46 protein-coding genes, 1 tRNA gene and 1 pseudogene (1 of these 48 running past the window's edge) are annotated in these 57,671 nt (G+C 73.1%); 28 read left to right on the forward strand and 20 right to left on the reverse strand.

Annotated elements, in window-relative coordinates; translation table 11 throughout:
* Positions 1 to 753: sulfate adenylyltransferase subunit CysD (gene cysD, locus BLW04_RS07275; RefSeq protein ID WP_139306762.1), on the forward strand; the 753-nt coding region annotated here is incomplete at its 5' end.
* On the forward strand, positions 753 to 1,994 hold the full coding sequence (locus BLW04_RS07280) for a sulfate adenylyltransferase subunit 1 (protein ID WP_091538115.1): 1,242 nt from the start codon (positions 753 to 755) through the stop codon (positions 1,992 to 1,994). The genes cysD and BLW04_RS07280, both read left to right, overlap by 1 nt.
* A 682-nt stretch (positions 1,995 to 2,676) precedes the next feature.
* On the opposite strand, the gene BLW04_RS07285 is transcribed toward BLW04_RS07280, so the two are convergent.
* Positions 2,677 to 3,654 (reverse strand): sulfite exporter TauE/SafE family protein, encoded by a 978-nt coding sequence (locus tag BLW04_RS07285; protein WP_091538116.1) that lies wholly within the window; start codon positions 3,652 to 3,654, stop codon positions 2,677 to 2,679.
* A gap of 207 nt (positions 3,655 to 3,861) precedes the next feature.
* Entirely contained in the window at positions 3,862 to 4,512 is a 651-nt protein-coding gene (cysC, locus tag BLW04_RS27390; RefSeq protein ID WP_217630888.1) for an adenylyl-sulfate kinase, read from the reverse strand.
* 513 nt (positions 4,513 to 5,025) lie between these two features.
* On the opposite strand from cysC, the gene BLW04_RS07295 reads away from it, so the two are divergent.
* The 3 genes from BLW04_RS07295 (at position 5,026) to BLW04_RS07305 (ending at position 8,041) form a co-directional block, all read left to right on the forward strand.
* Positions 5,026 to 5,724 carry a 50S ribosomal protein L25/general stress protein Ctc gene (locus BLW04_RS07295; RefSeq protein ID WP_091538118.1) on the forward strand — a complete coding sequence of 233 codons (699 nt, stop codon included), beginning with the start codon at positions 5,026 to 5,028 and terminating at the stop codon, positions 5,722 to 5,724.
* 104 nt (positions 5,725 to 5,828) lie between these two features.
* Positions 5,829 to 6,386, forward strand: a complete 558-nt coding sequence (gene pth, locus BLW04_RS07300) for an aminoacyl-tRNA hydrolase (protein WP_254781169.1) — start codon at positions 5,829 to 5,831, stop codon at positions 6,384 to 6,386.
* Positions 6,387 to 6,508: 122 nt separating this feature from the next.
* Positions 6,509 to 8,041 carry a sugar transferase gene (locus BLW04_RS07305; RefSeq protein WP_091538120.1) on the forward strand — a complete coding sequence of 511 codons (1,533 nt, stop codon included), beginning with the start codon at positions 6,509 to 6,511 and terminating at the stop codon, positions 8,039 to 8,041.
* Positions 8,042 to 8,356: 315 nt separating this feature from the next.
* On the opposite strand, the gene BLW04_RS07310 is transcribed toward BLW04_RS07305, so the two are convergent.
* Positions 8,357 to 9,271: a glycosyltransferase family 2 protein gene (locus BLW04_RS07310; RefSeq protein ID WP_091538121.1), complete on the reverse strand. Its 915-nt coding sequence runs from the start codon at positions 9,269 to 9,271 to the stop codon at positions 8,357 to 8,359.
* Positions 9,268 to 10,260: a sulfotransferase family protein gene (locus BLW04_RS07315; RefSeq protein ID WP_217630889.1), complete on the reverse strand. Its 993-nt coding sequence runs from the start codon at positions 10,258 to 10,260 to the stop codon at positions 9,268 to 9,270. The genes BLW04_RS07310 and BLW04_RS07315 overlap by 4 nt, the downstream gene beginning before the upstream one ends.
* 109 nt (positions 10,261 to 10,369) lie before the next feature.
* Here BLW04_RS07315 and BLW04_RS07320 point away from each other — a divergent pair, with 109 nt between their 5' ends.
* Positions 10,370 to 11,167: a WecB/TagA/CpsF family glycosyltransferase gene (locus tag BLW04_RS07320; protein WP_091538122.1), complete on the forward strand. Its 798-nt coding sequence runs from the start codon at positions 10,370 to 10,372 to the stop codon at positions 11,165 to 11,167.
* A 26-nt stretch (positions 11,168 to 11,193) separates the two neighbouring features.
* Here BLW04_RS07320 and BLW04_RS07325 read toward each other — a convergent pair whose 3' ends face one another.
* From BLW04_RS07325 to BLW04_RS07345, 5 genes are read right to left on the reverse strand one after another with little or no spacing between them, the layout of a single operon-like run.
* Positions 11,194 to 12,177 carry a sulfotransferase gene (locus BLW04_RS07325; RefSeq protein ID WP_091538123.1) on the reverse strand — a complete coding sequence of 328 codons (984 nt, stop codon included), beginning with the start codon at positions 12,175 to 12,177 and terminating at the stop codon, positions 11,194 to 11,196.
* Positions 12,174 to 13,724, reverse strand: a complete 1,551-nt coding sequence (locus tag BLW04_RS07330; protein WP_175483936.1) for an MATE family efflux transporter — start codon at positions 13,722 to 13,724, stop codon at positions 12,174 to 12,176. The genes BLW04_RS07325 and BLW04_RS07330 overlap by 4 nt, the downstream gene beginning before the upstream one ends.
* Positions 13,721 to 14,590, reverse strand: coding sequence for a sulfotransferase family protein (locus BLW04_RS07335; protein WP_091538125.1), 870 nt, complete (start codon positions 14,588 to 14,590; stop codon positions 13,721 to 13,723). The genes BLW04_RS07330 and BLW04_RS07335 overlap by 4 nt, the downstream gene beginning before the upstream one ends.
* Before the next feature lie 50 nt (positions 14,591 to 14,640).
* Positions 14,641 to 15,894 (reverse strand): hypothetical protein, encoded by a 1,254-nt coding sequence (locus BLW04_RS26555; RefSeq protein ID WP_091538126.1) that lies wholly within the window; start codon positions 15,892 to 15,894, stop codon positions 14,641 to 14,643.
* On the reverse strand, positions 15,891 to 18,971 hold the full coding sequence (locus BLW04_RS07345) for a Wzz/FepE/Etk N-terminal domain-containing protein (protein ID WP_091538127.1): 3,081 nt from the start codon (positions 18,969 to 18,971) through the stop codon (positions 15,891 to 15,893). The genes BLW04_RS26555 and BLW04_RS07345 overlap by 4 nt, the downstream gene beginning before the upstream one ends.
* Positions 18,972 to 19,279: 308 nt before the next feature.
* Between BLW04_RS07345 and BLW04_RS07350 the strand changes: the two genes are divergently transcribed.
* The 5 genes from BLW04_RS07350 to BLW04_RS07370 all read left to right on the forward strand — a co-directional run bounded on the left by BLW04_RS07350 (position 19,280) and on the right by BLW04_RS07370 (position 30,486).
* Positions 19,280 to 23,680: a PKD domain-containing protein gene (locus BLW04_RS07350; protein WP_139306763.1), complete on the forward strand. Its 4,401-nt coding sequence runs from the start codon at positions 19,280 to 19,282 to the stop codon at positions 23,678 to 23,680.
* A gap of 74 nt (positions 23,681 to 23,754) precedes the next feature.
* Positions 23,755 to 24,750 carry a glycoside hydrolase family 26 protein gene (locus BLW04_RS07355; RefSeq protein ID WP_139306764.1) on the forward strand — a complete coding sequence of 332 codons (996 nt, stop codon included), beginning with the start codon at positions 23,755 to 23,757 and terminating at the stop codon, positions 24,748 to 24,750.
* Between the two features lie 168 nt (positions 24,751 to 24,918).
* The gene (gene mfd, locus BLW04_RS07360; protein ID WP_217630890.1) at positions 24,919 to 28,464 is read left to right on the forward strand and encodes a transcription-repair coupling factor; all 3,546 of its coding nucleotides are present in this window, start codon (positions 24,919 to 24,921) and stop codon (positions 28,462 to 28,464) included.
* Between the two features lie 97 nt (positions 28,465 to 28,561).
* On the forward strand, positions 28,562 to 29,563 hold the full coding sequence (locus BLW04_RS07365) for a SurA N-terminal domain-containing protein (protein ID WP_139306765.1): 1,002 nt from the start codon (positions 28,562 to 28,564) through the stop codon (positions 29,561 to 29,563).
* Positions 29,564 to 29,568: 5 nt separating this feature from the next.
* Complete coding sequence (locus tag BLW04_RS07370; RefSeq protein ID WP_091538131.1) at positions 29,569 to 30,486, forward strand: nucleoside triphosphate pyrophosphohydrolase; 918 nt, start codon at positions 29,569 to 29,571, stop codon at positions 30,484 to 30,486.
* A gap of 71 nt (positions 30,487 to 30,557) precedes the next feature.
* On the opposite strand, the gene BLW04_RS07375 is transcribed toward BLW04_RS07370, so the two are convergent.
* Positions 30,558 to 31,517, reverse strand: a complete 960-nt coding sequence (locus BLW04_RS07375) for a DUF3592 domain-containing protein (protein ID WP_091538132.1) — start codon at positions 31,515 to 31,517, stop codon at positions 30,558 to 30,560.
* 93 nt (positions 31,518 to 31,610) lie between these two features.
* Between BLW04_RS07375 and eno the strand changes: the two genes are divergently transcribed.
* The 5 genes from eno (at position 31,611) to BLW04_RS27395 (ending at position 35,357) form a co-directional block, all read left to right on the forward strand.
* A complete protein-coding gene (gene eno, locus BLW04_RS07380) occupies positions 31,611 to 32,888 on the forward strand; it encodes a phosphopyruvate hydratase (RefSeq protein ID WP_091538133.1) in 1,278 nt (425 codons plus the stop codon).
* Between the two features lie 73 nt (positions 32,889 to 32,961).
* Positions 32,962 to 33,555 carry an FtsB family cell division protein gene (locus BLW04_RS07385; protein WP_254781153.1) on the forward strand — a complete coding sequence of 198 codons (594 nt, stop codon included), beginning with the start codon at positions 32,962 to 32,964 and terminating at the stop codon, positions 33,553 to 33,555.
* Entirely contained in the window at positions 33,552 to 34,106 is a 555-nt protein-coding gene (locus BLW04_RS07390) for a DUF501 domain-containing protein (protein ID WP_091538135.1), read from the forward strand. The genes BLW04_RS07385 and BLW04_RS07390 overlap by 4 nt, the downstream gene beginning before the upstream one ends.
* Positions 34,103 to 35,059, forward strand: coding sequence for a Ppx/GppA phosphatase family protein (locus BLW04_RS07395; RefSeq protein WP_091538137.1), 957 nt, complete (start codon positions 34,103 to 34,105; stop codon positions 35,057 to 35,059). Before BLW04_RS07390 ends, BLW04_RS07395 begins: the two co-directional genes overlap by 4 nt.
* Before the next feature lie 157 nt (positions 35,060 to 35,216).
* On the forward strand, positions 35,217 to 35,357 hold the full coding sequence (locus BLW04_RS27395; RefSeq protein ID WP_217630891.1) for a hypothetical protein: 141 nt from the start codon (positions 35,217 to 35,219) through the stop codon (positions 35,355 to 35,357).
* Between the two features lie 480 nt (positions 35,358 to 35,837).
* On the opposite strand, the gene BLW04_RS07405 is transcribed toward BLW04_RS27395, so the two are convergent.
* The gene (locus BLW04_RS07405) at positions 35,838 to 36,155 is read right to left on the reverse strand and encodes a DUF4235 domain-containing protein (RefSeq protein ID WP_091538139.1); all 318 of its coding nucleotides are present in this window, start codon (positions 36,153 to 36,155) and stop codon (positions 35,838 to 35,840) included.
* Positions 36,152 to 36,355 (reverse strand): annotated as a pseudogene (locus BLW04_RS28210) (hypothetical protein); the annotation flags it as partial. The gene BLW04_RS07405 and the pseudogene BLW04_RS28210, both read right to left, overlap by 4 nt.
* Positions 36,356 to 36,457: 102 nt before the next feature.
* Between BLW04_RS28210 and BLW04_RS26565 the strand changes: the two are divergent.
* The 4 genes from BLW04_RS26565 to BLW04_RS07425 all read left to right on the forward strand — a co-directional run bounded on the left by BLW04_RS26565 (position 36,458) and on the right by BLW04_RS07425 (position 39,792).
* Positions 36,458 to 37,225 (forward strand): uracil-DNA glycosylase, encoded by a 768-nt coding sequence (locus BLW04_RS26565; RefSeq protein WP_175483945.1) that lies wholly within the window; start codon positions 36,458 to 36,460, stop codon positions 37,223 to 37,225.
* 49 nt (positions 37,226 to 37,274) lie between these two features.
* The gene (locus BLW04_RS07415) at positions 37,275 to 38,663 is read left to right on the forward strand and encodes an NAD(P)/FAD-dependent oxidoreductase (RefSeq protein ID WP_091538144.1); all 1,389 of its coding nucleotides are present in this window, start codon (positions 37,275 to 37,277) and stop codon (positions 38,661 to 38,663) included.
* Positions 38,664 to 38,703: 40 nt separating this feature from the next.
* Positions 38,704 to 38,777, forward strand: a tRNA-Leu gene (locus BLW04_RS07420).
* A gap of 196 nt (positions 38,778 to 38,973) precedes the next feature.
* The gene (locus BLW04_RS07425) at positions 38,974 to 39,792 is read left to right on the forward strand and encodes a Bax inhibitor-1/YccA family protein (protein WP_175483937.1); all 819 of its coding nucleotides are present in this window, start codon (positions 38,974 to 38,976) and stop codon (positions 39,790 to 39,792) included.
* 225 nt (positions 39,793 to 40,017) lie between these two features.
* Here BLW04_RS07425 and BLW04_RS07430 read toward each other — a convergent pair whose 3' ends face one another.
* Together BLW04_RS07430 and BLW04_RS07435 are read right to left on the reverse strand one after the other, a co-directional pair.
* Entirely contained in the window at positions 40,018 to 41,238 is a 1,221-nt protein-coding gene (locus tag BLW04_RS07430) for an acetyl-CoA C-acetyltransferase (protein WP_091538147.1), read from the reverse strand.
* Positions 41,239 to 41,317: 79 nt separating this feature from the next.
* Positions 41,318 to 42,337 carry an SGNH/GDSL hydrolase family protein gene (locus BLW04_RS07435; protein ID WP_091538150.1) on the reverse strand — a complete coding sequence of 340 codons (1,020 nt, stop codon included), beginning with the start codon at positions 42,335 to 42,337 and terminating at the stop codon, positions 41,318 to 41,320.
* A gap of 84 nt (positions 42,338 to 42,421) precedes the next feature.
* On the opposite strand from BLW04_RS07435, the gene BLW04_RS07440 reads away from it, so the two are divergent.
* Positions 42,422 to 43,777, forward strand: coding sequence for a DUF2252 domain-containing protein (locus BLW04_RS07440; protein ID WP_217630892.1), 1,356 nt, complete (start codon positions 42,422 to 42,424; stop codon positions 43,775 to 43,777).
* A 4-nt stretch (positions 43,778 to 43,781) separates the two neighbouring features.
* Here the strand turns inward: BLW04_RS07440 and BLW04_RS07445 are convergent, their stop codons facing one another.
* The 3 genes from BLW04_RS07445 to BLW04_RS07455 are packed head-to-tail and all read right to left on the reverse strand — an operon-like array spanning position 43,782 to position 47,672.
* Positions 43,782 to 44,210 carry a GNAT family N-acetyltransferase gene (locus BLW04_RS07445; RefSeq protein WP_091538348.1) on the reverse strand — a complete coding sequence of 143 codons (429 nt, stop codon included), beginning with the start codon at positions 44,208 to 44,210 and terminating at the stop codon, positions 43,782 to 43,784.
* Positions 44,207 to 46,204 carry a VWA domain-containing protein gene (locus BLW04_RS07450; RefSeq protein ID WP_091538152.1) on the reverse strand — a complete coding sequence of 666 codons (1,998 nt, stop codon included), beginning with the start codon at positions 46,202 to 46,204 and terminating at the stop codon, positions 44,207 to 44,209. Before BLW04_RS07450 ends, BLW04_RS07445 begins: the two co-directional genes overlap by 4 nt.
* 1 nt (position 46,205) lies before the next feature.
* Positions 46,206 to 47,672, reverse strand: coding sequence for a sigma 54-interacting transcriptional regulator (locus BLW04_RS07455; RefSeq protein ID WP_254781156.1), 1,467 nt, complete (start codon positions 47,670 to 47,672; stop codon positions 46,206 to 46,208).
* A 99-nt stretch (positions 47,673 to 47,771) separates the two neighbouring features.
* On the opposite strand from BLW04_RS07455, the gene ilvA reads away from it, so the two are divergent.
* The 4 genes from ilvA to BLW04_RS07475 all read left to right on the forward strand — a co-directional run bounded on the left by ilvA (position 47,772) and on the right by BLW04_RS07475 (position 53,381).
* Entirely contained in the window at positions 47,772 to 48,983 is a 1,212-nt protein-coding gene (gene ilvA, locus BLW04_RS07460; protein ID WP_254781157.1) for a threonine ammonia-lyase, read from the forward strand.
* 420 nt (positions 48,984 to 49,403) lie between these two features.
* On the forward strand, positions 49,404 to 50,420 hold the full coding sequence (locus tag BLW04_RS07465; protein ID WP_091538158.1) for an ATP-binding cassette domain-containing protein: 1,017 nt from the start codon (positions 49,404 to 49,406) through the stop codon (positions 50,418 to 50,420).
* Positions 50,417 to 51,232 (forward strand): ABC transporter permease, encoded by an 816-nt coding sequence (locus tag BLW04_RS07470; protein WP_091538160.1) that lies wholly within the window; start codon positions 50,417 to 50,419, stop codon positions 51,230 to 51,232. The genes BLW04_RS07465 and BLW04_RS07470 overlap by 4 nt, the downstream gene beginning before the upstream one ends.
* 61 nt (positions 51,233 to 51,293) lie before the next feature.
* A complete protein-coding gene (locus BLW04_RS07475) occupies positions 51,294 to 53,381 on the forward strand; it encodes a M3 family metallopeptidase (protein ID WP_091538162.1) in 2,088 nt (695 codons plus the stop codon).
* Between the two features lie 114 nt (positions 53,382 to 53,495).
* Here the strand turns inward: BLW04_RS07475 and BLW04_RS07480 are convergent, their stop codons facing one another.
* Together BLW04_RS07480 and greA are read right to left on the reverse strand one after the other, a co-directional pair.
* The gene (locus BLW04_RS07480; protein ID WP_091538165.1) at positions 53,496 to 53,819 is read right to left on the reverse strand and encodes an RNHCP domain-containing protein; all 324 of its coding nucleotides are present in this window, start codon (positions 53,817 to 53,819) and stop codon (positions 53,496 to 53,498) included.
* Positions 53,820 to 53,836: 17 nt separating this feature from the next.
* Complete coding sequence (gene greA, locus BLW04_RS07485; RefSeq protein WP_091538350.1) at positions 53,837 to 54,343, reverse strand: transcription elongation factor GreA; 507 nt, start codon at positions 54,341 to 54,343, stop codon at positions 53,837 to 53,839.
* Positions 54,344 to 54,525: 182 nt separating this feature from the next.
* Here greA and mca point away from each other — a divergent pair, with 182 nt between their 5' ends.
* Both mca and BLW04_RS07495 read left to right on the forward strand, forming a co-directional pair.
* Positions 54,526 to 55,413: a mycothiol conjugate amidase Mca gene (gene mca / locus BLW04_RS07490; protein ID WP_217630893.1), complete on the forward strand. Its 888-nt coding sequence runs from the start codon at positions 54,526 to 54,528 to the stop codon at positions 55,411 to 55,413.
* Positions 55,410 to 55,751, forward strand: a complete 342-nt coding sequence (locus tag BLW04_RS07495; RefSeq protein ID WP_254781158.1) for a hypothetical protein — start codon at positions 55,410 to 55,412, stop codon at positions 55,749 to 55,751. The genes mca and BLW04_RS07495 overlap by 4 nt, the downstream gene beginning before the upstream one ends.
* A 37-nt stretch (positions 55,752 to 55,788) precedes the next feature.
* Here the strand turns inward: BLW04_RS07495 and BLW04_RS07500 are convergent, their stop codons facing one another.
* Positions 55,789 to 56,358 (reverse strand): AMIN-like domain-containing (lipo)protein, encoded by a 570-nt coding sequence (locus tag BLW04_RS07500; RefSeq protein WP_091538170.1) that lies wholly within the window; start codon positions 56,356 to 56,358, stop codon positions 55,789 to 55,791.
* Between the two features lie 185 nt (positions 56,359 to 56,543).
* Between BLW04_RS07500 and BLW04_RS07505 the strand changes: the two genes are divergently transcribed.
* On the forward strand, positions 56,544 to 57,671 hold the 5' portion of the coding sequence (locus BLW04_RS07505) for a thioredoxin domain-containing protein (protein ID WP_091538172.1). Its footprint extends 879 nt past the window's final position; 1,128 of the gene's 2,007 nt are visible here — the first part of the coding sequence; it begins with the start codon at positions 56,544 to 56,546; its stop codon lies beyond the right edge, outside the window.

Consider the following 57,671-nt stretch of genomic DNA (forward strand, 5'->3'; position numbering starts at 1 on the left):
CCGGCCCGCATCCCGTTCCCGGTGATGCATGTGGACACCGGGCACAACTTCCCCGAGGTTCTCGGGTACCGGGACCGGCGGGTCGCTGAGACCGGGGTCCAGCTGATCGTGGCCTCGGTGCAGGAGGCGATCGACAACGGCCGGGTGACCGAGCAGACCGGGCCGCGGGCCAGCCGCAACCCGTTGCAGACCGTCGCCCTGCTCGACGGCATCGAGAAGCACCAGTTCGACGCCGCTTTCGGTGGCGCGCGCCGCGACGAGGAGAAGGCCCGGGCCAAGGAGCGCGTCTACTCCTTCCGCGACGAGTTCGGCCAGTGGGATCCCAAGAACCAGCGTCCGGAGCTCTGGTCGCTCTACAACGGCCGGCACCACCGCGGTGAGCACATCCGGGTCTTTCCGATCTCCAACTGGACCGAGCTGGACATCTGGCAGTACATCGGCCGGGAGGGGATCGGCCTGCCGTCGATCTACTTCTCCCACCGCCGGGAGGTGTTCCTCCGGGACGGGATGCTGCTGTGGCCCAACGAGCACCTGCGGCCGATGGAGGGTGAGGAGACGTTCGAGGAGACGGTGCGCTACCGCACCGTCGGTGACGTCACCTGCACCGGCGCGGTGGAGTCCACGGCGAGCACCGTCGAGGCGATCGTCGAGGAGGTGGCCGGCACGCACGTCACCGAGCGGGGTGCGACCCGCGCCGATGACCGGGCCACCGAGGCGGCCATGGAAGACCGCAAGCGTGAGGGGTACTTCTGATGGAGATGCTGCGGGTCGCCACCGCCGGATCGGTGGACGACGGCAAGTCGACGCTCATCGGCCGGTTGCTGTACGACACCAAGTCGATCTTCACCGACCAGCTGGAGGCCGTCGAACGCACCAGCGCCGCACGCGGTGATGAGTACACCAACCTGGCGCTGCTCACCGACGGTCTGCGGGCCGAGCGGGAACAGGGCATCACCATCGACGTCGCCTACCGCTACTTCGCGACGCCGAAGCGGAAGTTCATCATCGCCGACACCCCGGGGCACATCCAGTACACCCGGAACATGGTCACCGGCGCCTCGACGGCCAACGCCGCGCTGATCCTCATCGACGCCCGCAAGGGCATCCTGGAGCAGAGCCGGCGGCACGCGTTCCTGGCCTCCCTGCTGCGCGTTCCGCACCTGGTGCTGTGCGTGAACAAGATGGACCTCGTCGACTACGACCAGGGTGTCTTCGACGCGATCGCCGAGGAGTTCCGGCATTTCGCCGCCAAGCTGGAGATCGGGGACCTCACGGTCATCCCGGTGTCCGCGCTGGCCGGGGACAACGTGGTGACCCGCTCGGTGAACATGCCGTGGTATGAGGGGACCTCGCTGCTGCACCACCTGGAGGAGCTGCACATCGCCTCCGACCGGAACCTGATCGACGCCCGGTTCCCGGTGCAGTACGTCGTCCGCCCGTTCTCCGGCTCGCATCTGGACTACCGGGGCTATGCCGGCCAGGTGGCCGGCGGGGTCTTCAAGCCCGGGGACGACGTGGTGGTGCTGCCCTCGGGGTTGCCGTCGAAGATCGCCGCCATCGAGACCATGGACGGACCGGTCGAGGAGGCGTTCGCGCCGATGTCGGTCACCATCCGGCTCACCGACGAGATCGACATCTCCCGCGGCGACATGATCTGCCGGCCGAACAACCAGCCGGGCGTCTCCCAGGACGTCGACGCCATGGTCTGCTGGATGGGCGACGAGCCGATGCGCCCGGGCGGCAGGTACGCCATCAAGCACACCACCCGGGCCGCGCGGACCATGGTGAAGGGCCTGCGCTACCGACTCGACGTGAACTCCCTGCACCGCGACGAGCAGGCCGCCACCCTGGGCCTCAACGAGATCGGCCGGCTGCAACTACGCGTGACCGCGCCGCTGTTCACCGACCCGTACCGCACCAACCGGGCGACCGGCAGCTTCATCCTCATCGACGAGGGCACCAACGCCACCGTCGCCGCCGGGATGGTGCTCTGACCCGGTAGACGTCCGTCCTCAAGAACTCCGTACCCGGCCAACGCCGGGTGCGGAGTTCTTGCGTGCGGGTGGTCGACCTGCGGCGACTGCTCGGCGTGGCGGATCGACCGTGTGGGTCGTCAAGTGCAGCGACCCCACGCTACGACGGAGAAGGTGTCGTCGGTCACTGAGGTGGCGGGACGATGCGGATCAGCGACACAACCGGCAGGCTGCTCAACGAGGACCTCAGCGTGCCGCCGGTCGGCGCCTCGCTACGCCTGGGCAACGGGGAGCAGGGATGGCGGACCGGCGGTACTGGTGGAAGCCGCGATACGAACTCTGGCTGGTAGGCGATGACACCAACCGATGCATCTGTGTCTGGACCCGCCACCGCTTCCGTACGCTCGCCGCGCACAGTCGCCGCCTCGAGGAGGAGCACCTGCGAGTGTCTCCTGCCCGGCTGGTCATCATGGACCGTCATAGTGGTCGAGAGGTCGGCGGCCGCGGTTGACCCCGACGTCTCGGTCGAGGCGGGGCCGGCAGCGGACTATCCAGTCATCCCTCAGCGCGCTCGAAGGCAGCCTGGGATACCGACCGACGTGAAAGGCCAGCGGCCCCCACCACGCGTCGACCACCTGAAGACTGATGGTCTCCGAGCGGAACGCTTCGATCAGTTGCCCGCCGGCAGTTCAGGGAGCACAGATCAGTGCGGGATGAACGGCGACAGGGCGTCCGCACCGCTCGGACGACGGCGCGGCGGGCGGCGGCGCTGCTGCCAGACGAACGGCGCCTCGCCGTGCCGCACGCGCATCCATGCCCAGGCGGCTGCGCCGACGGTTATCGCGGTGCCGGTGACGATCAGGACCATGCCGGTGGAGGCGCCGAGGAGCTTGGTACCCGAGGCCAGCATGATCACCGCCAGCGCCCGGCGGACCAGGCTACCGGGCGAGCGGGAGGACACCCGTGCACCGATCCAGACGCCTGGGATCGCGCCGACCACAATGCTCCCGGTCAACCCCAGAGTGAAGTCGCCGAAGAGGATGTGTCCCAACGACGCGGAGGCGACCAGCGGTACGGCCTGGACGAGGTCGGTGCCGACGAGCTGGCCGACCTTGATGGTCGGATAGAGCAGCAGCAGGCAGACGATCATGATCGAGCCGGCTCCGACTGAGGTCATGCCGACGATCAGGCCACCGGCCGCGCCGACCAGCACGGTGGCAAGCCGTCGCACCGGCACGGAGGAGAGGTCCGGCTCGGGCGCCTCGGGGCGGCCCCGACGCCGCTCACGCTCACGCAGCTTCAGGTAGGACTTCGCAGCCATGGCGCCCGAGGCGACCACCAGGATCGCGCCGAGCGCGACCAGCAGGAAATCCTGCACGCCGGCGCCGTCGCCGAAGAGCCGAAGCAGCAGTACTCCCGTGAACGCGCCGGGAACGGAACCCAGACACAGCCACGTGACCATGGCGAGATGGACGGTTCCGCGGCGCAGGTGCACGATCCCGCCGATCGGCTTCATGAAGAAGCTGGCGACGACGTCACTGGAGACGGCGGCCAGCGGGGAGACGCCGAAGAAGAAAACCAGGATGGGGGTCATCAGAGCCCCGCCGCCCATCCCGGTCAGGCCGACGACCAGCCCGACCAACAGGCCGGCGACAGCGAGGTTCGGATCCCACCATCCCATTGCCGTCACCCCGTCCGTTCGAAGTCGCGCGCTGCCGTGCCCGGTCCGCTCGGCGCACTCGGCACGTCGGGAGGCTGGGATACGGTCGATCCGCTGAGCACGCTAGGGCACCCGCGGGACCGGCAGGAGCCCGCTCACTCGTTGGAGGTGCCCGCCGGCGTCGGGGCCGCGCCGGCTCCCTCGCGACGCCGCATGCCCAGTCGAGGGCTACTCGGCGCCGCTGACGGCCAGCACGCGAGCCAGTACCAGTCGGGCGCTGCAGTCCACGCTGGACGAGCGGGTGTCGATGGTGAGCTCGGCATCGTTCGGCGCCTCGTACGAGTCGCCGATCCCGGTGAACTCGGGGATGTCCCCACGGCGGGCCTCTGCATAGAGACCCGTGCGTTCGCGTGCCTCGCACTCGTCCATCGGCGTGGCGACATGGACCAGGACGAACGAGCCGGGGCCGGCCTGGCCCTCCACCAGCAGGCGGGCGTCGGCCCGGGTGGCGGTGTAGGGAGCGATCGGGGCGCAGACGGCAATCCCACCGTGCTTGGCGATCCGGCCGGCGACCCAGCCGATCCGACGCACGTTGGTGTCGCGATCCGCCTTCGAGAAGCCGAGCCCGGCCGAGAGGTGGGTGCGCACCTCATCGCCGTCCAGCAGCGTCACGGTTCGGCCTGACTCGACCAGCAACTCGACCAGCCGGCCGGCGATCGTCGACTTCCCGGCGCCGGAGAGACCGGTGAACATCACGGCCAGGCCGCCGGTGCTCGGCGCCGCCACCAGGACCCGGCTCCCCAGCGGCTCGGCCCCGTAGGTGGCGACCAGACACGACCAGCTCGCCTCGGGATCGGCGGCGGTGACGGGCACCGGCACGACGATGACCTCTCGTCCCCCCCGCGTCGGGCGAGTTCCTCGCGCACCGCGGCGGGGGAGCGCCAGCGGGGGATCTCCCGGACGGTGAGTCGTCCGTCGTCCCGGGTGGCCACGAGCACTCCCTCGGCGTCCTCGAGCTCGGTCGCCTCCGGGAGGTCGGGAACCGCGCTGACCAGACCGAAGCCATACCGCGCCAGCGCCGCAAGTTGTGCATCGGAGAGCCGGGCCCGGGAGTTCGCCATGGGAGCTGAGTCTCCCCATACCGAGGACCGGGTGGAGTGGCCGGACGCCCCGCCCCACTCCCACGGGTCGACTCGTGAGCGCCCCTCGGTCCCGGGTCAGCGACCCTCGGTGCGAGCGCATCGCAGCTTTACGGGTAACATGCTCGCATTGCCCGGCGAGGGAGACGGTCCGACCGTGCTCCGTGATCGACGTGCGTCCGCCCTCCAGGGGTGTGCCGCGCTCGTGCGCTGAGCACACTGACCCGATTCACCCTGTTGAGGAGCACATCCCGTGGCTGACTTCCGCCTCGAAGCCGAGTTCCGCACCGAGTTCGGCAAGGGCGGCGCACGCCGCACCCGCCGGGCCGGCCGCGTCCCCGCCGTCCTCTACGGCCACGGCCAGGAGGTCGTCCACCTCTCCCTGCCGGCCCGCGAGTTCGCCGCGGCGCTGCGCAACGGCGGCACCAACGTGCTGCTGACCGTCGTCCTGGACGGCAAGGACAACCTGGCGCTGACCAAGGCCGTGCAGCGCGACCCGATCAGCCGGGTGCACGAGCACGTCGACCTGCTGCTGGTCCGCCGCGGCGAGAAGACCACGGTGGACGTGCCGGTGGTCATCGTCGGGGAGCCTGCGCCGGACACCATCAGCAACCACCAGCTGAACTCCGTGTTGCTCGAGGCCGACGCCACGAACCTGCCCGGCCCGATCGAGGTCGACATCACCGGCCGCACTGCGGGCAACGGCGTCACCGCCGGCGACCTGCCGCTGCCGGCCGGCGCGACGCTCATCACCGACCCGGAGGCGCTGGTCATCGGCTTCCTGGGTGCGCCGACCGCCGCCCAGCTCGAGGCCGAGCTGGAAGAGGCCGAGGCCGAGGCCGGCATCGAGCGCGACGAGTCCGACGCCGATGGCGACGTCGTCCCGGAGCCGCAGGACCAGGGCAGCGGCGAGTCCATGGACTCCGCCGAGAAGTCCGCCGACAACTCCTGAGCGATCCGCTGAGCGAGAGCACGACCCGCGGGGGCGCCGGCACTGCCGGCGCCCCCGCGGCGTCTCCGACGCCGCCGTCCGAAGGCCCGTTCCTCGTCGTCGGCCTGGGCAACCCCGGGCCTGGCTACGCCGGCAACCGGCACAACGTCGGCGCCATGGTGCTGGCCGAGCTGGCCGGCCGGGCGGGCATCCGGCTGTCCCCGGGCAAGGGCGCGCGGGCACGCGCGGTGTCCGGCGAGGGTCGCCTGGCCGGACGGCGCGTGGTGCTGGCGCAGCCGACCACCTACATGAACGAGTCCGGCGGCCCGGTGCGCGGGCTGCTGGACTACCACCACCTGCCGGCCACCGACCTGGTCGTGCTGCACGACGAGCTGGACCTCCCGTTCGAGGCCGTCCGGCTCAAGCGCGGTGGCGGCGAGGGCGGCCACAACGGTCTGCGCTCGATCTCCCGGTCGACCGGGACCCGCGACTATCTGCGGGTGCGCATCGGCATCGGCCGGCCCCCAGGGCGGCAGGATCCGGCCGACTTCGTGCTCAAGGACTTCTCCGCCACCGAGCGCAAGACGCTCGACCTGCTCGTCGTCGAGGTCGCGGACGCCACCGAGCTGCTGCTCGAACGCGGTGTGGAAGCGGCCCAGAACGTCATCCACCCGCGGGGCTGAGTCCCCCACACGACCGAGTGAACCCGTGGCGTTCTGCTGGTGACGATGAGTGACCGTCGGACATGATTCTCCCAGGTCGCTCGCACCAGTACGGCGAGCGCGGACACGGGGGGTAACCGGCGATGGCGTTGGCGGAAGAGCGGTGGTTCACCGGTCACCCGGGATCCTCCGGCACCGTCCTCGGGTCACCCACCGGGCTGTGGGCCCCGTCGGGCGACGCGCTGGTCCCGGAGCTCCGCGCCGGGCACCGCGGGCGACGCCGCTGGCTGGTCCGCTACCGCCGTTCGGTGCTGGCGCTGGACCTGGCAATCGCCTGTGTCGTGGGCCTGGTGACCGTGCTGGTGCCGCTGACCAACGGCCCATTCGGGGAGCAGCGCCAGGAGTGGCTCGGCGTGCTCGTCCCGCTGCTGTGGCTGGCGCTGGCCGGCCTGCGCAACGCCTACGACCCGCGCGTCTTCGGTAGCGGCAGCGAGGAGTACCGGCGCGTGGCCGCGGTCGGCGTTCTCATGCTTGCCACGGTCGCCTTCGTCAGCTACGCGCTGGACCTCGACCTCCCGCGCACCCTGGTGGTGTTCTGTCTGCCTGCGCTCACCGCCGCCGTGCTGGTGGGCCGCTACGTGGCTCGCAAGACGCTGCACCGGGCGCGGTCGGCCGGTCGGTGTCTCAAGCGCGTCGTCGCCGTGGGCCGCGAGGGCGCCGTCCTGGAACTGGTCGAGCACCTCAACCGCGAGCGCTACGCCGGCATGCTGGTGGTCGGGGCGTGTGTGCCCGATCCCGAGACGGCCGACCGGCTGGTCCGGGCCGGTGTGCCGGTGGCCGGCTCCCTCGACGACGTCGCCGAGGTGGTCCGGCAGATGGACGCCGACACCGTCGCGGTCACCTCGGCCAGCGAGACCGCCGCTCTCTACCTGCGCCGGCTGACGTGGCAGCTGGAGGGCAGCGGCGTCGAGGTGCTCGTGTCGCCCGGGCTCATCGAGGTGGCTGGTCCGCGACTGCACATCCGGCCCTTCGTCGGCCTGCCCCTGCTGTCGGTGGAGGAGCCGGAGTTCAGCGGCTGGCGGCGGCTGGTCAAGGGCAGCATCGACCGGGTCGCGGCGGCGGTGCTGCTGGTCGTCGCCTTCCCGGTGCTGGCCGGCATCGCGCTGGCCGTGCGGCTGTCGGGCCCGGGCCCGGTGCTGTACCGGCAGGAGCGGGTGGGGCTGGGGGGTCGGCTGTACACGATGTACAAGTTCCGCAGCATGGTCGTCGACGCCGAGGCGCGACTGGCGGCGCTGCAGACCGCCAACGAGGGCGAGGGGCTGCTGTTCAAGTTGCGCCACGACCCGCGGGTCACCCCCGTCGGCCGCTGGCTGCGCCGGTTCTCCCTCGACGAGCTCCCCCAACTGCTCAACGTCCTCGGCGGCGCGATGTCGCTGGTCGGCCCCCGGCCGCCGCTGCCCACCGAGGTCGAGCGCTACGACAGCTCCGTCCGCCGCAGGCTGCTCGTACGCCCGGGCCTGACCGGCCTGTGGCAGATCTCCGGCCGCAGCGACCTCTCCTGGGAAGACTCGGTGCGCCTGGACCTCCGCTACGTGGAGAACTGGTCGCTCGCCCTCGACGTCCTGATCCTGTGGAAGACCGCCGCCACGGTGCTCGGGAGCCGCGGAGCCTACTGAGAGCAGAGCAGCAGATCGGGCGTCGCCCTCTGTTGTGCCGTGCTCGTTGCGCGGCCGCGGCGGACCCGCCTGGTCGTGGCAACACTGGTCGGTTGGTCCGCGAGGCGCAGCCGGGCAAGTTCCTCGGCTGCGGTTGTGAACCGAAGGGTCTTGCGGGGGAAGTCGCTGGGCTGGACGGCCACGCGTCCGGGAGCCGTCGGCGCGCCGCCCCACCACCCCTCCCGCGGGGGTGCCGCGACGACTCCTTGAACCCAAGCGCCGCCGGGGCGACGACCGGCGCGCGGCGGCGACGCCCCGTCTCGGGGGCGAGAGCGCTCAGAGACCGCGGCCGCGCCGGTGAAGGGTGGTCATGACCGTCTCGGCCGGCACCGCACCGCTGGCCACCGCCAGGGCGACCACGCTGCGCGGCTCGCGCCAGTTCACCCGGGTCGCCCGCGCGGCCCAGCGGGCTGCGTCGCGACGGTGACCGAGTGCGGCGTGGCCGAACGCCAGCTGCCCGTACACCCGGGCGGTCCCCGCGCCCGCGGTGCGGAGCGCGGAGTGGCGGTCCAGCATCCACTCCAGCGAGTCGACCCGGGTCTGCCACTGCCGGGAGAAGTGCGACGAGGCCCCCCACCGCACCCGTACCAGCGGCTGGTCGACGTGGACGACCGGGTGCCGGGCTGCGGCACGCAACAGCAGGTCCCAGTCCTCGTTCTGGCTGCCCGGGATGGCCTCATCGACCAGCCCCAGGCCGCCCAGCAGGGCCGAACGGCGCAGCAGGAACGTGGAGCTGTGCAGCATCGCCATCCGCGAGCGCAGCAGGTCCCCGTAGGTGACCGAGCCGGTGCCGGCCAGCCGCGCGGTCTCGGTGCCGTCGAAGACCACCGTGATCGCCGTCGTCACCAGGTCGGCGTCGGGCTCGGTGGCCGCGCGGGCCAGCTGGGCGGTGAGCTTGCCCGGCAGCCAGGTGTCGTCGTCGTCGGAGAAGGCCACCAGCTCGGTGTCCAGCGCCAGGACGCCGGTGTTGCGGGCGCCGGCCAGCCCCGGTGTCCGGCTGTTGGCCATCACCCGCACGCGGCGGCCGGGCGAGCTCAGCTGCGCCAGTCGCGGCTCGGGCTCGGCGCGGTCGAAGACGACCACGACGTCGAGGCCGGCGTCGGTGTCCTGGGCGAGCACCGAGTCCAGCGTCTCGCGCAACAGCTGCGGGCGGTCGTGGGTGGGGACGACGACGCCGACGGGCCCGGTCACCGGGCGCTCCGGTGCAGGTAGCCGTAGGCGGCCAGCAGCGGCAGCGTGAGAAGAGTGGTCAGCCGCCGCTGGCCGCGGGGCAGCGCGGTGCGCCAGGCGTCGTCCCGGCGGAGCGTGACCTCCCCGACGGTGAAGCGCATCGGGTTTCCGGCCACCGTGTGCGAGGCGCCCAGCGTGACGGCGTGGGCGTCGAGGAAGTCCAGCGGCTGCGGGCCGGGCCGGCCGGCGAAGACGGCGAGCTCGCGGACCGAGCGGGCCGGGTCGGCCACGAAGTCCTCGTAGCGCAGCAGCCGGGTCGGCGTCCCGAGCCGGCCCAGCAGGGCCAGGGAGGCGTTGTGCCCCAGCCACAGCAGCGCTGAGCGCACCGGTGAATAGCGGGTCATCAGGTCCGTGCCCGCTGCGGACTCCGGACGGCGGACCTCCTTGGTCCAGGAGTAGGCCACGCCGCGGCTGTCCCGGACGGCGTGCACCACCCGCAGGTCGATGCCCGGGTCGGTGCGCAGGCAGAAGGCCAGGGATGAGTGCTTGCTGGAGTCGATGACGACGGCTGCACCGGACTCCTCGGCGATGGCCCGGTAGAGCCGCCGGTAGACGCCGACGTACTCGTCGAGGTCCTTTCCGGCGCGCCCACGCCCGCCGCGCAGGGCCAGTCGGGGGATGAACCTCGTGCGGTCGACCCGCGCCCGCAGCGTCTCCATGCGCTCGGCCAGGGCGCGGTCCCAACCTCCGAAGGCGCGGGTGCCGACCGCCTGCCAGAACGGGCAGCGGCTGAATGGCCGGCCGCAACCGCACCGCTCGTCGGACAGCACGGCGCGGTGCCACAGGTGCACTAGTTCGCCTGCCGAGCAGACGCCGGGCACCTCCCCGAGCACGCGTTCGACGACCGTCGTCCCGCTGCGGCCCAGGCCGCCGATGAACAGCACGCGGGGCCGGTCCGGGCCCGAGCCGACGGCGGTCGGGGCGGCCGGTGCAGCAGGGGTGATCGACACGGGACGATCATGGCATCGAACACCCAGATGGTGACCATGAGTGAACCCGAACGGGTGAGGAGAGCCGTCGACCGCGTGCCAGTTGGGATTTCTCCGGCATGCTTCTTACATGGTGGCAACACAGAGTGAGCACGGTCTCGGCGCGCGACGGCGCGATGGCCTGTTCCTGCCCCTCGATCCGATCACCGAGCCGGAGGTGGTCGACCGCGTGATGGCCGCGCTGGCCGACGGCCGCGGCGGCTGGATCGCCACCCCCAACGTCGACCACATGCGCCGCGCCGCCCGCGACCCGGGCCTGGCCGCCACGCTGTGCACTGCAGACATCAGCGTCGCCGACGGCGCTCCCGTCGTCTGGGCCAGCCGCCTGGCCGGCCAGCCCGTCCCGACCCGGGTGACCGGTGCGGACCTGCTGTGGTCGCTATCTGCTGCCGCGGCCGCCGCGGGCCGGTCGGTCTACCTCCTCGGTGGCGAGCCGGGGGTGCCCGACCGCGCCGCGGAGAACCTGCAGACCGCCTTCCCAGAACTCAAGGTGGTCGGGACGTGCTCACCACCGCGTGGCTTCGAGCACGATGCGGCCCAGATGGCGGCCCTACGGGAAGAGCTGCTCGCCACGGCACCGGACCTGGTGTTCGTCGGCCTCGGCTTCCCCAAGCAGGAGTTGGTCATCTGCGGCTTCCTCAAGCAGCTGCCCGCGGCGTGGTGGCTCGGCTGCGGAGCTGCCCTGCCTTTCGCCGCCGGCGATTTGGACCGCGCGCCCGCCTGGATGCGGCCGCTGGGCCTGGAGTGGCTGTTCCGCCTGGTGCACGAGCCTCGCCGACTGTTCCGCCGCTACGTGCTCGAGGACGCCCCCTTCGCGGTGCGTCTGCTCGGCCGCGCGCTGCTCGTCCGGCTGTCGACCGGCATCTGACGCGCCGCCGGTGCCGGCACCGGGAGTCAGACCCGGGCGGCACCCGTCACCCGTCCGGTGGGCAGGACGCGGGCCGCAACCGCGGCGGTGAGCTCCCGCACCCGCTCGATCTCCTCGGCCGACAGCCGGCTGCGGAACGTCGACAGCGCCGTCTCCGAGCTCATCGGCCGGTAGGCGGTGCGCGACAGCCCGCCGCGCAGCGACCAGCGGTGAGAACCCGCCGCGCTGCCCTCCCCGCCGCTGGTCGCGGCCACGACCCGATCGTGGGCCTGCGGTGACCAGGTCAGCCCGAACTGCTCGTAGAGCCGCCGGAAGCCGGCGACGGGCTCGGCCACCAGGTCCTCGTAGCCGACCAGGTGGACGCCGGGGAGCGACCGGAAGCTGCGGTCGGCGACGTCGTAGGTCATCTCCCACAACAGACACGTGCGCGCCAGCCAGTCCGGGGAGCCCACCAGGCTGCGCATCCGGTCCACGTAGGGCGCCAGGTGGTCACGGACCAGCAGCGGCTGCTCCAGCAGTTCGTGGAAGTGCATCGACCAGCCAAGCTTCCGCCACGACCCGACGAAGGACACCGGGTCGCGGACCAGCACCACTGCCTGCGCGCCCATCCGTTGCACCAGCCATCCGGTGGACAGCACCGCGAACGGATCGTCGAGCATCGCTCGGCGCCCCCGCAGCCGCCCGGCGGTGAAGCTGGTGGCGTACTTGACCATCCGCGCCAGGTCGTAGGCCGAGTGGTTCTGTCGCAGCTCCGGGCCCAGCCGGTACCGCAGCGCCAGCGTGTCAGTGAACGCGCGGGCCCACTGCTCGTCGTCCTCGGGGCTGATGTACTGGAACTGCCGGGTGACCCGGGCGTCCAGCACGCCGGGCGAGAGGCCCGGCGGGTGCGACGGGTTCATCGGCTCGTTGACGTAGACGACCTCGTCGGAGGCCTCCAGCATCTTGCCGACCCAGCTGGTCCCGCTACGCGGCAGGCCGGTGACGAGCAGGGGCGACTCGGGGGCGGTCATGACTCCTCCTGGACGGGGCGAGGACGGCGGACGGCGCTGAGCAGACCCAGCTGGAGGACGTCCCGCGACCACCACAGTGCACCGGCGTACAGCGCCGTGCCGGCCGCCACGCTGACGGCCAGGGCCGCCCACGAGGTCAGCCCGAGCATCAGCACCCCGGCGGGGACGGCGCCGAAGCAGGTGACGGTGACCAGCGCGGCCCGTGCGGTCGCGGCGGAGAACGGGTGCAGCCCCAGGACCAGCCCCACCTGCGCCAGGGGCACGAGGTTGTTCACCAGAATGGCAGCGGCCCAGGCGAGGGCCGCTCCGAGGATCCCGAGCTGGGGGATCAGCCACAGGTTCAGCCCGATGTTCACGGTGAGCGCCAGCAGGGTGTTCCCGAGGTTCCAGCTGGTGCGGCCACCCATGGTGAGCAGCATGTCGACCATGCCGCAGCCGGTGGCGACCACCATGGCCAGGGCCAGCACGACGACGACCTCGGCGCCCGTGGAGTACCCGTCGCCGAAGACGCGCAGGAGGGAAGAGGCGAAGAACGCGGCCATCAGGTACAGCGGCCAGGTGATCAGCACCAGCCAGGCCGTCGCCGTGCGGTAGACCTGGTTGGCCGCCGCCCGGTCGTCGCGGGCGAGGGCCTCACCCAGCTGCGGCTGCGCGGCGGAGGAGATCGCCTGGGCGCCGAGCTGGCCGACCACCAGGAAGCGGGTCGCCGCCGTGTACACCGCGGCCTCGGCCGGCCCGCGGAGGGCGGCGACCATGATGACGTCCAGCCGCTGCAGGGCGAATTGCGCGACGCTGGAGATGGTCCGCGGCCAGGTGAACGACCAGAACGGCCCGGCCACGGCAGCGGCCGGCGGAGCGGGTGTGCCGGCGTCGCTGCGGCGACGGGCGCTCGCCGAGGCCCGGCGGACGGCCAGGGCCGCCAGGCTGAACGCGACGACGTAGGGCGCTGCCCACGCGACGCTGAGCGCGGGCCCGGACGCCCACGCCGCGGCCAGGGCGACCAGCACCAGTTGCAGGCCCGAGCGGGCGACCTTCTCGATCCGCACGGTCGGCCCCATCGCGCCGAACCCGCGCGTGGCCGCGAGCCAGCTGTCGGTGAGTGCCGCGAACGGCAGGAAGGGGGCCAGCCAGCGCAGCATCGAGGTGAACTCGTCCTGGTGGCTGCTCACCGCGACCGACGCCAGCGCGGGTGCGGACAAGGCCAGCGCGACGGCCCCCAGCACGGAGACCACGACCACGGGGGTCAGCGCGACCCGCAGCACCGCGCCGGCCTGGTGCTGCTGGCCGAGGGCGCGGGAGCGGGAGAGGAAGTAGACCAGGCCGGTGCTCGTGCCCAGCTTCGCGAGCATCGCCGCGATGAGGAAGACCGAGGTGGCGGTGAAGAACGTGCCCGCCGCGGCCGGCGTGGAGCTGCGCGTCACCGCCACGATGAGCAGCACGTTGGCCGCCGCGGCGACGACGGCGCCCGCCAGGTTCCCGGCGCCGCCCCGGGCCAGGGACCGGGCCCGCGCCTGGCCCGGCTCGGCGGCAGCCAGCTGCGGCGTCACCGGCGCCAGCTCGGCGGCTGGCCGAGCCACTCGCCGAGCCGCTCGTCGTACGGGGCGAAGTGTGCGGTCAGCCGCTCCCGCAGCGCCTCGGGCATCGACGACCGGGGCCGGGCGTTGTGCTTCTCGAACAGCGGGTACGCCCCGCGCGGCAGCTCCAGGAAGTCCAGGACGGCGTCGTAGGTCGGCTCCGGCCGCGCGAAGAAGTCATGGCTGTCCACCACGTGCAGCCGTACGCGACCGAACCGGACGGCCAGCGGCTCGAGGTGGTCGATGTACTGGCCGCGGGAGACGTAGGCGTTGTGCTGGTGGTGGTGACTGGCGCAGTTCGGGTCGGCGCGCAGCCGTTCCGCCTCACCGGCCAGCCGGCTCTCCTCCAGCTCCAGCGCACGCTCGAACGGCTCGGTCTCGAAGCCCCGGGCCAGTTCGTGGGCGTGCGCCGAGTACGCGCGCTCGACCGGGTCCCGCACCAGCACCAGCAGCTTCACCGCGGGAAGTTCCCGCTCGATGCGTTCGGCCGCGAGCGGGTGCGTCAGGTAGTACGGGCTGGACTCGAAGGTCTGTGCCGGGACGCCGGTGCGCCGGCGCACCCGCTCGGCCGACAGGCGCAGCGGGAAGTGGCCGCGGTACCAGTCCAGGCCGCGGGCGTGGTCCATGTCGAAGTAGTGCACACCCTTGTGCAGGACGGCCTTGAGCACCGCCGGGTGCTGGCTGAGCGCCCGGTACATCGACGTGGTGCCGCTGCGCTGCGCCCCGACGATAAGGAAGGAGGGCAGCATCCGCTGGCCGGCCGTGAGCTGCCCGACGCGGCGGGAGACCCGGTGGACACGCTGCTTCACGTCGGGGGAGACATGCCGGATTCGGTTCATCACGGGGTTGTTCTCTTTCGTCGACGTTCGGGGGTGGACAGCGGGGGCGGTCATGGCGTGGTCACCCGTTCCACCAGTTCGGGCAGCAGCCACTGGCCGAGCACGCCCAGGCGGGCACCGGCCTCGGCCTGGCCGTCGGTCAGATAGCGGACGGCGAGGTCGACCAGGTAGGTGAGCGCGACGACGTCGGCGTACCGCGGCTCGACGCCGAACGGGGCCAGCAGATCGGCGGACTGGGCCAGGCACCGGGCGACGGCCAGTCGCGGGTCGGCGCCCTTGCGGACGACGGCGCGCTGCAGGTCGTAGTGGAGGGCGTCGAAGCCCAGGGGGACTCCCCGCTCGAACCGCTCCCAGTCCCACACCAGCACGCGGTGGGGCAGCGAGGCCATGTTCCACGGCGTCCAGTCGCCGTGCCACGCGCCCATCGGCACCTCGGCGTCCTGCGCCCGCTGGTCCAGGGCCGCGAACGCCGTGCGCAACTGCTCCACCGGGTCGGTCGGGGTGAGCTCGTCAAGGGCCGTCCGCAGCCGGTCCCAGTACGGCGTGTCCACCAGCCGCTCGGTCGTGACGCCGTCGACGGCGGCGACCTCCAGCATCGACTGCGCCAGCCGTTCCGGCGGCAGCGGCGCCCGCTTCTCCCAGATGGGCAGTGGCGACTGGACCAGCACCTGCAGCCCGCGCCAGACACCCGAGTGCAGCAGGCGGGGGACGGCGGTGATGCCGAACGAGGAGCCCGCCAGGTGCGCCAGCGACCCGGCCTCGGCGACCACGAGGCGACGGGTCAGGTCGTTCACGCCGATCTTGACGAAGCCGATCACATCGCCGTCCTCGCTCAGCAGTTGGAGCACGGGCTTCCGGTTGGCCCGGGCCGGGCCGATGTGCAGGCTGAGCTGCACCCGGCGCCCGAGCACCTCGGTGAGGTGGGCCTCGATGCCGGCGGGGCTTCCGTCCGCCGCCTCGACCCGTACCCGGTCGCGCATGACGAGTTCCCCCAGCCCGGTGCGCATGGCCCGCGCCAGGACCTCGAGCCGGTACTTCGCCAGTCGTGTCCGCGGCTCGCTGTAACGGCGGAGCGCTGTGGCCGCGGCGCGGCGGGCGTGGAGGGGGACCAGCAGGTGCGGACGCGCCAAGCTGGGGACGACGACGAACTCGCTGACCACGGGCGCGGAGCCCGGTCCGGGCCGCCCGACGGCGACCGTCGCCGGGGCCGGCCAGAGCAGATCGACGACCTGGTCGAGGTAATCCCGGCGCAGCGTCGACTGGGTGTGCGTCAGTTGGTGCGGTGCACGACGGACGGGGCTCATGCCAGCCTTTCCAGGGACGAGGGGAGCGGGGCCTCACCGGTCGCCCGGCTGGCGCACTGTCCGCGCCACAACGCGGCGATGGACAGGAACGCCACCACCAGGGGCATGGTGAGGGAGTTGTAGACGAACATGAAGAACAACGGCAGCGCGCAGGCGAGCAGCCCGGCGTCCCCGATCGGGGTGCGGTTGCGCCGGTAGGCCCACAGGGAGCGCAGGAAGAAGCCGACGAACAACGCCGCACCCACGTAGCCCTGGGCGACGAGCACCAGCCAAATCTGGCCGTTGCTGCCCAGCGTCGGGTTGCCGCACCGCGGGCACTTGTCGCTGGCCCCGATCGCGATGGAGTTGCTGCTGCCCAGTGCTGCGCGCGTCGAGCCGAAGCCCAGCACGGGGGAGTGATCCACCACCTCCAGCGTGCGCACGGTGGTGAAAGCCCGGATGTCGTTGCTCTTGGGGTTGTCGAACCGCCCCTGGACGATCCCCGACAGGGGCGAGGCCAGCACGACCACCGCGGCCAGCACCACGGCGGCGACCAGCCCGATGAGCACCGCCGCCCGACCACGCACGGCGTAGCGCACCGCCGTCACGACGACGATGAGCCCCAGACCCGCCCACAGCCCGCGGTTCAGCGAGTAGATGATCGGCACTGCGGCGAGCCCGAGCACGACGACACCCACCGCCCGGCGGCCTGTGTCGCGCTCGCTGAACCAGCTCACCACGAACCAGCCCAGCAGCAGCGCCAAGCAGTTGCCCCAGGTGTTGGTGTAGCCGAAGGGCGCCGACGGCCGGGGTGACTCGTACCCGAGCACCTCCTGTACCTGGGCCGAGGACGGGTGGACCAGGCTCTGCACGAAACCGTTGGACGCCACCGAGTGCGGGAGCAGCAGCTCCACGGGCGAGGTGAAGGACACGTGCGGCGCGAACGTGCCCAGCAGCCCACCGAGGACGACGACGATGAACAGCCCGCCCAGCTGCCGGGTGAGCCGCCGGCGGGGGAACTCCGACTCGCTCAGGTTCCCGGCGTACAGCAGGATCACCGTGGCCGAGAGGTATCCGGCGAGGTTGAAGGCGACCGAGATGACCCGGCCGGATGCGGTGTCGGGGAGGACACCCGGCGGGTTCTCGCCCAGCATCGTCGTGCTGGCCAGCACCCAGAGCAGGAACAGCACCCAGATGCCGAAGCCCGGCGGCGTCGCCACGGGCCGGTGGTTCACCAGGTGCAGGAGCATCGGGACGGCGAGGATGAAGACGATCAGGGTGCCCATGCCCAGGGCCCACCACAGCGGGTACAGGACAAGCAGGGCGGTGAGCGGCCACCCCGCCGGCAGCGGCAGCAGCCGCGGCTTGACCGGGGTCTGGGGCTCGTCCGCGCTCAGGAGCGGCGCGGCCGGGGGCGACGAGAGCGGCCGGCTCATCAGCCGGCGCCGGTGGGCTGCCGCGGGCTGCCGGCCGGCTGGCCGCCGCGACGTGACGTGGCGTCGTCCGCAGCCGGCGGCGCGGAGCGGTCCCGGCGGGACGACCCGGTCCTTGCCAGCTCCCGGTCGTCGACCGGGCGGGACGGCGACCGCGCCGGCGCGCTCCTTGCGGGCGCGCGGCGTGGCCACGACGACAGCGCCGAGGACCGGGGTGCGCATCGAGGCGAGCTGGCCCCGGGCGTCGATGACGTGCTGGGCGCGGGTCCGGTTCGTCTCCACCACCAGGATGGCGGCGTCGGCGGAACCGGCGAGGGTCTGCGCGTCTGCACCGCTGGTCGTCGGCGGCGCCTCGATGACGATCCGGCCCGGCCGCTCGAGCAGGGCGTCAACCAGAGTCTTGAAGCCAGCGGTCTGCAGCAGGGCAGCGGCCTGGTCCCGGTTGGTGCCCGGGCCCAGCACCCGCACCGTGGGCACGTCGGGCAGCGAGTGCAGCGCCGCGTCGAGCTGCTCCGCACCGGCGAGCACCTCGGACAGGCCCGCGCCGTCCGGCGCGTCCAGCAGCTGCGTGGCGGTGGAGGCGTGGACGTCGCCGCACACCAGGACGACGTCTTCGCCGGCGCGGCCCAGGGCGGCTGCCAGGTTGGCCGCCACCGGCCCGGCGGCGCCGCTGACGCCGGCGACGGGCAGGACGCGCGAGCGCTCGGCCATGCCGGCGGCCACGGCGTTGCGGAGCCGGGCGTAGGTGCGGCCCTCCGCGCTCCAGGCGGTGGCGAGCTCGACCCGTTCGGGCGTGTCGGTCTTCGGGAGGTCGCCGAGGACCGGCACGCCCACCTGGCGGTCGACGTCGTCCGAGCGCCGGACGTAGGGGTCCGAGCGCTGGCGCAGGACGGCCAGCGCCACACCCAGGAGCAGGCCCACCAGCACCCCGGCCACCAGGTTCAGGCGCAGGTCCGGGCTGCTCGGCGCGGCGGGCAGCGACGCCTGGGTGATCACCCGACCCGGGGTGACCGTGATGGCGTCCAGCTGGTTGGCTCGCGCGCCCAGCGAGGAGAGCTGGCTGTTCAGGCTGCTGGCCTGGGCCTGGTTGTAGGCCTGCGCCGCCGAACCGTCGGGCAGTGTCGCCAGCGTGTCGGTGACCGCCTGCAGCCGCCCGTTCAGGTCGTCGACCTGCGCCTGGATCGACGCCCGGTCGGACTCCACGGTGGCCTCCGCGGCCGCCCGCCGGTCCTCCAGGTAGGCGCCGGCGAAGGCAGCGGCTCCGGCCTGGGCGTCCTCAGCGGTCGGGCCGTGGAAGGTGAGGTCCAGGATCTCGGTGTTCGGTGGGACGGAGATCCCCAGCCGGGCCGACAGGTCACCGAGCTCGCCGGTCCAGCCGAGCGTGGCGGCAGCCGCGCGGACGATCTCCGTGGAGGTCATCAGCTGCGCCTCGGTGTCGAGGTTGATCGTGCCGGCGCGCGAGGAGCTGTCACCGGAGGGCGCCACACCGGTGTCCGTCACGAGGACGGAGGTCGACGAGCTGTACTGCCGGGGCGCTACGGAGGTGTAGGCGAGCGCCAGGGCGATACCGAGAGTGACGGCGAGGATCACGACCCACGCCTGGCGGCGCAGTAGCGTCGTGTAGTCGCTGAGCTGTGCGGAGCCCCGAACCGGTGCGGCAGTCATCGCTCGTCCTCCCCCATGCAGTGGCCAGCCGGCCTCACCGATCCGGCGGGCAGGCCGCGGACACCGAGCTGAGCTGGCTGTTTCGACGTCAGTCCTATCACCGGGAGTGGGGGCGGGCGCCTGCCCGCGGGGTGTCCTCACCCCCCGAGCGAGAGCGGAGAGCGACCGTCTCGGGCACCGTCACCCGTACGGACGAATACGCCGGCCGCGCATGGCCAACGACGAACACGCTCTGTGATGATCGCCGCGGTTGCCGACGGCCACGTACGTGCGTGACTCCGCCGAGGGCAGTAGTCGTAGGAGGACCGATGGCGCAGAGGATGCGTTGGCTCGGTGTACTGGTCGTCGCGGGGATCCTGGCGACGTTGGCATGGGCGCAACCCCCGGTCCTGGCGGTGCAGGCGGCCCAGCAGACGGTGCCCAGCGCCGTTCCCGCCGCGAACACCCCCACCATTGCCGAGGACACCACGACCGACACGAATGAACGAGTGCTCGCCCTCGCTCAGGCCGGCAGTTCGATCGTCGTCGGAGGTGACTTCAGGCAGGTGACCAACGCCAAGAGCAACGGCGGCGCCACGTTCACGCGCAACTACCTGTTCGCCTTCGACCAGAGCAGCGGGGCGGTCCTCACCTCGTTCGCCCCCGCGGTGGCCGGCCAGGTCAACGCGATCGTGGCCGGTCCGGGCAACACCGTGTTCATCGGTGGTTCCTTCGGCACGGTGAACGGGCAGACCCGGCGCAACGTCGCCCAGCTGTCGCTGGCCGACGGCTCCGTGACCCCGTTCCGGGTGTCCGGCGTCAACGGCGCCGTCAACGACCTCGCCACGGTGGGCAACCGACTGCTCCTGGCCGGCAATTTCAACTCCGTCGCCAGCGTCGCCCACGGTGGCCTGGCCGCGGTCAACCCCGCGACCGGCGCTCTCGACGAGTACATCGGCATCGACGTCGCTGTGAACCACAACTGGCCGGACAAGGGCAGCGCGCGCGCTTCGGTCGGCGTCTCCAAGATCGACGTTTCACCCGACGGCTCCCGCCTCGTGATGATCGGCAACTTCCGGCTGGCCGACGGACTGGACCGTGACCAGGTCGCGCAGGTGCTGTTGCAGCCCGACGCCGCGGTCGTGGACCCGAACTGGCGGACCACCCGCTACACGCCGGCCTGTTACTCCTGGGCCTTCGACACCTATCTGCGGGACCTCGACTTCGCCCCGGACGGCAGCTACTTCGTCATCGGGGCGACCGGTGGCCACAACACCGGCACGCTCTGCGACACCGTCGCCCGCTGGGACACCGGCGTCACCGGGGCGGACGTCCAGCCGACGTGGGTTGCCGACTCCGGCGGTGACACGACCTGGTCGGTCGCCGTCACCGACGCCGCCGTCTACGCCGGCGGGCACCAGCGGTGGTTCAACAACCCGAACGGTCAGGACTCCGCCGGCCAGGGCGCGGTCGCACGTCCGGGCATCGCCGCCCTCGACCCGCTCAACGGCGTTCCGTTGAGCTGGAATCCCGGGCGCAATCCGCGTGGCGTGGGCGCTCAGGCGCTGCTCGCCACCGCGGGCGGGCTGTACGTCGGTAGTGACACCGAGTACATCGGCAATCGCCAGTACTCGCGCAGCAAGCTGGCCTACTTCCCGCTCGCGGGCGGCACCGCACAGGCCGACCAGACCGCCCGGCCGCTGTCGGCCAACGTCTTCCTGGCCGGTCGCAGCTCGACCGTGACCACCCCGGCCACGCCGGTCTCGCCCAACGACGTGCTGTACCGGATCAACGCCGGTGGCGGGGCGATTGCGGCCACCGACGGTGGTCCTGCCTGGGATGCCGACACCAACAGCACCAGTCCGTTGCGCACCTCCGGCAGCAACAGCGCCGGCTACGGGACGGTGCCGGCGACGAACGCCTCCGTGCCGCCCGGCACCCCCACCGCCGTGTTCAGCAGTGAGCGGTGGGACCCGGCCGGCGACAGCGAGCTGCAGTGGGACCTGGCGGTCCCCGCGGGGCAGGCGGTCGACGTCCGGCTGTACTTCGCCAACCGCTGCACCTGCACCGCCTCGGTCGGCCAGCGTGCCTTCGACGTCAGCGTCGACGGCAGGCTCGTCCTCGACGACTACGACATCGTCGCCGACGCCGGTGACCAGACCGGCACCATGAAGACCATCCCAATGACCAGTGACGGGACCATCGACATCGACCTCGGTCACGTGGTCGAGAATCCGCTGATCAACGCGATCGAGGTGGTCAAGCGCTCGGCACCGGTGCCCACGCAGATCGCCACCGACGACGTCGTGCAGCGCTGGTTCGACGGGACCACGGCCGGCACCGACTACGTGCTCCCGCCGACCGACGTCGACTGGGGCGAGGTCCGCGGCACGTTCATCGCCGACGGCCGCCTGTTCTACGGCTACCCGGACGCCTCCGGCGCGTACTACCTCTGGTACCGCACCTTCGACGGCGAGACCTTCGGCGAGCCGACCCAGCTCAACCCCTACGAGGACCCCGCCTGGAGCACGGTCGCCACCGGGTCGGGCACCAGCGTCTACAAGGGCGTGAAGCCGACCTTCTACACGAGTCAGCTCTCCTCGGTGACCGGCATCGTCTACGCCGGCGGGCGGATCTACTACACCCGGGCCGACTCGGCCGCCCTGTACTCCCGCGGCTTCTCCCTCGACAGCGGGATCGTCGAGGCCACCGAGACCACCGTGGCCGGGTCCGGCGCCGGGGGCGTGTCCGGGATGTTCCTGTCCGGCACCGACCTCTACCTGGCGCGCACGGCGACCGGTGACCTGTACCGGGTCGGTCTCGACCGCGGCGTCGTCACCGGTACCCCCACCCTGGTCAGCGGTCCCATCCGGGACGGCAAGGACTGGCGGGGCCGGGCCCTGTTCATCGGCCCGGGTAAGGACCGCGGGATCCCCAACGCCGCCCCCGTGGCGTCGTTCGAGGACGCCTGCTCCGGGCTGTCCTGCTCCTTCGACGCCACGGCGTCGGCGGACAGCGACGGATCGGTCGTCTCCTATGCCTGGGCGTTCGGCGACGGGGAGAGCGCGGCGGGGGTGACCGCGGCGCACACCTACGCCGAGGCGGGCACCTACCCGGTGACCCTCACGGTCACCGACGACGAGGGCGCGACCGGGACGACGACGACCCCGGTCACCGTCGAGCCGGTCCCGGCCGGTGCCGGCATCGAGTTCCGCGACGCGGTCCAGATGACCTCGCGCGGAACCACCTCAGTGGCGCTCACCGTGCCCACCTCGGTGCAGGCCGGTGACGGCATGGTCCTTGCCCTGTCGACCAACTCCGCGGTGACCAGCGCGACACCGGCCGGCTGGGCGCTGTCCGGCACGCAGGCGGCGGGGTCGACGATGACCACGCAGGTCTTCAGCAAGGTGGCGACCGGGACCGACGCGGGGGCCGAGGTCCGGCTCCTGCTGACCGGATTGGCCAAGGTCACCGCCCAGCTGGCGGCGTACTCCGGCACGGCGACGGGCGGCCCGATCGCGTCCCTGACCGGCGCAACCGACGTCGGGGGCACCGCGCACACGACGCCGCAGGCCACGGCGGCGTCCGACAGCGTGGTGATGTCGGTCTGGTCGGACAAGTCGTCGGCAGCCCGGTCGTTCACGGCTCCGGCGGGGGTCACCACCCGCGCGGCCCTGGCCGGCGTCGGCACCGGTGACGTCGCCACGCTGATCGCCGACGGCGGTGCCCCGGTGCCGGCCGGCCTGGTCGGCGGGCTCACGGCGACCGTGGGGGCGGTGAGCAACCGGGCGACGATGCTGACCATCGTGCTGGCCGCGGCGCCCGCGGTCGCCCCGGTCGCCAACGAGGCGCCGGTGGCGTCCTTCGAGTCGACGTGCTCGGAACTCACCTGCACCTTCGACGGCACCGGGTCCACCGACGCCGACGGGCAGGTCGCCTCGTGGGCCTGGGACTTCGGGGACGGCGCGACCGGCACGGGGGCGACGGTGGCGCACACCTACGCCGGTGCGGGCACCCGTCCGGTGGGCCTGACGGTGACCGACGACGACAGCGCGACCGGGACCACGACGGACCCGGTCACGGTCGCCGCGGCTCCGGCGTCCGCGGTGGCCTTCCGGGACTCCGCCGCTGTCACCACCAAGGGCGGCACCAGCGTTGCGCTGACCGTGCCCTCCTCGGTGCAGCCCGGGGACGGCCTGGTGCTCGTGCTGTCGACCAACTCCACGGTCACCGGCACCGCGCCCAGCGGCTGGAGCCAGGTGGGCACGCAGGTCTCCTCCCCGTCGGTGACCACCCAGGTCTTCCAGCGGGTGGCGGCGGCCGGCGATGCGGGGTCGGCAATCACCGTGTCGCTCAGCGCGTCGGCCAAGGCGACCCTGCAGCTCCTCGCCTACTCGGGGACGTCCCCGGGCGGACCGGTGACGGCGGTCGCCGGTGCCAGCGACGTGGGGGGCACCTCGCACACCACGCCGCAGGCCACCACGTCGTCCGCAGCCTGGGTGCTGTCCATCTGGTCGGACAAGCAGAGCGTCGCCCGCACCTGGACCGCCCCGTCCGGGGTGACCAGCCGCAACAGCCTGGCGGGGATCGGCTCCGGTGACGTCGCCACGCTGGTCGCCGACAGCGGGGCACCGGTGCCGGCCGGTGCCGTCGGCGGGCACACGGCGGCCGTCCCGAGCGCGAGCAATCGGGCGACGATGCTCACCGTGGTCCTCGGCGCGGCCGGCTGAGGCTCGGCCCCGCCGGCTCCCTCTGCGGAGCCGGCGGGGCCGCCCCTACCACCACCATCAGACCGGGGGAGTGCATGACGGCAGGACGAGTACCACTCGACGCCGACGGGCAGCACCCCGTCCGCCGTCTCAGCAGGCGACGCCGCTGGGTCGTCGTCGCCGCCTCCGCGGCCGTGCTGGCGGCGGTGTCCGCCTTCACCGTCGTGCAGCGGACCACGGAGACCTACGCGGTCGACTGCCTGGCCGTGGGCGCCCATGCCGAGAGTGCCGGCGGGGGCCGGGTCGCTGCCGGGCTGCCGTCGTTCCTCGCGGCCAGCGAGCAGATCGGGCCGCTGACCGTCCACCGGACCTTCGACTCGGGGCTGCCCGCGACGTTCGCGGCCTCGGCGGCGGCCGACGACCCCGAGGCCGGGGTGCGGTCCTTCGTGTCGTGGAAGCCGCCGCGGGGTGACTTTCGCGGCGCCGCGCAAGGCGACTACGACGAGCAGGTGACCGCGTGGGCGCGCAGCGTCCCGAACACCGGCGTCTACGCCACCGCGTTCCACGAGCCGGAGAACGACATGACCGCCGACGAGTTCGTGGCGATGCAGCGGCACCTGTACCGGGTGGTGAAGCAGGCGAACCCGACGGTCCGGTGGGGTCCGGTGTACATGGCCTACTGGTGGGACCCGGGCTCACCCGATCACTACGTCGGCGACCCGGCCGCCTGGTGGCCGGGGGACGACGCCGCGGACTTCGCGGGCTTCGACTGGTACGGAGCCGACCCCGAGCCGATGACCGGCACGTCGGCGTTCGGCCACTGGTACGCGACGATGGTCGACACGGGCGTCCCCCTCTTCATCACCGAATACGGCCAGTACGCGCTGCCTGCCGGCGCCCGACCGGACCCGGCACTGCAGCGGGCCCGCGCTGCGGCGATCCGCGCCGACGCCGCCTGGATCCGGGCCCATCCCCGGCTCCGCATGTGGGTCTACTGGGACGACACCGGGGCGCGCGGCGACTGGCGGTTGACAGACGCGGCGTCCCAGCGGGCCTGGCGCGCCGTGGCCAGCAGCGGCTGCGACGGCTGACCTGCCGCCGCACCCGGGCGGGCTCCCCCGGGCCAGTTGTCCCGGGACCTCCTGGGTCGGCGCGGCGGTCGCCGTTCGGCGGCTAACCTGGACGACGGCCCCCGCGCGCACCCGGCGCGCTCTGCTCGATGCGGACAGGCGGGCCGCAGAACCTGGAGTGGCCGAACCGTGACCCTGCGCGGCGTGCTCGACGTCGTCCTGACCGATCCCGGCATGGCCTCGGTGGTGGCGAAGGCCGGCGCCGCCGAGCTCAACGTCACCGCCCCGCCGTCGGTGCAGCCGCTGGTGGCCGCCGCGCTGGCCGCCGCGCAGCCGGGGGCCGGCGTGCCCGTGCTGGTCGTGACGGCGGGGGAGCGGGACGCCGACGCGGTGGCCGATCTGCTGCGCTGCGTCGTCCCCGACCGGCGGGTGGAGGTCTTCCCGGCCTGGGAGACGCTGCCACACGAGCGACTCTCACCCCGGGCGGACACCGTCGGCCGGCGCCTGGCCGTGCTGCGCGACCTGGCGCACCCCGACGCCGGCGCCGGTATCGACGTGCTGGTGGCCCCCGTGCGTAGTGTGCTGCAGCCGCTCGCGCCGGCGCTGGGCGAGCTCGTACCGGTCGAGCTGAAGGCCGGGCAGAGCGCCGACCTCGACGCCACCTCCCGGGCGCTGGCCGACGCCGCCTACACCCGGGTGGAGCTCGTCGAGAAGCGCGGGGAGTTCGCCGTCCGAGGTGGGCTGCTCGACGTCTTCCCGCCGACCGAGCAGCACCCGGTGCGGGTGGAGTTCTGGGGCGACGAGGTCGACGAGCTGCGGTACTTCTCCGCCGCTGACCAGCGCTCGCTGGACGAGCGGCCGGAGCGGCTGTGGGCCCCCCCGTGCCGCGAGCTGCTGCTCACCGCGGAGGTCCGGGCCCGGGCCGCCCAGCTGGCGCTGGACCACCCGGAGCTGGCCGAGGTGGCCGGCAAGCTGGCCGAGGGCATCGCCGTGGAGGGCATGGAGTCCCTCATCCCGGCGCTCATCGGCGGTGCCTCGATGCAGCTACTCACCGACCTGGTGCCGACCGGCACCCACGTGCTGGTGTTCGACCCGGAGCGGGTGCGCAGCCGGGCTGCGGACCTGGTCCGCACCGCCGAGGAGTTCCTCGCCGCCTCCTGGCAGACCGCCGCCATGGCCGGCCAGGCGCCGATCGACCTGGGTGCCTCCTCCTTCCGCGACCTCGCCGACGTCTCCGACGCCGCCCGCGGGCGCGGTCTGCCGTGGTGGACGACGGGGGCGTTCACCCTGGCCGCCGAGGACGACGGCACGCACGTCGCACTCGATGCGATCGCGGTCGAGCGCTTCCACGGCGACCAGGCGCGGGCGTTCGAGCAGCTGCGCACCTGGGGTCGGGAGGGCTGGCGGGTGGTCCTCACCTTCGCCGGACCCGGCCCGGCCCAGCGCGCCACCGACCAGCTCACCGAGGCAGACCTGGGCGCCCGCCTGGTGCCCGGCATCGAGACCGCCCCGGACGCCGGCCTGACCCACGTCACGCAGGGCAACCTGGAGGCCGGCTTCGCCTTCCCCGGCATCGGCCTGGCGCTGGTCACCGAGCACGACCTCACGGGCCAGCGCGGCACCTCGATGCGCGATGCGACCAAGATGCCGGCCCGCCGGCGCAACGCCGTCGACCTCGTCCAGCTGCAGCCCGGCGACCTGGTCGTGCACGAGCAGCACGGCATCGGCCGGTACGTGGAGATGGTCAGCCGCACGGTGCACGGCGGGCAGCGCGACTACCTGATCGTCGAGTACGCCCCGGGCAAGCGGAACCAGCCGCCGGACCGGCTGTTCGTGCCCACCGACGCCCTGGACCAGCTCACCCGCTACGTCGGCGGCGAGGCGCCGGCGCTGTCCAAGCTGGGCGGCGCCGACTGGGCCAAGACCAAGGGGCAGGCGCGCAAGGCGGTCAAGCAGATCGCCGCAGAGCTCATCCGGCTCTACTCGGCACGGATGGCCAGCAAGGGCCACGCCTTCGGCCCGGACACCGTGTGGCAGCGCGAACTGGAGGACGCCTTTCCGTTCACCGAGACCCCCGACCAGCTGGCCGCCATCGACGAGGTCAAGGCCGACATGGCGCTGCCGGTGCCGATGGACCGGATCATCTGCGGCGACGTCGGCTACGGAAAGACCGAAATCGCCATCCGGGCGGCGTTCAAGGCGGTGCAGGACGGCAAGCAGGTCGGCGTCCTGGTGCCGACGACGCTGCTGGCCAACCAGCACTTCAAGACCTTCTCCGAGCGGATGGCGCAGTTCCCGGTGACGGTGGCGGTGCTGTCCCGCTTCCAGTCCAAGACCGAGAGCGACGAGACGCTGCGCCAGCTGGCCGAAGGCTCGGTCGACATCCTGGTCGGCACGCACCGGCTGCTGCAGCCCACCACCCGGTTCAAGGACCTCGGCCTGGTGATCGTCGACGAGGAGCAGCGCTTCGGGGTCGAGCACAAGGAGTATCTGAAGACGATGCGGACGGCGGTCGACGTGCTGTCGATGTCGGCCACCCCGATCCCTCGCACCCTGGAGATGAGCCTGACCGGCATCCGGGAGATGTCGACGATCCTCACCCCGCCCGAGGAACGGCACCCGGTACTGACCTACGTAGGCGCCTGGGACGACAAGCAGATGGCCGCCGCCATCCGCCGCGAGCTGCTGCGCGACGGCCAGGTCTTCGTCATCCACAACCGGGTGCAGTCGATCGACAAGGCCGCGGCGAAGATCCGCAACCTGGTGCCCGAGGCCCGGATCGCCGTCGGGCACGGGCAGATGAAGGAGCACGAGCTCGAGCGGATCATGGTCGGCTTCTGGGAGAAGGAGTACGACGTCCTGGTCGCCACCACGATCGTGGAGTCCGGGCTGGACATCCCCAACGCCAACACCCTGATCGTCGACCGGGCCGACGCCTTCGGCCTCTCCCAGCTGCACCAGATCCGTGGCCGGGTGGGCCGTGGTCGGGAGCGGGCCTACGCCTACTTCACCTACGACCCCTCCAAGCCGCTCACCGAGACCTCGGTAGACCGGCTGACCACCATCGCGCACAACACCGACCTCGGGGCCGGTATGGCGGTGGCGATGAAGGACCTGGAGATCCGCGGTTCGGGCAACCTGCTCGGCGGGGAGCAGTCCGGGCACATCGCCGGCGTCGGGTTCGACCTCTACGTCCGGCTGGTCGGCGAGGCGGTCAGCGACTACCGGGCGCAGGCCACGGGGGAGTCCCCGGCGGTGGAGCCGGCCGACGTCCGGGTCGACCTGCCGGTCGACGCGCACCTGCCGCACGACTACATCCCCGGCGAGCGGCTGCGGATGGAGGCCTACCGCAAGGTCGCCTCCGTTCAGGACGACGACCAGGCGCAGGCCGTGCTCGACGAGCTGACCGACCGCTACGGTGCTCCGCCGGCGCCGGTCCTCAACCTGCTCGCCGTCGCCCGCTTCCGCGCCGCGATGCGCCCTCTGGGGGTTACCGAGGTGTCGATGCAGGGCCGGTCGATCCGGCTCACCCCGGTCGACCTGCGGGAGTCCCAGCAGATGAAGCTGGTCCGCATCGCCGAGGGCGCCACGTACAAGGCGGCGGTGCAGACCGTGTCGCTGAAGGTGCCGGTCGGCCCGGACCGGCGGACGCCGCTGCGGGACGTGGCGCTGCTGGACAAGCTGCACGCTCTGCTGTCCGCGGTGCTCGCCGATCCGGTCGCCGTCTCCGCCTGAGAAAGGACCCCTCCTGGGTCCGCTCGGGGATGCCAAGGAGGGGCCAGCCGCGTGCGGGTGCGGGTGCTGGGTCACGGCGGTGTGGCACGCTCGCGTGGTGTCGCGTCGCAGACTGCTCGCCGGGCTCGTGGTGGGGCTGACCGGGCTGGTCGCTCTGACCGGCTGCCGGAGCTCCCCGTCGGTTGCCGCCTACGTCGGGGAGGAGCAGATCAGCGTCGACTCGCTCGCGGCGGCGGTGGACGAGCGGCTCGCCGACCCCGGCATCGCAACCTTCGCCGCGGGGGACCGCACCGCCTACGCCCGCCAGGTGCTCAGCCAGCAGGTGGCCGAGCGGGTCTATGCCGCCGCGGCCGAGCGCTACGACGTCGAGGTCTCTGACGCCGACGTCGCCGACCGCATCGATGTCCTGCTCGCCGGCGCCCCGCCGGAGGCCGTGTTCCAGCAGCTGGCCGAGCAGCAGGGCGTCAACGCCCATGACGTGCAGGAGAACATCCGCCAGCAACTGCTGCGCCAGCGCGCGGCGACGGCTGCGGACGCGGTCGACCTGTCCGACGCGGCGCTGCGGCAGCGCTACGAGAAGTCCCGCGACACGCTGGCGCAGGTGCAGCTGGGCGTCATCACCGTGCCCGACCAGGCCACGGCCGATGCCGTGCTGGCCCAGCTGACCGCCGACCCGGCCAGTTACCCGACGGTGGCGGCCCAGTACGCCGGCAGCAGCACCCTCGCCGAGACCCAGGCGTTCACCGCCGACCAGCTGGCCCAGCTGCCCGAGGTGCTCGCCGCCCCGGTCACCGCCACCGCGCCCGGGCAGGGCTTCACCCAGTCGGTCCCCCAGGCCGGCGGCGTCGTCGTCGGCTTCGTGGTCGGCAGGGACGTCCCCGCGTTCGCCGACGTGCGTGACCAGCTGGCGCAGAAGGCCGCGTCCGAGGCCGATGCTGCCGGTGCGGAGCTGGTCGGCGACGTCCGGGACGACATCCGCATCACCGTCAACCCCCGGTACGGCGTGCTCGACGGCGACCAGGTGGTGGCCGGCACCGGCGGTGTGGTCCAGCTGCTGGAGGACGCCGGCAACGCTGCGGCTGGGAGCAGCGGAAACTGACGGTCGTGACCGGACCCCCACCGTCGTACGTCACCGTCAGTCCCCGGCTCCCGGGGCTGCTCGCCGCCGCCGGCTGGCAGGCGGTCGGCTCGGCTTCTACGGTGGTGGCGCTGCCCGGCGCCGCCACCACCGCCCGGGCGCTGCGCGCGGCCGGGACGGCGGTCACCGACGTCGCCGCGCTGGACGAGGTGCCGGCCGGGGCGGTGTGCCTGCTCACCCCCGAGGAGGCCGCCGGGCTCGCCGGCCCCGTCGTGGACGGCGCACCCGAGCCGCCCGGCGTCCGGCTGTTGGACGTCATTGCGGTGATGGACCGCCTGCGCTCGCCCGGCGGCTGCCCGTGGGACGCCGAGCAGACGCACGCCTCGCTGCGCGGCTACCTGCTGGAGGAGGCGCACGAGGCCTACGACGCGATCGTCGACGACGACCCCGTGGCGATGCGCGAGGAGCTCGGCGACGTCCTGCTGCAGGTCGCCTTCCACGCCCGGCTCGCCGCCGAGGCGACCGCCGACCGCCGTTTCGACGTCGACGACGTGGCCGGGGACCTGGTCGACAAGTTGGTGCGCCGGCACCCACACGTCTTCGCCGACGCCGGACCTCGGGACGTCGCGGCCGTCGAACGCGGCTGGGAGGAGATCAAGAAGCCCGAGAAGCAGCGACGCTCACCGACCGAGGGTGTCTCCCGCTCCCAACCGGCCACCTCGTGGGGCGCAGCACTGGCCGGCCGGGCGCAGCGCGCCGGGCTGCCCACCCCGCCGGCGGGCGACCTGACGTCCGCCGACGCAGCGGAGCTGGGCAGCCACCTGCTCGGTCTGGTGATCGCCGCCCGCGAGCGGGGCTGGGACGCCGAGGACGCGCTGCGCACCGCCGTCCGCCGGTACGCCGACGAGCTGGACGCCGCCGCGCACGCCCGCGCCACCCCCTGACGTCACCTGCGGCTCCGGTGCAGGGGCCCGCGGCGAGCGTGCGAGCTGTGGGGGGCACCGGGGTCCTTCCGCTATGCCCGGGTCGGGCGAGGGTCGGAGCCCAGGAGCTGCGGCAGCCAGAACAGCACCGCCGCCGACAGTGCGGTGGCCAGCAGGAAGCCGCCGGCGCCGCTGCCGTCGACGTAGGCCCACAGCAGTCCCAGCACCGGGGCGAGGAAGGGGACGACGCCGTCGGCGCGCGCCTGGCGACCCAGCCCGGGGTCGAGGGCGTCGGGGTCGACGGCGGCCTGCCGGACGTCGCCGCGCGGCACCCGGGTGCGCATCCGCCCCGACGGCCACACCTCGCTGCCGTCCACCACCGGCAGCACCAGGCGGTCGCGGGCCGGGTCGCCGCGCACCTCCAGGAGGGAGTCCGGGGTCAGCCGGTCCAGTTCGGGCGCCCAGTGCACCGGCACCCAGCGCAGCCCCGCCGGAGTGCCCATCTCCAGCCAGCTGCGCACCAGCAGACCCTGCCGGGAGACGACGTGGGTGGCCGCCACCCGGGTGGGCACACGGCGGCGCAGCCGCGGCCGGGTCAGCAGGCGGGCCGCGGTGAGCGCCGTGACGACGACGAGGACGACGGCCACGGCGACCAGGCCGAACACCAGGTCGGACACCCGGCTGTGTGCGGCGTCGCCGTCGATGTAGACGGGGACAGGATCGGCGCCGGCGGCGTCCGGGTCGTACCGCACGGTCACGTGGGTCCCCGGCGGCACGTCCAGCCGGCGGTTCAACAGCAGCCGGCCGGTACGGACGTCGTCGTCCGCGTCGCGGAAGGTGACGGTCAGCGCGCGCCCGTCCGGGGACCCGCCGGTGGCGGTCACGGTCGAGGGTGCGGTGCTGGTGGCCGCGGCGAGGGGGGCCTGGGCGTCGGGCAGGCGCAGCAGGAGCAGGACGAGTGCGGCCACCCCGACGACGAGGACCGGGACCAGTCCCATCAGCAGCTGTCCGGCGGCGCGGCGGTGCCGGCGGGGGGCGGGCGGGGTGGTCATCGCCGGCCATCGTCGCAGGCGTGGCCGGGAGTCCGGGCGGGCGACCGGCGCGGGTGTGCCCCCCGGCGCGCCGGGCTGGCTAGGCTGCTGGCCGTGGCAAGCATCGACGCAGTCGGCGCGCGAGAGATCCTGGACTCGCGCGGAAACCCCACCGTGGAGGTCGAGGTGGCCCTCGACGACGGGACCATCGCGCGCGCCGCGGTGCCCAGCGGCGCCTCCACCGGCGCCTTCGAGGCGGTGGAACTGCGCGACGGGGGCGACCGCTACGGCGGCAAGGGCGTGACCCAGGCCGTCGACGGCGTCCTGGACGTGATCGGCCCGGAGCTGGTCGGCTTCGACGCCGCCGAGCAGCGGCTGGTCGACCAGCGGCTGATCGACCTCGACGGCACCCCGGACAAGTCCCGGCTCGGCGCAAACGCCATCCTCGGGGTCAGCCTCGCGGTGGCCCGGGCCGCGGCCGAGTCCGCCGGCCTGCCGCTGTTCCGCTACGTCGGCGGCCCCTCGGCGCACGTGCTGCCGGTGCCGATGATGAATATCGTCAACGGTGGCGCGCACGCCGACAGCAACGTCGACGTCCAGGAGTTCATGATCGCCCCGATCGGCGCGGCGACCTTCGCCGAGGCGCTGGCGATGGGTGCGGAGACCTACCACGCGCTGAAGTCGGTGCTGCAGAAGCGCGGCCTGTCCACCGGGCTGGGCGACGAGGGTGGCTTCGCCCCTTCCCTGCCGAGCAACCGCGACGCGCTGGACCTGATCGTGGAGGCGGTGGAGAAGGCCGGCTACACCGTTGGCACCGACATCGCCTTCGCCCTCGACGTCGCCGCCACCGAGTTCCACAGCGACGAGGGCTACGCCTTCGAGGGCGCGACGCGCACCGCCGAGTACCTCACGGAGTACTACCGCGGGCTGGTCGACTCCTATCCGATCGTCTCCCTCGAGGACCCGCTGGACGAGGAGGACTGGGACGGCTGGGTGGCGCTGACCGCCGCCCTCGGCGACCGGGTGCAGATCGTCGGCGACGACCTGTTCGTCACCAACCCCACCCGGATCGCCGAGGGCATCGCCCGCGGCGCGGCGAACGCGCTGCTGGTAAAGGTCAACCAGATCGGCACGCTCACCGACACCCTGGACGCGGTCAACCTCGCCCACCGCGCGGGCTACCGCTCGATGATGAGCCACCGTTCCGGGGAGACCGAGGACACCACGATCGCCGACCTCGCGGTGGCCACCGACTGCGGCCAGATCAAGACCGGCGCCCCCGCCCGCAGCGAGCGGGTCGCCAAGTACAACCAGCTGCTGCGCATCGAGGAGGAGCTGGACGACGCCGCCCGCTACGCCGGCGCCGGGGCGTTCCCGCGGCTCTCCCTGTGAGCGAGCTCACGAGCTCACGCAGGGACACAGCAGTGCAGCGAATGCGCCCGGCGAGCGCTGGCGAGGCGTTCGCGTGAGCTCGGCCCGCACCCGGCCGGGCAGTCCCGGCGGCACCCGCCGCCGGGCCTCCTCGCGCCCGGTGCGGGCCGGCAACCGCGGCTCGGAGGACAGCCGCCCCGGACGCCGGCGCACCCGGGCGCCGCGCCGTACCGCCGCGACGCCGCGGCGCGGCCCCCGGTTCACCGGGCGGGCCGTGCTCCTGGGAGCGCTGGTCCTGCTGCTCGCGCTGACCCTGGCCGGCCCGGTCCGGCAGTACGTCGCCGGGCGTCAGGAGCTCGCCGAGCTCGCCGTCGGGCACGACGCGCTCACCCAGCAGGCCGCCGACCTGCGCGCCCAGCTGGACCGGCAGGCCGACCCGGCCTACGTCGCCCAGCAGGCGCGCGCCCGGCTCACCTACGTGCTCCCCGGCGACCGGCTCGTGGTCGTCGGCGACGCCGGGGGTGTTGGCGATCCGGGCGAGGCCGCGCCGGGCGAGGCGTCGGCCGGGCAGGTCCGCAGCGGCGCCGCCGTCCCCTGGTACACCGGACTGCTGGACTCGGTCGCCGCCGCCGACGGGGACCCCCCGGCGACGCCGGCCGATCCGGCGTCCGGAGACTCGACCGGGTGACCCACCCCGGTACCCGGCCGCCGGAGCCTGCGCCCGTCTCCCCGGACGAGCGCATCGTTATCGCCCGCCAGCTGGGCCGCCCGCCCCGTGCGCTGGTCGGCGTCGCCCACCGCTGCCCGTGCGGCCAGCCCGACGTCGTGGAGACCTCGCCGCGGCTGGAGGACGGCACCCCGTTCCCGACGCTGTACTACCTGACCTGCCCGCGGGCGACCGCCGCGGCCAGCCGGCTGGAGTCGGCCGGCCGGATGCGGGAGTGGCAGGACGAGCTGGCCACCGACGAGGGGCTGGCGGCGGGGTACCTCGCCGCGCACGAGGCGTACCTGGCCACCCGGGACGCCCGCGACGTGCTGCCCACCCGGGCCACCGCCGGCGGGATGCCCGACCGGGTCAAGTGCCTGCACGCCCTTGCCGGGCACGCGCTGGCCGCCGGGCCGGGGGTCAATCCGATCGGCGACCGCGCCGTCGCCGAGATGGGGGAGTGGTGGGTCGCCGGGCCGTGCGCCGCGCCCTCGCCGGACGATCCGGCCGACATCAGCGCGGTGACCGCATGACCCGGGTCGCCGCGATCGACTGCGGCACCAACTCCATCCGGCTGCTCATTGCCGACGTCCCGGCCGAGGGGGCGCACACGGATCTGCTGCGGCGGATGGAGGTCGTGCGGCTCGGGGAGGGCGTCGACGCCACCGGCCGGCTCGCCCCGCAGGCGATCGAGCGGACCCGCCAGGTGCTCGCCGAGTACGCCGCCCAGGCGCGCGAGCTCGGCGCCGAGCGGGTGCGGATGGTGGCCACCAGCGCCAGCCGGGACGCGGAGAACCGGGCGGAGTTCGAGGCGATGGTGACCGCCACGCTGGGCCGGCTCCCCGACGTCGCGACCGGGGTGGAGGAGGCCGGGCTGTCCTACCTGGGCGCCACCGCCTCGCTGGCCGCCGCCGCCCGGGCCCACGGCACCGCCGAGCCGGAGCCGCCGTACCTCGTGGTCGACATCGGCGGTGGTTCCACCGAGTTCGTGCTCGGCGACGCCAGCGGGGTGCGGGCCGCGCGCTCGGTCGACGTCGGCTGCGTGCGGCTCACCGAGCGGCACCTGCACAGCGATCCGCCGCCGCCGGAGGAGGTGCAGGCCGCCGAGACCGACATCCGCGCCGCACTGGCCCAGGTGGCCGCGGGCGTGCCGGTCGCGCAGGCGCGCACGCTGGTCGGCCTGGCCGGGTCGGTGACCACGGTGGCCGCCCTGGCCCTGGGACTGCCGGCCTACGACCCCGACGCCATCCACGGGTCGCGGATCCCGGTGGCCGCCGTCCGGTCGGTGTCGGCCGGGCTGCTCACCGCGAGCCGGGCGCGCCGGGCGGCGCTGCCGGTCATGCACCCGGGCCGGGTCGACGTGATCGGCGCGGGAGCGCTCATCCTGCGCGTCGTCATGGACACCTTCGACCTCGACGAGGTCGTGATCAGCGAGCACGACATCCTCGACGGGATCGCCCTGCGCCTCGCCCGCCCCCAGGCATAGGAGGCTCTCCACCCGGTTCCAGGCCCGGAACCGGGTGGAGGATTCCGATGCCTGGTCAGGGGGTCGGGGACGCGCTCACGTCCCCCGAACCCAATTACTGTGCGCCTGGTCACCGCCGAGCCGGGTGGCGCAGGCACGATCGAACGGCGAGGCGGGCATGCGGGAGCTGAGCCGACGGGCGCTGCTCGGGCCGGCCGAGCCATCCGCGCTCGCCCTCGCCGGCTGCGGGGCGCTTCTGGACGGCAGCCTCGCCGCGGACCTCCGCGCCGACCGCCTCCTCGGCGACGCCCAGCCCTGAGCCAGTTGCGGTCCCGACGCCCGCCGTGCGGCTGATCGGCGACGGATCGACGTCCGACACCGGCCCGCAGCCCCGTCGGCCGGTTCCACGGAGGCTGGCGCCCGGCGAGCGCCCGCCCCAGTTCGTCGTCTTCTCCTGGGACGGCGCGGCCAACCTCTCCACCGGCCTGTTCCCGCGGTTCCGGGCGCTGGCGCAGGAACTCGGCGCGTCGATGACCTTCTTCCTCAGCGGTCTGGACGCACCCCCTTCTTCGTCGGCAACCACTTCGAGCAGTGGAACGGCGGGATCTACATGGACGCCGTCGAGGACTCCTTGCGGGCCGTCGCCGGCCAGCCGGAGGTGCAACTGGTGTCCTTCCGTCAGCTGGTGGCCTGGCTCGAGGTGCAGGAGCCCGCCGTCCTCGACCGGTTGCGGACCCTGCCGGTCGGCACGCCCCCGGCCGGTGGCTGGGAGCCCTTCACGCCTGACGGTGGCGCCGGGTCAGGAGGCGCTGTCCGCGTTGACGTTCGGCGGCAGCTTTCCGGTCACCGCCTGGTAGGCCGCGGCGGCACCGCGCGCGGCGACCAGCCGGCCGGCCGCCACGAGGACGCCGGAGAACGCTGCCCAGGCCAGCGCATCGGGCCAGGTCACGCCGGGGGCGGCCGGGTTCCTCGGCGGCGGGTACCCGCGCACCGTCTCCCAGCCGGCGTCGGCGGCCTTCCTGACCAGGATGCCGGCGGGGACCGCCATCGTCGTGCCGAGCACCTTGTACAGCGTCGGCGTCTTCATCTTCTGCTTCTTCGCCACGGGCGTGATCATGCCGGGTCCGGCACGGCGACGGGCAGCGCGGCCGGAACTTCCAGCCGGACGTCGGGGTGGCCGAGGAACCGCACGTCGGTGACGCTCACGGCAGCCGCGGCGGCCCGCTGCTCGGCCTGCCGCAGCGGGCCCATCTGGTCGCGGGGGATGTCGTCGAACCCGTCGGCGCCGCCGTCGGTGACGATGCAGTAGGTGACCTGGGTGCCGGCCGCCGTTCAGGTGACCACCGTCCCGCGTGCTGCCGAATCGACGTCGCCGGGGTGGGTCAGGACGCCGCCGGTCGCTGTGGTCTGCTGACCGGCGTGGCACGCGACGCCGACGGCTACCCCGTCACCCGCAGCGCGGCCGGGGTGGCCCGCGGGGCCGCGGCGACCCGGGACCTCACCGTGCTGGACGAGCGCATCTCCGGCTGCCGCGCCTGCCCTCGGCTGGTCCGCTGGCGGGAGGAGGTCGCCGTGGTCAAGCGGGCCTCCTTCCGCGACCAGGACTACTGGGGCCGGCCGGTCCCCGGGCTGGGCGCGGCCGACGCCCGGATCGCGGTGGTCGGCCTCGCTCCGGCCGCGCACGGCGGGAACCGCACCGGCCGGGTCTTCACCGGCGACCGCAGCGGCGACTGGATCTTCGCGGCCCTGTGGCGCGCGGGCCTGGCCAACCAGCCGACCTCGACCCACATGGGTGACGGGCTGGAGCTCACCGACGTCCGGATCTGCGCGGCGGTGCGCTGCGCGCCGCCGGCCAACGCGCCGACGCCGGAGGAGCGGGACACCTGCTCGCCCTGGCTGGCCCGGGAGCTGGAACTGCTGCCGCAGCTGCGGGTGGTCGTCGTCCTCGGTGGCTTCGGCTGGACGGCGCTGTGGCCGGTGCTCGCCGGTGCAGGGGTCCCGCTGCCGCGGCCGCGGCCGACGTTCGGTCACGGGGCCGAGGTGACCCTGACCGCGCCCCGCGGGCCGCTGACCCTGCTGGGCAGCTACCACGTCAGCCAGCAGAACACCTTCACCGGCCGGCTCACCGAGCCGATGCTCGACGCCGTGCTGAGCCGGGCGCGTGAACTGGCCGCCGGCGAGGCGTGAGCCCGGCCGCAACAGGTCGCGAGGTGGCCATGGGCTTACGGTGAGGGGCATGGCCCAACGTCCGGTGATCCTGATCGTGGGCGGCGGCTACGTCGGTCTCTACACCGCATTGCGGCTGCAGAAGAAGCTCAGCCGCGGCCGCGCCGAGATCATCGTGGTCGACCCGCAGCCGCACATGACCTACCAGCCGTTCCTGCCCGAGGCCGCGGCCGGTTCGGTCGAGCCCCGGCACGTCGTCGTCCCGCTGCGCCGCACGTTGGACCGCTGCCGGGTGGTCACCGGAGCGGTCACCGGGCTCAGCCACGCCGACCGCACTGCGACCGTTGCCCCGGTCGAGGGAGAGTCCTTCGACCTGCACTACGACGTCCTGGTGATGGCCGCCGGGTCGATCGCACGCACACTGCCCATCCCGGGGCTGCCCGAGCACGGCATCGGGTTCAAGAACGTCGGCGAGGCCATCTACCTGCGCAACCACGTGCTGGCCCGGCTGGACGCCGCGGCCTCCACCGACGACCCCGAGGTCCGCCGCAGAGCGCTGACGTTCACCTTCGTGGGCGGGGGCTACGCCGGCATCGAGGCCTTCGCCGAGCTCGAGGACATGGCCCGCTACGCCATCGAGCACTACTACCCGCGGCTGTCGCCGGCCGACATGCGGTGGGTCCTGGTCGAGGCGACCGGCCGGATCCTGCCCGAGGTCGACCTCGACATGGCCGCCTGGACCGTCGAGCAGCTGACCGCGCGGGGTATGGAGCTCAAGCTGAACACCCGGCTGGAGTCGATCAGCGACGAGTGCCTGGTCAGCACCGGCGACGGCGACTCCTTCGCCAGCGACACCCTGGTCTGGACGGCGGGGACCAAGCCCAATCCGCTGCTCTCCGCCACCGACCTGCCGCTGGACGGTCGCGGCCGGGTCGAGTGTGAGGCGACGCTGCAGGTCAAGGGGACGCCCGACGCCTGGGCTGCCGGCGACCTGGCCGCCGTCCCGGACCTGACCAGCGACGATCCGGACGCGACCACCGCCCCCAACGCCCAGCACGCCGTCCGGCAGGCCAAGCGGCTGGCCGACAACATCCTGGCCATCCTCGACGGGCGAGAGCCGACCCCCTACCGGCACGCCTACGCCGGGTCGGTGGCCAGCCTCGGCCTGCACAAGGGCGTGGCCCAGGTGTACGGCGTGAAGCTCAAGGGCTGGCCGGCCTGGATGATGCACCGGACGTACCACGTCAGCCGGGTGCCCACCCTCAACCGCAAGGTGCGCGTCATCGCCGACTGGACGCTGGCGTCGGTGTTCCGGCGCGAGGTCATCTCCCTGGGCCAGCTGCAGGACCCGCGCCGGGAGTTCGTGGCCGCCGCGAACACCGGCCGGACCGGGCACCTGCCGCCGCCCCAGCCGGCCGATCACGAGCAGTCCCGGACGCCGGGGGCCCAGGCCGGCTGACGCCGGGGCGTTAGGGTGCGGCGGGTCCGCCCACCAGACCGCCCCCGTAGCCCAATCGGCAGAGGCAGGCCCCTTAAAAGGGTTCCAGTGTCGGTTCGATCCCGACCGGGGGCACTGCCGACCGCCCGGGAATGCGGAGCGGCGCCCTCAGCCGTGTGCAGGTGAGCGTCCCGCGACCGTCTGTTGCCACCCGTCCGGGCGATCATGGGGCCTCCAGGAACGCGCCGGGCCCCTACGGCGTTGGACCGGACAGCGTGGGGTGGACCAAGCTGTGCCCCACGGTCCGACCAGTCACCTCGAGGAGATGACGATGCCCAGCCACAACCCGGCGTTCAGCCGGGGATTCCCTGCGGCCGGCAACGGCCAGTACGCCAGCTGGGGCGCAGGCCCGCAGCAGACGTACGGCGGGGCGCCCACCCAGCACGACCCCTACGCGGCTCCTTCGCCGTACGCGGCGAAGAGCACCACCTACCTGACGATGGACGACGTCGTCACCAAGACCGGTCTGACCTTCCTGGTGACCGTCCTGGCCGCCGCGGCGACCTGGACCCTGGTGCCGGACGCGGTGGCCGCCGGCCTGCTGTTCCCGGCGCTGATCGTCGGCCTGGTGCTCGGCCTGTTCATCTCGTTCAAGCAGGTCGCCAACCCCGCCGCCACGCTGGCCTACGCGGCCGTCGAGGGCGTCCTTGTCGGGGCGATCAGCGAGTTCTACGCCGAGAACTTCGGCGGCAACCTGATCACGCAGGCGGTGATCGGCACCTTCGGTGTCTTCTTCGGCATGCTGGTGGTCTACAAGACCGGTGCCATCCGGGTCACCCCGAAGCTGACCCGCTGGGTCGTGGGCGCGCTGTTCGGCGTCCTGGCCCTCGTGGTCGTGAACCTGATCGCCGGCTTCTTCGTCTCCGGTGGGCTCGGCCTGCGGGACGGCGGCCCGGTCGCGATCATCTTCAGCCTCGTCGTCATCGGTGTGGCGGCGTTCTCGCTGCTGCTCGACTTCGACATGGCCGACGAGGCGATCCGTCGCGGCGCCCCGGCGCAGTTCGCCTGGTACATCGCCTTCGGCCTGCTCGTCACGGTCATCTGGCTGTACCTGGAGATCCTGCGGCTGCTCAGCTACTTCCGCGAGTGAGCTGGTGAAGGACCCCGTCCTCCCCACCCTTCGCAAGCTCAGGGTGGGACCCGGGACGGGGCCGTGACATACGACCGTGGCCCGGTCCCCGCGAGGGGGCCGGGCCACGGTCGTTCAGGCCCCCCTGCAGGGCCCCGCCGCCGGCCCCGTCCAGAGGCTCATCCCGAGCGTGCAAGGGATGAGGAGGACGGGGTCCTTCCACGCTGGGAGGCAGGGGGTCCTTCTTCAGGAGAGGCGCTCGACGACCATCGCCATGCCCTGGCCACCACCGACGCACATCGTCTCCAGGCCGAACTGCCCGTCGCGCTCGCGCAGGCCGTTGAGCAGGGTGCCGGTGATCCGGGCGCCGGTCATGCCGAAGGGGTGCCCGACGGCGATGGCGCCACCGTGCACGTTCAGCTTGTCGATGTCGATGCCCAGGTCCTTGTAGCTGGGGATCACCTGCGCGGCGAACGCCTCGTTGATCTCCACCAGGTCCATGTCCGAGATCGACATGCCAGCGCGGGCGAGCGCCTGCTGGGAGGCCGCCACCGGGCCGTAGCCCATGATCTCCGGCGAGAGGCCGGTGACGCCGGTGGAGACCACCCGGGCCAGCGGGGTGATGCCCAGCTCGCGGGCCTTGGTGTCGCTCATGACGACCAGCGCCGCGGCGCCGTCGTTGAGCGGGCAGGCATTGCCGGCGGTGACCCGGCCATCGGGGCGGAAGACCGGCTTGAGCCCGGCCAGGCCCTCGACCGTCGTCCCGGCCCGGGGGCCGTCGTCCTTGCTGACCACGGTGCCGTCGGGCGTGGTGACCGGGGTGATCTCCCGCTCCCAGAAGCCGCTGGCGATGGCCTGCTCGGCCAGGTTCTGGCTGCGGGCGGCGAACTCGTCCATCTCCTGGCGGGAGACGTCCTTGAGCAGGGCCAGGTTCTCCGCGGTCTGCCCCATGGCGATGTAGGCGTCGGGCAGGTCGCCGTCCTCACGCGGGTCGCGCCAGCTCTCCGCGCCGGACTCCGCGGTCTTGGCCACCCGGCCCTCGGCGTCGGCGAAGCGCGGGTTGTGGGTGTCGGGCCAGGAGTCGGAGTTGCCCCTGGCGAAGCGGGAGACCATCTCCACCCCGGCGGAGATGAACACGTCGCCCTCGCCGGCCTTGATCGCGTGCAGCGCCATCCGGGTGGTCTGCAGCGAGGAGGAGCAGTAGCGGGTGATGGTCGTCCCCGGCAGGTGGTCCATGCCGAGCAGCACCGCGACGACGCGGCCCATGTTGAACCCCTGCTCGCCGCCGGGCAGGCCGCAGCCGAGCATGAGGTCGTCGATGTCGGTCGGGTCCAGCTGTGGCACCTGGTCCAGGGCGGCGCGGACGATGGTGGCGGCGAGGTCGTCGGGCCGCAGATCCTTCAGCGAGCCCTTGAAGGCCCGGCCGATGGGGGAGCGGGCGGTGGCGACGATGACGGCTTCGGGCATGGGTCCTCCACGATGAGGCGCGCCACCTCAGGCGGCGACGGACGTCGGATCACCCCGAACCTACCCTCCGGTAGGGGGCTCATCCGCGGACGGCGGGCTCCGCGGCGTCCTGCACCTCATCCGGGGTCGGCATCTCCGGCGGACGGCGCCGGCGCAGCCGGGCCCACGGCCCGTACGGCCCGCTCTCCTGACCGCGCACCTCGGTCGCCTGGACCTCGGTGCCGGTACGCCCGGCGGCCTTCGCGGCGGCCTTCGCGACCGGCCGGACGGTGTCCCGGCGCATCCGCAGGCCCCGGTCGGCGGCCGCGGGCCAGACGCCGAGGCAGTCGGCGACCGAGGGCAGCAGAACCGCGGCAGCCGCCGCGTAGCCGGCGGCCGAGGGGTGGAATTCGTCGCTGCTGAACATCGTGTGGTCGCTGGCGAAGGTGGGGCCGAGGACCGAGCCGAGGGACACGGTCCGGCCGCCCTCGGCGACGACGGCGATGGTCTGCGCGGCGGCCAGGTTCCGGCTCCACCGCCGGGCGAGCAGCCGCAGCGGCTGGCGGATCGGTCGGATGGTGCCCAGGTCCGGGCAGGTCCCGACGACGACCTGGCAGCCGCTGCCGACCAGCCGGCGGACCGCCTCGGCCAGGTGGCGGACCGAGGTGGCGGGGCGGGCGCGGCTGGTGACGTCGTTGGCGCCGATCATGATCACCGCGACGTCCGGGTGCTCGGCGAGCGCCAGCTCGACCTGGGCGTCCAGCCGGCTGGAGACCGCGCCGGACACCGCGAGCCGGACCAGCTGGACCGGTCGTTCCGCGAGCTCGGCCAGCGCACTGGCGACGAGGACGCCGGGGGTCCGCTCCGCCTTCTCCACGCCGAGGCCGACCGCACTGGAGTCGCCCAGCACCGCCAGTACGAGGGGCTTGCCGCGGCTGCTGCCGTAGCGCCCGTTCCCCGTGGGCGGATCGCCCTGGGCCACCCGGGCCTCGACCCGGCGCCGCGCCGAGCGGGCCTCCCCGCGCAGGACGGTCACCAGTGCCGCGCCCGCGATCCCCAGGCCGCCACCGCCGTACACGGCGCCGGTGGCCAGTCGCCGCGCTCTGCTCGCCCGTGTCACCCCGTCCGCCCTCCCGTCCGGCGCCCACCCGCGAGCTGCGGGGGAGGACCTCCCTGCAGGCTAGCCACCGCCTACGTTGGTGCCGTGGCTGACCGGACCGACCTCACCCCGACGGACGACCCGTCCCGCCAGCAGCAGATAGTCGACGTCCTCGTCGACGCCTTCGCGCCGCTCATGGCGGCCGACGCCGACGCCTTCCGCACCAAGTTCCGGAAGATGGCCGCCGACCCGTTCGCCTTCTACCGCGGTTCCGCCTGTCTGTTCTACGCGGACATGGCGACGCTGAGGGACCGGTGGTGTGACGGTCGGACGTCGCGGGTGTGGATCCAGGGCGACCTGCACGCGGAGAACTTCGGCACCTCGATGGACGGTGACGGCCGGATCGTCTTCGGCGTGAATGACTTCGACGAGGCCTACCTCGGGCACGTCAGCTGGGACCTGCGCCGCTTCGCCGCGAGCTTCGCCCTGCTGGCCTGGCGCAAGGCGCTCGGGGACGACGTGATCGACGACGTGCTGCGCTGCTACCTGGAGTCCTACCTGGACCAGGTGGCCGCCTTCACACGCTCGGACGAGGACCGTGACTTCGCGCTGGTCCGGGAGAACACGGTGGGGGCGGTGCACGACGTCGTCCTCGCCACGACCGGGCGCACCCGGCTGGGGCTGTTGGACCGGATGACCGTCGTCGAGGGCTACGCGCGGCGCTTCACCGACCGGCCCCGCAACCGGCGGCTCGACGACGACGAGCGGGACGTGGTGCTGGCCGCCGTCGACCGCTACCGGGAGACGCTGCCGGCCGGCAACCGGCGGCGGGAGGTCGCCTTCGACGTCAAGGACGTCATCGGGACCGGCGGGTTCGGCATCGGCAGCGCCGGACTGCCGGCCTACAACGTGTTGCTGGAGGGCTACGACCAGGCGCTGGAGAACGACGTCGTCCTCTCCCTCAAGCAGGGCAACGTGCCCGCGCCCAGCCGGGTGGTCACCGACCCGGCGATCCGCGCCCACTTCGAGCACGAGGGCCACCGCACGGCGATCAGCCAGCGGGCGCTGCAGTCGCACGCCTCACCGTTCATCGGGCACACCGAGATCGGCGGTGTGGGCTTCGTGGTGGCCGAGCTGTCGCCCTACGAGCTTGACCTGGACTGGGAAAACCTCACCGAGCCCGAGGAGATCCGGCCGGTGGTCGCCCAGCTGGGCCGGGCCACCGCGACGACGCACTGCGTCGGCGACCTGGACAGCGATCACAGCCTGGTGCCCTTCCAGACCGAGGAGGCGATCACCGCGATGGTCGGGGACCGGCGCGCGGAGTTCATCGCCGACCTGACCGGGTTCGCGCACTCCTACGCCGAGCGGACCCGCGCCGATCACCGGCTGTTCGTCAACGCCTTCCGGGCCGGGCAGATCACCGGGATCAGCTCCAGCGGGGCGCTCCCGATCACCTGAGGTCTCACCGGATCGGCAGCTCGATCAGCGTCCCCCGGTGCGAACCCGCCGGCGGCAGGTCGTACGTCTCGGTGACGGTGCTGAAGCCGATCCGCTCGTAGAAGCCCACGGCGGCGGCGCGGGCATCGCACCAGACGAGGTCACCGCCGACCGCGATCACCCGGGTCAGCCCCTCGGCGCCCAGGGCCCGACCGGCGCCCAGCCCGCGCACCCGGGGATCGGTCGCCATCCCGCGCAGCTGCCAGGCGGCCTCCGCCTCCCGCCACGGGCAGTCCCGCGGGTGGAACCGGACGACGCTCACGATCTCGCCGTCGCTGGTGCGGGCCGCCAGGTGCAGGGTGTACGGAGCGTCGTCGCCGGTGATCTCGACCGGACGCCTGCAGGGTCGCGCCGCGAGCTCGCGAGCGGTGGGGGGCAGAGGGGCCTTTCTCAGCGTCCCCGCCGCCCCCTCCGCATCCGCAGGTAGTCCGCGACGACGTACTCGCCGAGCCGGCCGCTGTCCGGGGTGAACACCCGGCCGCCCGCCCGCGCGGTGATCTCGTGCACGAAGTCGATCAGTCCGGGCTCCGGGTCCAGCGCGAACACGTTCAGCGTCGCCCCGGACCGGGCCACCCGTTCCACCTCGGCGACGGTCTTGGCGATCGTCTCGGGCATCGGCGGCCAGCAGAAGTACGGCGTCCCGTCGTCCTCGAGGTGCGCCGTCGGCTCGCCGTCGGTGACCACCAGCACGATCGGCTCGGCGTCGTGGTGCCGGGCCAGGAAGCGGCGGGCCAGCATCAACCCGTGCTGCAGGTTGGTGCCCTGCAGCGTGTCGACCGACAGCTCCGCCAGCGTCTCCGGGCGGAGCACCTGGGCGGTGGAGGAGAAGCCGATGATCTCGATGGCGTCCTGCGGGTAGCGGGTGGTGACCAGCGAGTGCAGCGCCATGGCGGTGGACTTGGCCGCCCCCCACGTACCGCGCAGCGCCATCGAGTAGGAGAGGTCGACGAGCAGGGCGACCGCGGCGCCGGTGCGCCGCTCGGTCTCCACCACCTCGAAGTCCCCGACGTCGATCTTCACGGCCCGCTGCCCGGGTTCGCGGGGCTCGCCGGCGTGGCGCAGGACGGCGTTGCGCACCGTGCGGACGACGTCCAGTGGCTGCTCGTCACCGAACCGCCACTCCCGTGACGCCCCGGTGAGCTCGCCGGCCGCACCGGCGTCGGCGACGTCGTGCTCGCCCCGCCCGGTGGCCGACAGGTTTGCGAACACCCGGCGCAGTGCGGTCGCGCCCAGCCGGCGGACCGCCTTGGGGGAGAGCTCGAGCTTGCCCTCGGAGCGGTTGAGGTAGCCCTGCCGCTCCAGCTCCCGCTCCAGCCGGCGCAGCGCGGCGAGGTCGTCGACCGCCGGCCGGCCGAGGGCGTGGGCGAGCAGCTCCTCGTCGATGTCGGCCAGTGAGGCCCCGGCGTAGCCCTGGGAGAGCTGGGAGGACAGCGCCTCCAGCTCGGCGAGCTCGGCGACGGCGGTGGTCGCGTCGCCCATCCCCAGCCCCTGCTCCCCGTCGGGCACCGACCCGCGCTGCCCCCACGGCAGGTCGGGCCGGGCCTGGCGCAGCGCGTCGGACAGGTGCGCCATCTCCGACTGCAGGCCGAGGTCGCCCATCGCCTGGGACATGAGGTCCTGCAGTTCGGCGCGCTGGTCGGGGGACAGCCCGGCCAGCATCCGTTCCTGGGCGGCGGCCCGGCGGGCCAGCGAGTCGATCAGCTCCTCCACCGACTGCGGGTCGTCGGGGAAGAACTGGCCGTGCCTGCCCATGAAGTCGGCGAACTGCTGGTCGGTGTCCTCGCCGCGGTTGTGCGCGTCGACCAGGGCGGAAAGGTCGGCGACCATGTCCTTGACCGCCTGCATGCCGGCGCTGTCACCGTCCTGCATCGCCTGCAGGGCCTGCTTCATGCCCTGGAAGGAGCTGTCGAGCACCTCGCGGCGCAGCAGGTCCTCGATCTCGGCGTAGGCCTGGGCCGCCTCGGGGGAGCGCCAGGCGTGGTCCTTGAGCGCCCGGACGGCGCCCGCGGTGTCCTCCGGCAGCGCGTCGAGCTCGGACTCCGCCAGCCGGGCGGCGTCGTCGGGGTCGGGGAACAGCTCCCGGCGCTCGGCGTCCAGCGCCCGGTCAAGCAGCTCGCGGACCTGCTCCAGCGTGCCGTCCATCCGCCCGGCCTGCCGGGCCTGGCGCAGCCGGTCCCGCACCGAGCGGCGCAGCTGGTCCAGCCCGGCCCGCCCGTCGGCGCCGCGACGCAACAGGTCCCGCAGCGCCTCCCGGACGCCGTTGCCGGCCAGCACCGAGTCGCCGAGCTCGTCGACGGCTGCGGCCACGTCGTAAGGCGGGGCCAGCGGGTCGGGACCGCCGTGCCACCGCCCGTACCGGTACCCCCGCCCGGGGCGCCCCCGCACCATGTCAGGCCCCGTACACGGTGCGGGCGCCGTCGGTGTCCTTGGCCAGCCGTCGGGTCAGGTACAGCCCCTCGAGGGCGAACTCGACCGCGGCGGCCGCCTGCTCGGCGGACTGTTCGCCTTCCGGGACGCCGACCCGGCCGAGCAGCTCGGCGAGCCGGGGGATGGTGCCCAGCTGGCCCAGCAGTGCCGCGGCCGGGACCAGGTCGCCGGACTCCACGACCTCACCGCCGGTGAAGTGCTCCTGCAGGCCGGTCAGGTCCAGCCCGCCGCAGCGGGCCCGGAACGTCTGCGCGGTGGCCTGCCGCAGCAGGTGCTCGAGCACCTCGAGCTCCCGCTCGTCGTCCGGGTCGGAGCCGGCGTCGGCGAACTCGACCTTGCCCCGGCTGGCCGGGATGACGCTCGGCAGGTCGACGACCCGGGCGACCGGCCGGCTCTCCCCGGCCACCGCGGCCCGGCGGACGGCGGAGGCCGCGATCGTCTCGAGTCCGGCGATTGCGAACCGGGCGCTGACCCCGGACCGCTGGTCGACGTGGCTGGACTCGCGGACCAGCCGGGTGAACCGGGCGACGATCTCGACCAGGTGCTCGGGCACGATCGGGGCGTCCAGGCCGTCGGCGGACAGCCACCCGGTGTGCGCCTCCTGGTGCAGCAGCCGGATCTCGTCGGCCAGCTCGATCGGGTAGTGGGTGCGGACCTCGGCGCCGAACCGGTCCTTGAGCGGGGTGATGATCCGCCCGCGGTTGGTGTAGTCCTCGGGGTTGGCGCTGGCCACCAGCAGCAGGTCCAGCGGCAGCCGCACCCGGTAGCCGCGGATCTGGATGTCGCGCTCCTCGAGCACGTTGAGCAGCGCCACCTGGATCCGCTCGGCCAGGTCGGGCAGCTCGTTGATGCTGAAGATGCCGCGGTTGGTGCGCGGCACCAGCCCGTAGTGGACCGTCTCCGGGTCGCCCAGCGTGCGGCCCTCGGCCACCTTGATCGGGTCGACGTCGCCGATCAGGTCGCCCACGGAGGTGTCCGGGGTGGCCAGCTTCTCACCGAAGCGGTCGCTGCGGTGCAGCCAGCCGACGGGGGTGTCGTCGCCGTGCGCCGCGATCTGGCGGCGCGCCCAGACGCTGATCGGGGCCAGCGGGTGCTCGTTGAGTTCGCTGCCCACCAGCACCGGCGTCCACTCGTCGAGCAGGCCGACCAGGGTGCGGATCAGCCGGGTCTTTCCCTGGCCGCGCTCACCGAGCAGGACCAGGTCGTGACCGGCGATCAGCGCCCGCTCGACCTCGGGCAGGACGGTGTCCTCGAACCCGACGATGCCGGGCAGGGTGGGCTCGCCGGCGGCCAGCCGGGCGAGCAGGTTGGCGCGCAGTTCGGCCTTGACCGGGCGGAAGACGGCCCCGCTCTCGCGGAGCGCGCCGAGGATCGTGGGGGCGGGGGCGGTCGGGGACGTTCCGGTCCCCAGCGGTGCGGCGTCCGTCACCTCGACCACGGTACGACGACCCTGTGACAGTCGGAGGCCGTCATCCGCGGGTCGTTCCGGGCCACCTGCCAGGATCGACACGTGTCCGGTCCTGGTGCAGTGCCCCCTCTCGTCAGCGGATCCGACGTCGAGGCAGCCGCGCGGCTGCTGGCCGGCGTGGTGCGCCGGACGCCGCTGGAGCACTCCCGGGGGCTGGCCGACCGGGTCGGTGGTCCGGTCTGGCTCAAGTGCGAGAACCTGCAGCGCGCCGGGTCGTTCAAGATCCGCGGCGCCTATACGCGGATCGCCCGGCTCACCGACGCCGAGCGGGCCCGCGGGGTCGTCGCCGCCAGCGCGGGCAACCACGCGCAGGGGGTGGCGCTGGCCGCCCGCCAGCTCGGCGCCGAGGCGACGGTCTTCATGCCCGAGGCCGCGCCGCTGCCCAAGGTGGCGGCCACCCGCGGGTACGGCGCCACCGTGCGGCTGGGCGGGCCGACGCTGACCGAGGCGATGGCCGCCGCCAGGGCCTTCGCCGCCGAGACCGGCTCGGTGTTCATCCACCCCTTCGACCACCCCGACGTCATCGCCGGCCAGGGCACGGTGGGCATGGAGGTCCTCGAGCAGTGTCCCGACGTGGCCACGGTGGTGGTGTGCACCGGCGGCGGCGGGCTGGTCTCCGGGATCGCCGCGGCGGTGCGCGCCCGCCGTCCCGACGTCCGGGTCGTGGCCGTGCAGGCGGCCGGCGCGGCGTCGTTCCCGGCGTCGCTGGCCGCCGGGCGGCCGGTCCCACTGGCGTCGATGGCGACCATGGCAGACGGGATCGCCGTGGCCGCCCCCGGAGACCTGACGCTGGCTCACGTGGCGGGGCTGGTCGACGAGGTCCGCACGGTGAGCGAGGACGACCTGTCCCGGGCGCTGCTGTTCTGCCTGGAGCGCGCCAAGCTGGTCGTCGAGCCGGCCGGCGTGGCCGCCGTCGCGGCCGTGCTGGCCGACCCGACGGCGTTCCGCCCGCCGGTCGTCGCCGTCGTCTCCGGCGGCAACATCGACCCGGTGCTGCTGCTCAAGGTGGTGCAGCACGGCATGGCCGCGGCCGGCCGTTACCTCTCGCTGCGGGTGCGCGTGCCCGACCGGCCCGGGTCCCTGGCCGGTCTGCTGGCCGAGCTGGCCGGGCTGTCGGCCAACGTGCTGTCGGTGGAGCACGAGCGGACCACTGCGCAGCTCGACCTCGGAGAGGTGGAGGTCGGGGTCCACCTCGAGACCCGGGGCTCCGACCACGCGGTGGAGGTCATCGCGGCACTGTCCCGGGCGGGGTACGCGGTCCGCTCCGACTAGCGGTGCTGCCCGGGCCACCGAGCCCAGGTCGCTCACCGGGCCGACGGACCGACCGGCTCGTTCTTGCAGAGCGAGCGGGCCGGCCCGCCGCTGCCACCCGGGGCGGCAGCGGACTGTCCGCTGCCGGGACCGCCGAGCTGATCGGAGCCTCCCGGATCACCGCCCGCCGGTACCTGGAGCACGCCGACGCCGGGGTGGTGGCCCGCACCCCCGCGTCATGGCGGCACCGGGCGGCCGCAGCTGGAGTACCGGTGGCGATCAGGGCGGACCGATGAGTTCTCCGGTCGGCCGGGGTCTGTAGGTCAGCCGCCGTCCGGGCGGACCCCGATCCACCTCCGAGGAGATCCTGGTGCACATGTCCGGCACCCGCGCGCAGCGGTCAGCTGAGAACTGTCGGAGGGAGGTCCCAGCGTGCGCGGCATGACCAACGCCATCGTCGTCCAGGGTCTCGTCAAGCGGTTCGGTGCCCAGACCGCGCTGGACGGGGTCGACCTCACCGTCGCCGAGGGCACCGTGCTGGGCCTGCTGGGCCCCAACGGTGCCGGGAAGACGACGGTCGTGCGCATCCTGAGCACGCTGCTCGAGCCGGATGCCGGCCGGGCCGAGGTCGTCGGTCTCGACGTGGTGCGCCAGGCCGGCGAGGTCCGGGCCTCCATCGGGCTCACCGGCCAGTACGCAGCGGTCGACGAGTACCTCACCGGGCAGGAGAACCTGGAGATGGTCGGGCGGCTGTACCGGTTGGGCAAGCGCGAGTCGCGGTCCCGGGCCGCGCAGTTGCTCGAGCGCTTCGAGCTGACCGACGCCGCCCGCCGACCGGCTAAGACCTACTCCGGGGGCATGCGCCGCCGGCTGGACATCGCCGCCTCTCTGATCGCCCGTCCCCGCGTGCTGTTCCTCGACGAGCCCACCACCGGGCTCGACCCGCGCAGCCGGCTGGGCATGTGGGAGTTCATCGCCGACCTGGTCAGCGACGGGACGACGATCCTGCTGACCACCCAGTACCTGGAGGAGGCCGACCGGCTGGCCGACCGGATGGTGGTCATCGACCACGGCCGGGTGATCGCCCGGGGCACCGCCGACGACCTCAAGGCGCAGGTGGGCGGCGAGCGGCTGGAGCTGACGGTCGGCTCGGTCGAGGAGCTGGCGCGGGCGGCCGACGCGCTGCGCTCCCTGGCCCTGGACGAGCCCCGGTGCGATGAGCAGACCCGCCGGCTCACCCTGCCGGTCACCGGCGGGGCGGCCACCCTGGCCGAGGCCCTGCGCCGGCTGGAGTCCACCGGCGCCACGGTGCTGGACGTCGGCCTGCGTCGGCCCGACCTGGACGACGTCTTCCTCACCCTCACCGGGCACGCTGCCGACGACGAGCGGGCCGGCGCCCCGTCCGACGACGACGCGGCCGACCGGACGCCGGCCACGGCGGGAGGTGCACTCCGATGAGCGCGATGACCACGTCGCTGGGTTGGGCGGTCTCCGACAGCCTGACCATTACCCGGCGCAACCTGATCAAGGTCAAGCGGGTGCCCGACCTGATCGTGTTCGCGACCCTGTCGCCGATCATGTTCGTGCTGCTGTTCCGGTACGTGTTCGGCAGCGCGATCCCGATCGAGGGCCTCGACTACGCCGAGTTCCTGCTCCCGGGCATCTTTGCCCAGACGGTCGTCTTCGGTAGCACGATCACCGGGGCGAGCCTCGCCGACGACCTGCAGAAGGGGCTGATCGACCGGTTCCGGTCGCTGCCGATGGCGCGGTCGGCGGTGCTCATCGGCCGCACGGTTGCCGACCTGGGCCTCAACGTGGTGACGATCGTGGTGATGGCCCTGACCGGGCTGGCCGTGGGCTGGCGGATCCACTCCTCGGTCGGGGAGGCGCTCGCCGGCTTCGTCGTCCTGCTGCTGTTCGCCTTCGCGATCTCGTGGGTCATGGCCTACGTCGGGTTGTTGGTGCGCACCCCGGAGGTGGTCAACAACGCCAGCTTCATCGTGATCTTCCCGCTGACGTTCATCGCGAACACCTTCGTGCCGACCAACAACTTCCCGACGGTGCTGAAGGTGATCGCCGACTGGAACCCCGTGTCGGCCGTGGTGCAGGCCGCCCGGCAGCTGTTCGGCAACACCGCCCCGTCGCTGGAGACATCCGACGCCTGGTCGCTGCAGCACCCGGTGCCCTACGTGCTGCTGTGGGTCGTCGTCCTGCTCGCGGTGTTCGTGCCCCTGTCGGTGCGCACCTACCTGCGCACCGCCACCCGCTGAGCGGAGCCCGGTCGACCGTCGGGTGACGGTCGACCGGAGCCCAGGGCCAAGATGGGCGGTGATGAGCACCGCTGACCCGGCCACTGCGCCGGCACCCGAGACCCTGTCCGCCTCGAACCCGCTGGCCGCGCCGTCCCCGCTGCCCTACGCGCTGCCGCCCTTCGCCTACCTCACCCTCGAGCACCAGCGCGAGGCGCTGCTGGCCGGCATGGCCGCTCAGCGGGCCGAGGTGGACGCGATCGTGGCCGACCCGGCGGAGCCGACCTTCGACAACACCGTGGTCGCCCTGGAAAGGTCTGGTGAACTCCTCGGCCGGGCCGAGCGGGTGTTCTACAACCTGAGCTCGTCGGTCTCCTCCGACCGGCTGCGGGAGATCGAGCGGGAGATCGCTCCGCTGGCCGCCGCGCACAGCGACGCCATCCGGCTGGACCCCGCGCTGTTCGCCCGGGTCGACGCGGTGCACGCCGCCCGACACGACGCCGCCCTGGACGACGAGGCGGTGCGGCTGGTCGAGCGCTACCACCTGGACTTCGTGCTGGCCGGCGCCGGTCTGGACGAGGCCGGCCGGGACGAGCTGCGCGCGCTCAACCAGCGCCTGGCCGAGCTGTCGACCACCTTCGACCAGAACCTACAGCTGGCCACGGAGGCCGCCGCGGTGCTGGTGACCGACGCGGCGCAGCTCGACGGGCTCAGCCCGGCCGAGGCGCAGGCCGCCGCTGGGGCGGCCACCGAGCGGGGCTCCGACGGCGGGTACCTGCTGACCCTGGTGCTGCCCAGCGGCCAGCCCGCCCTGGCCAAGCTGCGCAACCGCGGCCTGCGCGAACGGCTGCACACCGCCTCGGTGACCCGCGCGTCCGCCGGCGAGCACGACAACGGCCCGGTGGCGGTGGAGATCGCCCACCTGCGGGCCGTCCGCGCCCGGCTGCTCGGCTTCGACACCCACGCTGACTTCGTGGCCGCCGACCAGACCGCGCAGACGTCCGCGGCCGTCGACGCGCTGCTCGGTGAGCTGGTCGCGCCCGCCCGGGCCAACGCCGAGGCCGAGGCCGCAGTGCTGGCCGAGCTGGCCACCGCCGACGGTGTCGAGCTGGCGGCCTGGGACTGGGCGTTCTACTCCGAGCGGGTCCGCGCCGAGCGTTACGCCGTCGACAGCGCGGCGCTGCGGCCGTGGTTCGAGCTGGACCGGGTCCTGGTCGACGGGGTGTTCCGGGCCGCCGAACTGGTCTACGGCTACACCTTCGCGGCCCGCCCGGACCTGGTCGGCTACCACCCCGACGTCCGGGTCTGGGAGGTGCACGGCGCCGACGGGCAGCCGGTCGGGCTCTACCTCGGTGACTACTTCGCCCGCGAGGGCAAGCGCGGTGGCGCCTGGATGAACTCCTTCGTCACCCAGTCGACCCTGCTGGACACCCGGCCGGTGGTGGTGAACAACCTCAACGTCACCCGGCCGGCGACCGGCCAGCCGGCGCTGCTGACCCTGGACGAGGTCACCACCCTGTTCCACGAATTCGGTCACGCGCTGCACGGGCTGTTCTCCGCGGTCACCTACCCGCGGTTCTCCGGCACCAGCGTCCCCCGCGACTTCGTCGAGTACCCCAGCCAGGTCAACGAGATGTGGGCGCTGTGGCCGGAGGTCCTGTCCGGCTACGCCCGGCACGTGGAGACCGGTGAGCCGCTGTCCGGCGACGTGGTGGCGGCCATCGAGGCCGCCGCGCTGTGGGGTGAGGGCTTCGGCACGCTGGAGTACCTGGCCGCGACGCTGCTGGACCAGGCCTGGCACCGGATCACCCCGGACACCCTCGTCGAGGATCCCCAGGCCTTCGAGGCCGAGGCGCTGGCCGCCGCCGGCGTCGAGTTCACCACCCTGGTGCCGCCGCGCTACCGGACCACGTACTTCCAGCACGTCTTCTCCGGCGGCTACTCGGCCGGTTACTACTCCTACATCTGGTCCGAGGTTCTGGACGCCGACACCGTCGAGTGGTTCAAGGAGAACGGCGGGCTGAGCCGGGCCAACGGCGACGTCTTCCGCGACCGGCTGCTGTCCCGCGGCGGTTCGGTCGACCCGCTGGGCGCCTTCCGGGCCGTCCGCGGCCGGGACGCCGACACCGGGCCGCTGCTGCGCCGCCGAGGTTTGGTACCGAGCGCCTGAGAGACCTCGGGTGCGTGAGGGTGTCTGCACCCACCCTCCCTGTTGATCATCGCCGAGTGGCTGCTCGACACGCCGCGCGAGCCCGCCGTTCGCCGATGATCAACTCGGGGCTTCCTACAACCAGGGGAGCTCTAGCACCAGGTTCAGGTCGTCGGGGGCGTCGCCCTCGCGGACCAGCCGGTTGGGTTGGCGGTGGCCGCAGGCGGTGCAGCGGTGCACCACCTGCCAGCCCTTTCCCGACTTCTCCACCAGGCCGATCGGCTCCATCAGGCCCCGGCACTCGCTGGCCCGGTCACCGGGCAGCTCGTCGACGTGCAGCGACCACAGGCACCACGGGCAGTGGTTGCGGTAATGCCCGTCCGTGTTGGCCGGGACGGGCGTGGAGCAGTGCCCGCAGGGGAACGAGGTGTTCTCGGCCTGCCGGGACCGCGCGCCCACCGCCCGCCTCCTGCCGGTCAGGGGGCGAACGGCTCGACGGCCAGGACCTTCACCGAGATGTCCTTGCCGTTGGGTGCCTGGTATGTCACCGTCTCGCCCGGTGCGGCGCCGACGATGGCGGCCCCCAACGCGGACTCCGGGGAGTAGACCGCCAGCTGGGTGGTCCCGGCAATCTCCCGTGAGCCCAGCAGGAACTTCTCGGTGTCGTCCTCGTCGCCGTCGAAGGCGATCGTGATGACCGTGCCCAGCGCAGCGTTGGTGGCCGTCGTCGGAGCTGCCCCGACCCGGGCCTTGCGCAACAGGTCGGTGAGCTGGCGGATCCGGCCCTCCCGCTTGCCCTGCTCCTCGCGGGCCGCGTGGTAGCCGCCGTTCTCCTTGAGGTCGCCCTCCTCGCGGCGGTCGTTGATCTCCTTGGCGATGACCGGGCGGTCCGCTACCAAGTGGTCGAGCTCGACCTTCAGTCGGTCGTGGGCCTCCTGCGTCAGCCAGACGCCCTGGTCCTGCTGGTCAGTCGGGGTGGACACGATGTGGGGACTCCCGTGCTCGATGGCGGTCGTCGCGATGGGCGGACCGCCGTTGGTCAATCCGAGAAAACTAACACCGGAACGGGACCGGATGCAGACCTCGAGAAGCTTCCCCGGGCCGAGCAACCCGACCCGGCCGGGGTCCCTGCCGCCAGGTGCGCGGTCGGGGGACAATGGGCGACGTGACACAACCGGACCAGTTGCGCCTACTCGCGGTGCACGCCCACCCCGACGACGAGTCGAGCAAGGGCGCCGCAACCATGGCCAAGTACGTCGCCGAGGGCGCCCGGGTGCTGGTGGCCACCTGCACCGGCGGAGAGCGCGGCTCGGTGCTCAACCCCGCCATGGACCTCCCCGAGGTGTGGGAGCGGCTGCCCCAGCTGCGCATGGCGGAGATGGCGCGGGCCCGGGAGATCCTGGGCATCGAGCAGGAGTGGCTCGGCTTCGTCGACTCGGGGCTCCCCGAGGGCGACCCGCTCCCGCCGCTGCCCGAGGGCTGCTTCGCCCTCGTGTCGGTGGAGGAGGCCGCGGCTCCGTTGGTGGAGCTCATGCGCCGGTTCCGCCCGCAGGTCATCACCACCTACGACGAGCGGGGCGGCTACCCGCACCCCGACCACATCAAGACCCACGAGATCTCGGTGCACGCCTTCGAGGCCGCCGGTGACCCCGAGCGCTATCCCGAGCTGGGCGAGCCGTGGCAGCCGAGCAAGCTCTACTACCAGATGGGCTTCACGCTTCCCCGCACGAAGGCGCTGCACGAGGCGGTGCTCGCCGGCGGCGGGGAGTCGCCCTACGCCGAGATGCTCGAGAAGTGGGACCCGGCCAAGGACATCTCCCACCGGGTCACCACCCGCGTGCCCTGCGCCGAGTACTTCCCGGTGCGCGACGCCGCGCTGATCGCCCACGCCACCCAGATCGACCCCACCGGCCGCTGGTTCACGGTGCCGCTGGACGTGCAGTCACACGCCTGGCCGACCGAGGACTACGAGCTGGCCCGCTCGCTGGTCGACTCCCCGCTGCCCGAGGACGACCTGTTCGCCGGCGTCCGCGACTCGGTGCGTGTGCCGTGACCGGCGCGCTGGCCACGGAACTCACCGTCCTGGCGGTCGACCAGCAGCAGTTGCCCGAGGACGTCGGCAAGTCTGGACCGGTGGGCCTGCTGCTCATCGTCGTGCTGCTGATCGCGACGGTCCTGCTGGTCAAGTCGATGGGCCGGCACCTCAAGCGGATCCCGCCCAGCTTCGACCCGGCCGACCAGATCCCGGACACCCCGGCCGAGCTGATCGACCCGCCGGCCCCCGGTCAGGACCTGCTCGACACGCTGCGCCGGGCCCCGCTGGCCATCGAGCCGCCGCGCGCCCGGCCGCGGGACGACCGCTCGGAGGGCAACGGGCCCGCGGCGTCCTGAGGCGCCGGGCGGTTCCCCGCCCGGCGTCCGCGGAGCACTACCAGCGGTGCGCGACGTCGATGACCATGCGGCTCGGTGAACCCGGGAGGACGAACACCCGGAACGGCAGCCGTGCCCGGGTGCCCACGCCGAGGGTCGTGACCCCCTCGGAGGAGCCGGCCCAGACGACCTGACGGAACGTCCGGTAGCCGGTCACGTTGACGACCTCCCGCTGGTTCTGCGGTAGGTAGGTCACCTGGCCGTTCACCTGGTTGGGGGCGTACACGGTGACCTGCAGGATTGCGCCGCCCCGGACGGACAGTTGTTCGCCCTTGGGGTCGGAGAAGATCCGGTCGACGTACTCCACGCGGTATCCCCCCAAGCCGGTCACCGCCGGGTTGACGTCCACGACCATCCGGTCGTAGCAGTCGTGGTGACCGGACCGGACGCCGGTGATCGCGACGCCGTCGGACGAGAGACCGCCGTGGGCCTTGAGCTGGGACCCCCAGGTGATGCCGCAGTAGGGCGCGGCTGCCGATGCCGGGGTGACGAGCCCCAGCACGACCGCGGCGACCGCGGCCAGGACGAGCAGGAGGGAGGAGAAGGGACGGGGACGGGGACTGTTCATGGCGTGCCTCCAGTGGTGTGCGCCACCGGAAGAGTCTCGCGACACGCCGTCCCTTACCAGATGCCCGGCAAGTCCACAACTACTGAACCCTCAGCGTGTCGACTGTCATCTCCCGTGGTCGTTGTCCTGTGGAACGACGGGGGGATGGCGAATGGCTGTCGGCCCCTTGCGGGTAGGGGAGTGCCGTGCCGAACCGACTCGCCAGCGCGACCTCGCCCTACCTGCTCCAGCACGCCGACAACCCGGTCGACTGGCGCGAATGGGGTGCCGACGCGTTCGCCGAGGCGCGGGAGCGCGGGGTTCCGGTCCTGGTCTCGGTCGGCTACGCCGCCTGTCACTGGTGCCACGTCATGGCCCACGAGTCGTTCGAGGACGCCGAGACCGCCGCCCAGATGAACGCCGGGTTCGTCTGCGTCAAGGTCGACCGGGAGGAGCGACCGGACGTCGACAGCGTCTACATGGCCGCCACCCAGGCGCTCACCGGCTCCGGTGGCTGGCCGATGACGGTCTTCGCCACCCCGGACGGCACACCGTTCTACTGCGGCACCTACTTCCCACCGCGCGGCGGCCGCGGGCTGCCCGGCTTCCGCCAGCTGCTGAGCGCGGTGACCGAGGCGTGGTCGAACCGGCGGGGCGAGCTGGAGGCGGCCGGCACCCAGATCGTGCAGGGCATCTCCGGCCGGCTGGACCTCGGCGACCCGGTGCCGCTGTCGGCCGAGCTGCTCGACGGCGCGATCGCCACCCTCGCCGACATCCACGACCGGCGGGCCGGCGGCTTCGGTGGAGCGCCCAAGTTCCCGCCGTCCATGCTGCTGGAGTTCCTGTTGCGTGCGCACGCCCGCCGCGGTGACGAGCAGAGCTTGCAGATGGCGACCAGCACCGCCGAGGCGATGGCCCGCGGCGGCATCTACGACCAGTTGGCCGGCGGGTTCGCCCGGTACTCGGTGGACGCCTCCTGGGCGGTGCCGCACTTCGAGAAGATGCTCTACGACAACACCCTCCTGCTGCGCGTGTACGCCCACCTGTGGCGCAGCACCGGGCTGCCGTGGGCGCGCCGGGTGGCCGAGGAGACCGCTGCCTTCCTGCGCCGCGACCTGGGCACCGACCAGGGCGGGTTCGCGTCGGCGCTGGACGCCGACACCGAGGGTGTCGAGGGGCTCACCTACGTGTGGACGCCGGCCCAGCTGGTCGAGGTGCTCGGTGAGGAGGACGGCGCCTGGGCCGCGGAGGTCTTCACCGTGACCTCAGCGGGCACCTTCGAGCACGGCAGCTCCACCCTGCAGCTGCTGTGCGACGTTGACGACGCCCAGCGG

It is taken from the genome of Modestobacter sp. DSM 44400, assembly GCF_900107175.1.
Lineage (GTDB): Bacteria > Actinomycetota > Actinomycetes > Mycobacteriales > Geodermatophilaceae > Modestobacter.

Coding starts and splice junctions, on each gene's coding strand:
- BLW04_RS07465 (WP_091538158.1), top strand. CDS start 49,404: ATGACCAACGCCATCGTCGTCCAGGGTCTCGTCAAGCGGTTCGGTGCC.
- BLW04_RS27395 (WP_217630891.1), top strand. CDS start 35,217: ATGCGGGAGCTGAGCCGACGGGCGCTGCTCGGGCCGGCCGAGCCATCC.
- BLW04_RS07335 (WP_091538125.1), bottom strand. CDS start 14,590: ATGAACCGAATCCGGCATGTCTCCCCCGACGTGAAGCAGCGTGTCCAC.
- BLW04_RS07450 (WP_091538152.1), bottom strand. CDS start 46,204: ATGGTGCGGGGGCGCCCCGGGCGGGGGTACCGGTACGGGCGGTGGCAC.
- BLW04_RS07345 (WP_091538127.1), bottom strand. CDS start 18,971: ATGACTGCCGCACCGGTTCGGGGCTCCGCACAGCTCAGCGACTACACG.
- BLW04_RS07320 (WP_091538122.1), top strand. CDS start 10,370: ATGGTGGCAACACAGAGTGAGCACGGTCTCGGCGCGCGACGGCGCGAT.
- BLW04_RS07355 (WP_139306764.1), top strand. CDS start 23,755: ATGACGGCAGGACGAGTACCACTCGACGCCGACGGGCAGCACCCCGTC.
- BLW04_RS07500 (WP_091538170.1), bottom strand. CDS start 56,358: ATGAACAGTCCCCGTCCCCGTCCCTTCTCCTCCCTCCTGCTCGTCCTG.
- BLW04_RS07415 (WP_091538144.1), top strand. CDS start 37,275: ATGGCCCAACGTCCGGTGATCCTGATCGTGGGCGGCGGCTACGTCGGT.
- BLW04_RS07405 (WP_091538139.1), bottom strand. CDS start 36,155: ATGATCACGCCCGTGGCGAAGAAGCAGAAGATGAAGACGCCGACGCTG.
- BLW04_RS07425 (WP_175483937.1), top strand. CDS start 38,974: ATGCCCAGCCACAACCCGGCGTTCAGCCGGGGATTCCCTGCGGCCGGC.
- BLW04_RS07395 (WP_091538137.1), top strand. CDS start 34,103: ATGACCCGGGTCGCCGCGATCGACTGCGGCACCAACTCCATCCGGCTG.
- BLW04_RS07285 (WP_091538116.1), bottom strand. CDS start 3,654: ATGGGATGGTGGGATCCGAACCTCGCTGTCGCCGGCCTGTTGGTCGGG.
- BLW04_RS07430 (WP_091538147.1), bottom strand. CDS start 41,238: ATGCCCGAAGCCGTCATCGTCGCCACCGCCCGCTCCCCCATCGGCCGG.
- BLW04_RS07305 (WP_091538120.1), top strand. CDS start 6,509: ATGGCGTTGGCGGAAGAGCGGTGGTTCACCGGTCACCCGGGATCCTCC.
- BLW04_RS07280 (WP_091538115.1), top strand. CDS start 753: ATGGAGATGCTGCGGGTCGCCACCGCCGGATCGGTGGACGACGGCAAG.
- BLW04_RS07475 (WP_091538162.1), top strand. CDS start 51,294: ATGAGCACCGCTGACCCGGCCACTGCGCCGGCACCCGAGACCCTGTCC.
- BLW04_RS07375 (WP_091538132.1), bottom strand. CDS start 31,517: ATGACCACCCCGCCCGCCCCCCGCCGGCACCGCCGCGCCGCCGGACAG.
- BLW04_RS07470 (WP_091538160.1), top strand. CDS start 50,417: ATGAGCGCGATGACCACGTCGCTGGGTTGGGCGGTCTCCGACAGCCTG.
- BLW04_RS26555 (WP_091538126.1), bottom strand. CDS start 15,894: ATGAGCCCCGTCCGTCGTGCACCGCACCAACTGACGCACACCCAGTCG.
- BLW04_RS07325 (WP_091538123.1), bottom strand. CDS start 12,177: ATGACCGCCCCCGAGTCGCCCCTGCTCGTCACCGGCCTGCCGCGTAGC.
- BLW04_RS07350 (WP_139306763.1), top strand. CDS start 19,280: ATGGCGCAGAGGATGCGTTGGCTCGGTGTACTGGTCGTCGCGGGGATC.